This is a genomic window from Thalassotalea insulae, assembly GCF_030161395.1.
GTDB lineage: Bacteria > Pseudomonadota > Gammaproteobacteria > Enterobacterales > Alteromonadaceae > Thalassotalea_E > Thalassotalea_E insulae.
Genome location: NZ_BSST01000001.1, coordinates 2,247,753 through 2,305,423, shown reverse-complemented (window position 1 = coordinate 2,305,423; position 57,671 = coordinate 2,247,753). Strand labels below are relative to the sequence as shown.

49 protein-coding genes and 1 tRNA gene (2 of these 50 cut by a window edge) are annotated in these 57,671 nt (G+C 40.8%); 14 read left to right on the top strand and 36 right to left on the bottom strand.

The genetic code is table 11. The annotated features are described in order from the left end of the window. The 12 genes from QQK06_RS10500 to QQK06_RS10445 all read right to left on the bottom strand — a co-directional run. Positions 1–2,004 carry the 5' portion of a hypothetical protein gene (locus tag QQK06_RS10500; protein WP_284244613.1) on the bottom strand. Its footprint begins 18 nt before the window's first position, so the window shows 2,004 of its 2,022 coding nt (coding positions 1–2,004); the start codon lies at positions 2,002–2,004; its stop codon lies beyond the left edge, outside the window. Further along, entirely contained in the window at positions 2,004–3,053 is a 1,050-nt protein-coding gene (locus QQK06_RS10495) for an RHS repeat domain-containing protein (RefSeq protein WP_284244612.1), read from the bottom strand. Before QQK06_RS10495 ends, QQK06_RS10500 begins: the two co-directional genes overlap by 1 nt. A 208-nt stretch (positions 3,054–3,261) precedes the next feature. Continuing rightward, positions 3,262–5,691: a fibronectin type III domain-containing protein gene (locus QQK06_RS10490; RefSeq protein WP_284244611.1), complete on the bottom strand. Its 2,430-nt coding sequence runs from the start codon at positions 5,689–5,691 to the stop codon at positions 3,262–3,264. 140 nt (positions 5,692–5,831) lie between these two features. Further along, a complete protein-coding gene (locus QQK06_RS10485; RefSeq protein WP_284244610.1) occupies positions 5,832–8,837 on the bottom strand; it encodes a fibronectin type III domain-containing protein in 3,006 nt (1,001 codons plus the stop codon). A gap of 33 nt (positions 8,838–8,870) precedes the next feature. Then, positions 8,871–9,641, bottom strand: a complete 771-nt coding sequence (locus tag QQK06_RS10480) for a hypothetical protein (RefSeq protein ID WP_284244609.1) — start codon at positions 9,639–9,641, stop codon at positions 8,871–8,873. A gap of 4 nt (positions 9,642–9,645) precedes the next feature. Next, a complete protein-coding gene (locus tag QQK06_RS10475) occupies positions 9,646–10,413 on the bottom strand; it encodes a hypothetical protein (RefSeq protein ID WP_284244608.1) in 768 nt (255 codons plus the stop codon). Further along, positions 10,413–13,427, bottom strand: coding sequence for an Ig-like domain-containing protein (locus tag QQK06_RS10470; RefSeq protein ID WP_284244607.1), 3,015 nt, complete (start codon positions 13,425–13,427; stop codon positions 10,413–10,415). The genes QQK06_RS10475 and QQK06_RS10470 overlap by 1 nt, the downstream gene beginning before the upstream one ends. Positions 13,428–13,474: 47 nt before the next feature. After that, on the bottom strand, positions 13,475–13,804 hold the full coding sequence (locus QQK06_RS10465) for a hypothetical protein (protein ID WP_284244606.1): 330 nt from the start codon (positions 13,802–13,804) through the stop codon (positions 13,475–13,477). Positions 13,805–13,858: 54 nt separating this feature from the next. Beyond that, positions 13,859–14,185 carry a hypothetical protein gene (locus QQK06_RS10460; protein WP_284244605.1) on the bottom strand — a complete coding sequence of 109 codons (327 nt, stop codon included), beginning with the start codon at positions 14,183–14,185 and terminating at the stop codon, positions 13,859–13,861. Then, a complete protein-coding gene (locus tag QQK06_RS10455) occupies positions 14,185–16,926 on the bottom strand; it encodes a putative Ig domain-containing protein (RefSeq protein WP_284244604.1) in 2,742 nt (913 codons plus the stop codon). The genes QQK06_RS10460 and QQK06_RS10455 overlap by 1 nt, the downstream gene beginning before the upstream one ends. Before the next feature lie 12 nt (positions 16,927–16,938). Then, positions 16,939–17,268, bottom strand: coding sequence for a hypothetical protein (locus QQK06_RS10450; protein WP_284244603.1), 330 nt, complete (start codon positions 17,266–17,268; stop codon positions 16,939–16,941). Between the two features lie 35 nt (positions 17,269–17,303). Continuing rightward, complete coding sequence (locus QQK06_RS10445) at positions 17,304–18,074, bottom strand: hypothetical protein (RefSeq protein ID WP_284244602.1); 771 nt, start codon at positions 18,072–18,074, stop codon at positions 17,304–17,306. A gap of 209 nt (positions 18,075–18,283) precedes the next feature. Between QQK06_RS10445 and QQK06_RS10440 the strand changes: the two genes are divergently transcribed. Both QQK06_RS10440 and QQK06_RS10435 read left to right on the top strand, forming a co-directional pair. Next, a protein-coding gene (locus QQK06_RS10440) for an IS3 family transposase (protein WP_284244601.1) occupies positions 18,284–19,410 on the top strand; the annotation gives its coding sequence in 2 pieces (ribosomal slippage) (positions 18,284–18,509 and positions 18,509–19,410; 1,128 coding nt in all). A gap of 396 nt (positions 19,411–19,806) precedes the next feature. Continuing rightward, positions 19,807–21,132, top strand: a complete 1,326-nt coding sequence (locus tag QQK06_RS10435; RefSeq protein WP_284246608.1) for an ATP-binding protein — start codon at positions 19,807–19,809, stop codon at positions 21,130–21,132. Between the two features lie 350 nt (positions 21,133–21,482). Here QQK06_RS10435 and QQK06_RS10430 read toward each other — a convergent pair whose 3' ends face one another. The 6 genes from QQK06_RS10430 to QQK06_RS10405 form a co-directional block, all read right to left on the bottom strand. Continuing rightward, positions 21,483–21,779, bottom strand: a complete 297-nt coding sequence (locus QQK06_RS10430) for a hypothetical protein (RefSeq protein WP_284244600.1) — start codon at positions 21,777–21,779, stop codon at positions 21,483–21,485. 2 nt (positions 21,780–21,781) lie between these two features. Continuing rightward, positions 21,782–22,552 carry a hypothetical protein gene (locus tag QQK06_RS10425; RefSeq protein WP_284244599.1) on the bottom strand — a complete coding sequence of 257 codons (771 nt, stop codon included), beginning with the start codon at positions 22,550–22,552 and terminating at the stop codon, positions 21,782–21,784. A 227-nt stretch (positions 22,553–22,779) separates the two neighbouring features. Beyond that, positions 22,780–23,625 (bottom strand): putative Ig domain-containing protein, encoded by an 846-nt coding sequence (locus QQK06_RS10420; protein ID WP_284244598.1) that lies wholly within the window; start codon positions 23,623–23,625, stop codon positions 22,780–22,782. 144 nt (positions 23,626–23,769) lie between these two features. Further along, a complete protein-coding gene (locus QQK06_RS10415) occupies positions 23,770–25,491 on the bottom strand; it encodes a GMC family oxidoreductase (RefSeq protein WP_284244597.1) in 1,722 nt (573 codons plus the stop codon). Next, positions 25,488–26,189, bottom strand: coding sequence for a gluconate 2-dehydrogenase subunit 3 family protein (locus QQK06_RS10410; protein WP_284244596.1), 702 nt, complete (start codon positions 26,187–26,189; stop codon positions 25,488–25,490). Before QQK06_RS10410 ends, QQK06_RS10415 begins: the two co-directional genes overlap by 4 nt. Beyond that, positions 26,182–26,721, bottom strand: a complete 540-nt coding sequence (locus QQK06_RS10405; protein ID WP_284244595.1) for a thioredoxin family protein — start codon at positions 26,719–26,721, stop codon at positions 26,182–26,184. Before QQK06_RS10405 ends, QQK06_RS10410 begins: the two co-directional genes overlap by 8 nt. 142 nt (positions 26,722–26,863) lie before the next feature. Between QQK06_RS10405 and rph the strand changes: the two genes are divergently transcribed. Further along, positions 26,864–27,577, top strand: a complete 714-nt coding sequence (gene rph / locus QQK06_RS10400) for a ribonuclease PH (protein WP_284244594.1) — start codon at positions 26,864–26,866, stop codon at positions 27,575–27,577. Between the two features lie 10 nt (positions 27,578–27,587). Beyond that, a complete protein-coding gene (gene pyrE, locus QQK06_RS10395; RefSeq protein WP_284244592.1) occupies positions 27,588–28,229 on the top strand; it encodes an orotate phosphoribosyltransferase in 642 nt (213 codons plus the stop codon). Positions 28,230–28,286: 57 nt separating this feature from the next. On the opposite strand, the gene QQK06_RS10390 is transcribed toward pyrE, so the two are convergent. The 3 genes from QQK06_RS10390 to bioH form a co-directional block, all read right to left on the bottom strand. After that, the gene (locus QQK06_RS10390; protein WP_284244591.1) at positions 28,287–29,228 is read right to left on the bottom strand and encodes a putative metalloprotease CJM1_0395 family protein; all 942 of its coding nucleotides are present in this window, start codon (positions 29,226–29,228) and stop codon (positions 28,287–28,289) included. 3 nt (positions 29,229–29,231) lie between these two features. Beyond that, positions 29,232–29,525, bottom strand: a complete 294-nt coding sequence (locus QQK06_RS10385; RefSeq protein WP_284244590.1) for a hypothetical protein — start codon at positions 29,523–29,525, stop codon at positions 29,232–29,234. A 129-nt stretch (positions 29,526–29,654) separates the two neighbouring features. Continuing rightward, positions 29,655–30,434, bottom strand: a complete 780-nt coding sequence (gene bioH / locus QQK06_RS10380) for a pimeloyl-ACP methyl ester esterase BioH (RefSeq protein ID WP_284244589.1) — start codon at positions 30,432–30,434, stop codon at positions 29,655–29,657. 49 nt (positions 30,435–30,483) lie between these two features. Here bioH and QQK06_RS10375 point away from each other — a divergent pair, with 49 nt between their 5' ends. Further along, entirely contained in the window at positions 30,484–31,236 is a 753-nt protein-coding gene (locus tag QQK06_RS10375; protein ID WP_284244588.1) for a ComF family protein, read from the top strand. 9 nt (positions 31,237–31,245) lie between these two features. Here the strand turns inward: QQK06_RS10375 and QQK06_RS10370 are convergent, their stop codons facing one another. Beyond that, complete coding sequence (locus QQK06_RS10370) at positions 31,246–33,789, bottom strand: M14 family zinc carboxypeptidase (protein WP_284244587.1); 2,544 nt, start codon at positions 33,787–33,789, stop codon at positions 31,246–31,248. A gap of 282 nt (positions 33,790–34,071) precedes the next feature. Here QQK06_RS10370 and nfuA point away from each other — a divergent pair, with 282 nt between their 5' ends. Continuing rightward, positions 34,072–34,650 carry a Fe-S biogenesis protein NfuA gene (gene nfuA, locus QQK06_RS10365; RefSeq protein ID WP_284244586.1) on the top strand — a complete coding sequence of 193 codons (579 nt, stop codon included), beginning with the start codon at positions 34,072–34,074 and terminating at the stop codon, positions 34,648–34,650. Between the two features lie 55 nt (positions 34,651–34,705). Here the strand turns inward: nfuA and QQK06_RS10360 are convergent, their stop codons facing one another. Continuing rightward, positions 34,706–36,031, bottom strand: coding sequence for an MATE family efflux transporter (locus tag QQK06_RS10360; protein ID WP_284244585.1), 1,326 nt, complete (start codon positions 36,029–36,031; stop codon positions 34,706–34,708). A gap of 81 nt (positions 36,032–36,112) precedes the next feature. On the opposite strand from QQK06_RS10360, the gene QQK06_RS10355 reads away from it, so the two are divergent. Beyond that, complete coding sequence (locus QQK06_RS10355) at positions 36,113–37,165, top strand: polysaccharide deacetylase family protein (RefSeq protein ID WP_284244584.1); 1,053 nt, start codon at positions 36,113–36,115, stop codon at positions 37,163–37,165. 44 nt (positions 37,166–37,209) lie between these two features. Here the strand turns inward: QQK06_RS10355 and QQK06_RS10350 are convergent, their stop codons facing one another. The 5 genes from QQK06_RS10350 to QQK06_RS10330 are packed head-to-tail and all read right to left on the bottom strand — an operon-like array spanning position 37,210 to position 41,108. After that, entirely contained in the window at positions 37,210–37,842 is a 633-nt protein-coding gene (locus QQK06_RS10350; protein ID WP_284244583.1) for an SCO family protein, read from the bottom strand. A 17-nt stretch (positions 37,843–37,859) separates the two neighbouring features. Further along, positions 37,860–38,777, bottom strand: coding sequence for a heme o synthase (cyoE, locus tag QQK06_RS10345; protein WP_284244582.1), 918 nt, complete (start codon positions 38,775–38,777; stop codon positions 37,860–37,862). An 11-nt stretch (positions 38,778–38,788) separates the two neighbouring features. After that, a complete protein-coding gene (locus QQK06_RS10340) occupies positions 38,789–39,796 on the bottom strand; it encodes a COX15/CtaA family protein (RefSeq protein ID WP_284244581.1) in 1,008 nt (335 codons plus the stop codon). Between the two features lie 2 nt (positions 39,797–39,798). Next, entirely contained in the window at positions 39,799–40,356 is a 558-nt protein-coding gene (locus tag QQK06_RS10335; protein WP_284244580.1) for a hypothetical protein, read from the bottom strand. Next, positions 40,341–41,108, bottom strand: a complete 768-nt coding sequence (locus tag QQK06_RS10330) for an SURF1 family protein (protein ID WP_284244579.1) — start codon at positions 41,106–41,108, stop codon at positions 40,341–40,343. The genes QQK06_RS10335 and QQK06_RS10330 overlap by 16 nt, the downstream gene beginning before the upstream one ends. A gap of 42 nt (positions 41,109–41,150) precedes the next feature. Here QQK06_RS10330 and QQK06_RS10325 point away from each other — a divergent pair, with 42 nt between their 5' ends. Next, a complete protein-coding gene (locus QQK06_RS10325) occupies positions 41,151–41,360 on the top strand; it encodes a DUF2909 domain-containing protein (protein ID WP_284244578.1) in 210 nt (69 codons plus the stop codon). Positions 41,361–41,438: 78 nt separating this feature from the next. Here the strand turns inward: QQK06_RS10325 and QQK06_RS10320 are convergent, their stop codons facing one another. The 5 genes from QQK06_RS10320 to lexA all read right to left on the bottom strand — a co-directional run bounded on the left by QQK06_RS10320 (position 41,439) and on the right by lexA (position 47,233). Continuing rightward, the gene (locus QQK06_RS10320) at positions 41,439–42,323 is read right to left on the bottom strand and encodes a cytochrome c oxidase subunit 3 (RefSeq protein ID WP_284244577.1); all 885 of its coding nucleotides are present in this window, start codon (positions 42,321–42,323) and stop codon (positions 41,439–41,441) included. 30 nt (positions 42,324–42,353) lie between these two features. After that, positions 42,354–42,917 (bottom strand): cytochrome c oxidase assembly protein, encoded by a 564-nt coding sequence (locus QQK06_RS10315; protein WP_284244576.1) that lies wholly within the window; start codon positions 42,915–42,917, stop codon positions 42,354–42,356. A 13-nt stretch (positions 42,918–42,930) separates the two neighbouring features. Next, positions 42,931–44,523, bottom strand: coding sequence for a cytochrome c oxidase subunit I (ctaD, locus tag QQK06_RS10310; RefSeq protein ID WP_284244575.1), 1,593 nt, complete (start codon positions 44,521–44,523; stop codon positions 42,931–42,933). Between the two features lie 12 nt (positions 44,524–44,535). Next, positions 44,536–46,065, bottom strand: a complete 1,530-nt coding sequence (gene coxB, locus QQK06_RS10305; protein ID WP_284246607.1) for a cytochrome c oxidase subunit II — start codon at positions 46,063–46,065, stop codon at positions 44,536–44,538. A gap of 544 nt (positions 46,066–46,609) precedes the next feature. Then, positions 46,610–47,233 carry a transcriptional repressor LexA gene (gene lexA / locus QQK06_RS10300; protein ID WP_284244574.1) on the bottom strand — a complete coding sequence of 208 codons (624 nt, stop codon included), beginning with the start codon at positions 47,231–47,233 and terminating at the stop codon, positions 46,610–46,612. Between the two features lie 156 nt (positions 47,234–47,389). On the opposite strand from lexA, the gene QQK06_RS10295 reads away from it, so the two are divergent. Both QQK06_RS10295 and QQK06_RS10290 read left to right on the top strand, forming a co-directional pair. Beyond that, positions 47,390–47,465 (top strand) — tRNA-His (locus tag QQK06_RS10295). Positions 47,466–47,656: 191 nt separating this feature from the next. Further along, positions 47,657–47,968, top strand: a complete 312-nt coding sequence (locus QQK06_RS10290; protein WP_284244573.1) for a hypothetical protein — start codon at positions 47,657–47,659, stop codon at positions 47,966–47,968. Positions 47,969–48,034: 66 nt separating this feature from the next. On the opposite strand, the gene QQK06_RS10285 is transcribed toward QQK06_RS10290, so the two are convergent. Both QQK06_RS10285 and gtfA read right to left on the bottom strand, forming a co-directional pair. After that, positions 48,035–49,066 (bottom strand): LacI family DNA-binding transcriptional regulator, encoded by a 1,032-nt coding sequence (locus tag QQK06_RS10285; protein WP_284244572.1) that lies wholly within the window; start codon positions 49,064–49,066, stop codon positions 48,035–48,037. An 80-nt stretch (positions 49,067–49,146) separates the two neighbouring features. Then, complete coding sequence (gene gtfA / locus QQK06_RS10280; protein WP_284244571.1) at positions 49,147–50,616, bottom strand: sucrose phosphorylase; 1,470 nt, start codon at positions 50,614–50,616, stop codon at positions 49,147–49,149. A gap of 192 nt (positions 50,617–50,808) precedes the next feature. Here gtfA and QQK06_RS10275 point away from each other — a divergent pair, with 192 nt between their 5' ends. The 4 genes from QQK06_RS10275 to pgi all read left to right on the top strand — a co-directional run bounded on the left by QQK06_RS10275 (position 50,809) and on the right by pgi (position 57,354). Beyond that, positions 50,809–52,020 (top strand): MFS transporter, encoded by a 1,212-nt coding sequence (locus tag QQK06_RS10275; RefSeq protein WP_284246606.1) that lies wholly within the window; start codon positions 50,809–50,811, stop codon positions 52,018–52,020. A gap of 185 nt (positions 52,021–52,205) precedes the next feature. Then, positions 52,206–54,611, top strand: coding sequence for a TonB-dependent receptor domain-containing protein (locus QQK06_RS10270; protein ID WP_284244570.1), 2,406 nt, complete (start codon positions 52,206–52,208; stop codon positions 54,609–54,611). 112 nt (positions 54,612–54,723) lie between these two features. Next, positions 54,724–55,674, top strand: coding sequence for a carbohydrate kinase family protein (locus tag QQK06_RS10265; protein WP_284244569.1), 951 nt, complete (start codon positions 54,724–54,726; stop codon positions 55,672–55,674). A 30-nt stretch (positions 55,675–55,704) separates the two neighbouring features. Continuing rightward, positions 55,705–57,354 carry a glucose-6-phosphate isomerase gene (pgi, locus tag QQK06_RS10260; protein WP_284244568.1) on the top strand — a complete coding sequence of 550 codons (1,650 nt, stop codon included), beginning with the start codon at positions 55,705–55,707 and terminating at the stop codon, positions 57,352–57,354. 8 nt (positions 57,355–57,362) lie between these two features. Here pgi and amrA read toward each other — a convergent pair whose 3' ends face one another. Next, a protein-coding gene (gene amrA / locus QQK06_RS10255) for an AmmeMemoRadiSam system protein A (RefSeq protein ID WP_284244567.1) crosses the window boundary here: on the bottom strand, positions 57,363–57,671 show its 3' portion. 282 nt of this gene lie beyond the right edge of the window; 309 of the gene's 591 nt are visible here — the last part of the coding sequence; the start codon falls outside the window, past its right edge; its stop codon occupies positions 57,363–57,365.

Genomic DNA, 57,671 nt, shown 5'->3' with positions numbered 1-57,671 from the left:
ACCGGCTTTAGGCTTTGTTTCGCCAATGCGGTTACCGTAATTATCGTAGCTATAACAGGTACGCAATGTTTTACCATCAGCAGTAATCGTTTTGCCTTTTAGTAATAAGTTGCTTGTCGTATATTCGTAGCCAATAACAATTTCGTCATTGCCTGTACAAGCACTTCCTGTGTAGTTACTGTTTTGACAATATTTCTCAGCTGTTAATAGCCAAATTCCATCCGGTGATTGTTCAGATGCATCGCTATTTACTTTATACGTCGCAAACTTTTCAGTATAGGTATAGCGAGTTTGTGGCCTCACGCCTTGTTCATTGGCCGGTAAGGTAATTGACGCTATTTGTCCTGACTCTGGATGGTAAGTGTAATCAGTTTGGTTGCCATTGCCGTCTTTAATCCAATTAGCTTGATTACAGGTTTTACGATTGGAGCACTCAACATCAAAATCAGCTTCAGTGACTATTGCACTAAGTTCCGTTCCTGTCGGTGTTTTGGTTAGTTTGTTGATATTTCCCCGATCATCGTAGCCGTAGACAATAAGTTCACTACCATCTCTATTACTACTATTTATGAATTTATTTTCATAATTAGGTATTAAATTAATTTTGGACTGCCATGTTTCTATATAAACTGGCACATTGAACATCGTATTGAAGGCGACAACATGGATTGGCTGATGTCCGCCGCCCCTATTTGAGATCGCCATTCCTCCAGTCCCCCAGTTTTGCCCATGAGAGTAGTTTGCTACATCGTCACCTACCCAGGCCTTGGTTAGCTGAGCACTTTCTTTGCGCTCAAAATGTCCAATAGGATCTCCATTTACCCATCTAGCTACGTTTTTATAGTCGTAATTCATCGAAATGACATTACTAGTAGCATCTTTAACTCGAACAATACGAGGAACGTAAGACTCACCTGGAGTACCAACTATCACTTCTCCGCTAGAACTGTATATTACTTCATCTATAGCTTTGTGATGATATTCGGTAACTCTATTCATAGCATCTGTTACCGTGAAAACACTATCTCCTATATACATGGCTCTTGGCATCCCATCAGGCCAATCATAAGTAACTTTTGGCCAATTACTATTGAGCGCACAATCAACAGCGACAGGATCACAATATTCAACAGCATTATTAATCGCTTTAATATATTTAGGATGCATAAGAGACCAGTTAAGTGAATCGGCTGGAATTAGTGGGTTGTTAGTTGCACTTTGTTTGCTTGATTCTAAAGGCCTCTCATGCATCTCATACAAATATTTAAGCTGAAAGCCCGTATTGGTAGTAACACTTTCAATGCCAGCACTAATACTAGAGGAATTCTTATGGATCTTGATGGTAAACCCATTCGGTTTTACTATTTTGCTCATATAACCACGAGCGTTTTCATCACTTCCTCCATAAGGCGTATAAGTGATTACCGTTCCGTCAGCTTTGGTTAGGGTAAAAGTGTTATCCTCAGCTTGCTCTAACGTTGCTAATTCATTTTGTAGCCCGGTGTAGGTTCCATCACCATTAATAATAAAGTCTATTGAACTGCCGTCGCCAAAAGCCCTCATTACATAAAAATCTTCTTGAGCAGGAGGGTTATCGGTATGCTTAACCCTCATCACACCGCCACGAAAGTTATCATTATAGCCTTCAAACTCACCATCATAATTGACAAAATTACTGGTATAGCTGGAAATTGTATGAGAAAGACCTAAGTTTCCACCTATGGAAATATCATTTTGTGAAACTGAAACCTTACCATTCGACACGTTGACGCCATAACGGTCAATGGTTTCATATTTAGGTGGTGGTAATTCCTCTGAAGAGACAGCTCCTATAAACGGCAGAACACTTAAAGTGACCCCAAAAAAAGCTCTTCTCAAAATGCTGCTATTGGCTATATTCATTCGCACCCCATATTCCCAGCTAGTTAGCTCTTTACTATATAAACTTTTAAATTTTTTTTGATGGCCCAATAAGCCATGTAATAAAGGTAAAAATTTATCCATTACTGCGTACTCCCTGCTGTAATTCTATTACCCGCTTCGTCATACTGATAATTACGATTACCATTAGTTGCATCGATAACATCAGTTAATCGACCCAAGGCGTCGTAAACATATTGAATCGTGATAGGTTGTTCGGGCGCTACATATGCGTAGCCATCGCTGCCTTGTTCAAAGGTTAGTACCGTATTGCCATCAGCACTGGTTAATAAAAAGTCTTGACTGGTATCACCAGAAAAATTACCAAAATCGATTTGGTAGTTACTGACCACAAATTGACCGTAGAGGTTATTCCAGGTGGTGGCATCCAGCACATTAACGGTATAACTGCCATCTTGATTCGGCGTTAGCTCTAAATAAACACTGCCGTGGGTTTTAGGCAACTGCACATACAGTTTGCCGTTAAGCTGATAAACATCAACAATATTGATATGGCCAACTACAAATTCAGCTTGTTGCTCTACCGTTTCACTAGCATCACTAGAGGTTACTCGGGTAATTAAGGTATAACGACCTTCCGCTAGCTCGCCAAAATGAGCAAGATATAAACCAGCACTATCTGGAACAGTAATGGTTTTAAGTCCACTAACAGGACCACCAGTTAATTCAAACTGTACGGTAGGAGCAGCTTCTCCCTCAGCCATTGTCACTTGTGTACGGGCAACAAAGTTGACATTCGATGCCACTGTGGGCACTAAGACGTCTGAATACGGGTAATTGATGTTGACCTGACCCGTTGTTTCTATACCGTTAGTACAGCTACCGCTACTGATAATTTCAATCGGTTGTTGGCTACGTTTTGCAATTGCTAAAAAGTCATAACTGCTATTACTTTCATCTAATAGTGAGCCCCACACCTGCTCATTACCAATACTAATACAACTAAGACTACTGGTTTTAGTTTCCGTGGTTGAAAACACCGCCAGGTTATTATCAACATCTAAGGTCGCCACATTGTTCGAGGCTAAGGCAGGTAACATAGAAACACTTAACAGTGCCCCTCCCATACCGGACATCCATCGTTTAAGTTTGGGGTATGCTTTAGCGTTCATCCCTGTATCCTTTGTTTTTATTTGTGTATTAGCTTGTGTGTTAATGTGTGACGTTGTCCACGTGAAATTAGCGCGACGGCGTTTGCAATCCATGGCTAAATTTCTCCTAAAAATATAGTGACATTTGTCAGAGCAAAAAAACAGCCCCTGGCGGGGTAATATTCATTTATGCCTGCAATACGGCGCAGTGAGTTTATGGTCAAGTTCATCACTGCATTTCCCCATCAACATCGGTTTCCGCAACCGAGGTACCCAGTAAATCGGTGTGGATAAATAAGACTTTGCTTGATGACGTATTTGATACGATACGGGTAGCTGTAATAAATTCATTGTCATTAGATGGGTACCTGTTGCCACTAATATCAATACAATACCATTTGGTTTCATGAACTTCTGGTTCGGTATACACATAAGGCCCTACCGATCCAAATGCTTGCCTTTGTATATCGTTGTTGGCCCCTTCAGATACAGAATAACAACGATCTACATTACTAATATTCCACTTAAAAGTAGTACTGCCACCGGATTTGATTGGACTTGGGTCCCAGTCAAAAGTTGTTACGTCAACTTCAACTACTTGAATAACTGCTTTTTCAGTTACCTCACCACCCTTTCCTGTACAACGCCAGGTTGCTGTATAAGTTTGAGGTTCAGAAAATAAAACAGATGTAGTACCGCTAGTTGGCCTTTCATCACCATAGGTGTTATAGCATTTGTCCGCATTGCTAGACGACCACTCAAATATCACTGAATTACCGGAAATTATCTTATCCTTACGCCATTTGATATTTAATGTGGGAGGGGGAAGTACTGTCCGAGTCGCGGTAATATATTCATCGTTGTTAGCAGGGTATCTATTACCACTAATATCAATACAATACCATTTGGTTTCATGAACTTCGGCCTTGTCATAAACATATGGGCCTATAGAGCCCGATGCTTGCCTTTGTATGTCGTTGTTAGCTCCTTCTGATACTGAATAACAACGTTCTACATTACTGATGTTCCAGTTAAAAGTCGTTGCTTCACCTTCTTTAATGGTAGCAGGTGACCACTCAAACGTATTCACACTAACGTTGACAACTTGTATGGTTGCTTTTTTAGTTACCTCTCCGCCACTTCCAGTACAACGCCAAGTCGCGGTATAGGTTTGAGGATTAGCAAACAAAACCGATGATGTGCCGCTCGTCGCCTTTTCATCACCATAGGTGTTATAGCATTTATCAGCATTTGTGGATGACCATTCAAATACTCCTGAATTACCGGCAATAATCTTAGCTTTATTCCATTTTATAGTTAATGTAGGTGGCGCCGGTAAAACATTCACAGTTGCGGTTTTTTCAACCGAACCACCGCCTGGCCCATCACAACGCCAACTAGCTGTGTATGTTTGCTCAGAATTAAACTGCACAGTAGAAGAACCATTTATTGGTTGTTGCGTTCCGTTGTTACAGCTTGTAGCGCCTGTTGTTGACCAAGATAAGGTAGAACTTTCACCAGCAACAATAGTATTAGGTGACCAGTTTAATGATAAACTGGGCTTTGGATGTACCTCCAAGGTAGCAGAAGCTGATCCACTTCCTCCTGGCCCATCACACGTCCATGAGGCCACCTTGGTTTGGGCTGAGGTAAAGAGAATAGATGACGAGCCACTCGTTGCCCTTTCCTCGCCATAACTGTTATAGCATTTGGTTGCATTCGTCGCAGACCAGTAAAAAGTAGCTGAAGCCCCTTCACTTATTTCGTTTGGAGTCCAATACACAGATAATTCAGGTTTTGGAATATTGACCGTAATTCCTTTCTTTGCTGAATAAGCACTACAGCCGCTACTGTTACAGGCTCTTACCTTATAATAGTATGTACCGTTTGGCTTAGTACGCACCACCGTTCGACCTGAGCCTTTATAAAGCGTACCGCTTAACTCACCAACCAACTCATAGGAAGTGGCTCCAGATACAGCTCCCCATGATACCGAATAGGTACCGTCTGAATCTGAACTGGGAACATTTAAGCTGGGGACGCTTGGAATCGGAGGAATATTGACGGTAATCCCTTTCTTGGCTGAATAAGCACTACAACCGCTACTGTTACACGCCCTGATTCGATAGTAATAAATACCGTTAGGTTTAGTACGCACCACCGATCGACCTGAGCCTTTATAAAGCGTACCACTTAACTCACCAATCAACTCATAGGAGGTGGCTCCAGATACAGCTCCCCATGATACCGAATAGGTACCGTCTGAATCTGAACTGGGAACATTTAAGCTGGGGACGCTTGGAATCGGAGGAATATTGACGGTAATCCCTTTCTTGGCTGAATAAGCACTACAACCGCTACTGTTACACGCCCTGATTCGATAGTAATAAATACCGTTAGGTTTAGTACGCACCACCGATCGACCTGAGCCTTTATAAAGCGTACCACTTAACTCACCAATCAACTCATAGGAGGTGGCTCCAGATACAGCTCCCCATGATACCGAATAGGTACCGTCTGAATCTGAACTGGGAACATTTAAGCTGGGTATTGTAGGGGTAGCAGCATAGGCAACACTCACAAATGAAACCATCAATACCGGGAATAAATATTTTTTACAAATTAGTCGACTAAATAAACGTAATAAATCGCTAGGCATCGGTGCTACAACTCTTTCATTTCTATTAAAAATTCAATTACATACATAATAAAACTCATCTCGATTTTATTGTGAAAATATTCTCATGGCGACAATCTTAGTCCTAGCAACCACCGTCACCCTAAGTAACAAATATTTCATTAGTTTATATTTCCATTAATACCGGTTTCCGCAACCGGAGTGCCTAACAGGTCGGTGTGAATAAACAGCACCGTTCTGCCTAAGGACTGGCTATACCCTTCGGATTCATTATGTAAAAATATAATTTCCTCACTGCCATTAATAAGCTTGAAATCAGCTAAGCCATCAGCAGAATAATCACCGCTCTCAATACTGTAACCACTGACAGTGAAGTTAGTTGTTGGTGAAATGGCATCCCATTGTGCTTGTGACAATAAATTAACTGTCCAGCGATTGCTTTCATCACGTTCCAGCTCTATATACTGACCATCGGATAACTGCAGATACAACTTGCTGCCATCGGCGGTTTGATACACCTCAGCCAAGGTACTCATTAATTCGAAATTAACCCGTTGATAGTTACCACAGACATTTTCAGCATTACAGGCAGAAACCCGATAAAAAACCTGACCTAATTCTTGTAACAGGTCATCTGATGTTAGATTTAAATTACAGCCAACATAATCATTCGTGTTAATACTAATGTTACTGGCTTGGCAATTTACCGTTTGCCACAGCCCCACTTCACTTTGTCTCTCAAGTAAGTAATGATCGGCATTCGTGATTGGGCTCCATGCAATATCAAAATTATTAAACTGTGTAGTTGATGCGCGATATAACATTTCGGCAGGTGCATCAAACACAATACTGCCAACCGTAGTACATTGTTTTTCAGTATAATCACTGACACTACCGTCTGAATATTTTGCTCTGACTTTGTAACAATACTCTCGCCCTTCAGGTAATGAAGGGCGGTTAATGGTTAGCAATCCCTGTTTGTCTTTAGCGAAAAAACTTTGCTCTTCATCAACGATAATACTTTTAAGTTCACCAACAATATCATACGAATGTACGCCAGACTGCTGAGGAGGGCACCAACTAACAGGTATAGACTCTCCTGCTGCTACCACTTCAGGAACGCGAAGACATGCAGGTACTTTATGTTCTAGTGGCGGACTTGTTAAAAAAGCAGAACTACTAACCGGAGCAAGATATACCCGGGCAAATTTACCACAAACATTATCATCTCTACAGGCCGATACCCTATAACCCATATGACCCAGCACATTGTAAACAGCTTGTTGGGCACTACCATATTGCAACTGTTTACTTGTTGCTTCCGAGTATTGAATAGCCTGCCATTCTGACACACTAATTTGTTGCTCTAGCAAGTACTTAGTTGCACCAGCGACTGCATCCCATTTTATTTTAAATTCCTGACTTGCTACTTGATTTATCAAAAAATTATTTGGTTTTTCAAACGCCAGATCCCCTATAACGATACACTTGGTTTCCGTATAATCACCTTTCGAACCATCAGAATACCAGGCTCTCACCACATAGCAGTATTCACGCCCTTCAGTACCTGCAGCCCTTTTCAGATGATAATAACCGTCTGCATCTGCATTAAAAACCTGTTTAGCAATCACATTTTTAAGCTCTCCCATCACTTCATACTGTGAGACACCTGTTAATACAGGTGCTCTCCAAGCAACGTCAACCCAACCTTCGGGCGGGTTAACACAAGGAGAATCAGGATCAGTTTCATCTTCTAACTTACAAGAAAGCGCAAAAAATTGAGGTGTTTTATTCGGCACACTGTCAATAGTCGCTTCAAATTCGGCAACAGGGCTGTATTCACCGCAAAAACCAGTATTAATACAGGCATTCACCTTAAATTTGTATTCACCCGCTAGCGTTATCGTTCTGGTCATGGTCGGCGATAACAAGCCAGTAATTAATCTCACCCAGGTTGAGCCTTTTCTGCTCATCTCGACAACATATGAATTTGCACCTGGCACAGGATTCCAGTCAAGCTTTACTATATTATTGTTAACCCCTGATGGCTTAACATTTTTTGGCACACCGTCAACGATATGGGTGACTGGCACGGTATAACTCAATTCAGTTGCAGCGCCACACGAACCAATATTGTCGCAAGCCTTAATGCGATATTTTTGTAGGCCATCACGGTCAAAGGTATCAATGGTATGAATTTGTTCAAGCTCAGTTAAACTGCCACTTGCTACAGACTGCCATTTAAGTTCTGTGCTAGATTCTGAATTCGAAGCTTGCACCTTATAGCTAGTGTTTAATTTGGAGCTTTGTTGCACATTTTGAACATTTTCGGAAACTGTCAGTGTTTCCCGCTCCAGTTGATAGGTAGTCGCATAAGGAGTATGCTGCCAGGCCAAGTGATATTTGCCCGGTTCAGTTTCTGTCGCTTCAAATGAACTCACTGACGCTAAAGTCCGCTCCCCAACATATGTACAAACCGGCGTCGAATAATCACCGTAATCCGTAGCAACTTTCGCCCTTAATCGATAACAATAATCACCTTTTGTTAAAGGGGCCAACCTTACTTCGTGGCGATTATTAGTGAGTTCCGGCGTGCCGGTATATATCGTTGTAAATGTCTGGCCATTCGCTTGTTGCTGTAATTCATAGGCGGATGCATTACTCAGTTGGCTCCACTCAATAGCAAACGGCTCATTATATTTAACGTATTTAGGTACAAAAATGTAACTCGGTAAATTTCCTGGCTCGGCACTGATATAGGTATTAAGTTCATTTGAATAACTGCTACACAAGGTTTCACTTTGGCATCCGATAATACGAAATTCAACAGTGCCCGTTAGCGCCACATCAAGTTGTAAATTATTGGTAGTAGTAGTTTGTGTTATCCACTCTCCATCACCAATACGGTATTCAATCTGGTAATGATCGATATTCGTCTGCGCTTGCCAAACTAATTGATTAGCACCAGATTCAGTGATTAACTCTACAGAATAGGCGTCCCACTGTGAACGAGTGTCAGCAGGCATTACCGGTACTGTTGGTGAATCATCCAGAAAATCGTATACCACAACCGGTAACCAGGATAGATCGACTTCGTCTGCTATCGTCTGGCTATTAACACTCGTTGCTAACAGCAAACTTACAATACTATTTTTCAGTCCTTGCATAAGAATTTACATTCCATTTATTATCTATACGATTTAATTGCCAATTTTGATAATGCAGTCATAATCACCACAGAAAGGATTTTGGTAGGTGAAATCTAGTTTATAGCCGGTAAAACTGGAATTAACATAGGCTAAGCAATCCGCATTACCATTTCGCACGGACTTGGTATATATCGAATAATCCCAACTCTTAGAAATAAAGAATTGACCATTATTCACTGATGAATTTCGACCTACCGCGCCTTCATTTCTACTATATGGCGTGCCTGTACAGTCATTCGTCGTATAATACACTGCAGTATTCGTCCATTGCCTTTCCAGCTTTAACTGCTGCTCACCTAACGGAATATAAGCATACTTATAATCAAATATTCCCTTAAACTCACCAAGCAAGGTAGTGCCATCTGACTTATATAAGAATAACTTTGAACTGCTTTGCTGTTGCGGCGGACTAATTTCCACACTTTTCGCCCGCTCAAACCCTACAGCATCTGCACAGTCATTGGCACTGACTACGGTAATTTTTCGATTACCAGTACTGGCAGTGACCAGCAACGAATACATTGCCTTACCGGTAGCCGTATTTAACGACACAGCCCATTCCTGTTCACTAGCTGAAGCAACACAAGCAGGAATGCCATGCTGTTTAGCTTCATCGCTAGCAAAATACACCACATCAGAATCGACTTTTAGTTTAGTTAAGTTGCCGTCTGCAAAAGCATTGAAACACAGCGACAGCAAAAAACATGATAACGATAGCTTTCGATAATTTCGTAAATCACAAATTAAAAAATAAGAACACATCCCTTTATTCCTCTTTCAACACACACAGGTTTTCACCACATAATGGATCACCCAAAGTTAAATCTAAGGGATAAGTTATCATCGAGCTATTTGCACTATTGACACAACTTAAAACACCATTTCTATATTCATATTTAGATTGAAAGCCTTTTCCATCACTAGTCGGCATGGAAGTATAAAACTTACCTCCATAGCGGTACTTATTTCTTCCTACTTGCGAGGCTCTGTCGGCATAGCCATCCCCCCCGCAATTAAGCAGCTTAAAATATAAACTTGAGTTTCCACCATCAGGGGTATAGCGCTGTAAACTTGTTGACAAAACATCATTATTTATCGGTAAATACCAAAACTCATCAGCGTGGTCTTGATACAAAGATACAAAACGGCCTACTTTAGTAACACCATCAGCCTTGTATAAATACACCGACTTAGCATAATCATCAGAACTATTTACTTCCCCCAATTCAACACTATGGGCTCGTTCAAAGCCAACGGCATCTGCACAATCATTGGCTGAAGTTACGGTAATTTTTCGATTGCTGGCACTGGCAGTGACCAGCAGCGAATACATTGCCTTACCGGTAGCCGTATTTAACGACACAGCCCATTCCTGTTCACTAGCTGAAGCAACACAGGCAGGTAAGCCATGCTGTTTAACTTCATCCGTCGCAAAATACACAACATCCGCAGCTACTTTTAATTTTGTTAAATTACCCTCTGCTACAGTTGCCAAACTAACAACCGATAAGCCTAATATTACTAACTTTTTCACTAATTAATTGCTCCGTTAACGCCAGTTTCCGCAACCGGGGTCCCTAATATATCGGTATGAATAAAAATGACCTTGCGCCCTAGTGCCTGCTGATAGGCACCCGTTTCAGATTGCACCAACAGGATTTCTTCACTGCCGTTGATAAGTTTGAAATCTGCTAAACCATCTCCCGAGAAGTCACCATTTTCCAAGCTATAACCACTGATACTTAAATTAGTAGTTGGTGAGATTGCATCCCATTCAGCCTGAGTGAGCACTCGCCCTTGCCATGCGCCATGCTCATCGCGCTCCAATTCGATATATTGACCATCAGCTAACTGCAGATATAGCTTGCTGCCATCGGCGGTTTGATACACCTCTGCCAAAGCACTCATCAATTCAAAGTTAACACGCTGATAGTTACCGCAAACATTGCCCACGTTACAAGCTGATACCCGATAAACCATCTTACCGATTTCAGGCACAATATCTTCATCTGTGACTTCAACACCGCAGCGCTGATAACTTTGATTGTTATAGGTAAAACTATCTGGCGTGCAGCTCACCATTTGCCAGACACCGTAATAGGTTTCTTGCTCCAGCTGATAATGGTGGGCTCCCGTTAACGGTGTCCACAATAAGTCGAAATGGTTAAATCCGGTATTAGCCGCAATGGCAAGAAATTCTGTCGGTGCTTCAAAAACTAACTCACCAACTAGAGTACATAATTTATCGGTATAACCGCTTGTACTACCATCAGTTAGCTTGGCATCAAGTTTATAGCAATACTCTTTACCTTCCGGCAGCGCTGGACGCACAACCAAATTAAGCCCTTGTGATGTTTTCGCAAAATCAGAAGGTGCGTCTTCCACTACCACTCCTGCCAACTCACCATACAACTCATAACTTTGAACATTACTGACCTGACTTGGGCAAAAGCTAACTGGAATATTTTGCCCTGCGGCGACTTGTGCAGGTAAATCAATACAGGCAGGTACTTTATGCTCTGCTGGCACAGTGGCTAAGAATGAGTCGGTTGTTAAGGTTTTTAGCGGTTCCCGGGCATAATTACCACACACACCCAGTGCATTACAGCCAGAAACTCGATAAGTTAAACGCCCAAGTGCATCATGAATCTGTTTATGGAATGCACTAAAGCGCAGAAGCTGACTGCTTTGCCCACCATAATAAACAGCCTGCCATTGATTACCTTCATTACTGGTAGTAGACGCAGTAGTTTGCAGTTCCACCAGATATTTTTCTGCCCCCGGAATACTGCCCCAGCTCATCATCACTTCTTGTGCGGATTGATGCGTATAAGTAAGAAAGGCTGGCGCTTCAAGTACTGCTTCTCCTGTGCTACTTACCAAGGTACATAACGTTGGACTGTAACTACCATAGGTTCCATCACCAAACCAGGCGCGTACTTTATAACAATACTCTCGCCCTTCAGCCGGAGCAGCCCGTTCAAAATGAAAAATGCCATCAGTATCAGCAACAAACGCTTTTTTCGTTAACCTTCCCTTTAATTCTCCCTGCACTTCATATTCAACCACACCTGCTTTAATTGGTGCTTGCCAGCTAATATCAACAGTACCATTCGGTTGAGTCACTGGTGGTACATGAAACACCTGCGGCACACTTTCATCGATACATTCGACGTTAACAGTGCCAGTGTCAGACAAGGTTCCTTGCAAATCCTGAGAAACAACATACGTAAACGAATCAGTCTGACAGGCGCCATTATCAGGGATATATTTCACCGCACGATTACTGTGCATTGACACCGCGCCATGTTGTGCTGAGCCTACAGATAAAAGATAGATAAAATCATTCTCCGCATCCGTGTCATTCGCGATAACATCATACGTGGTACTCGCTGAACCTTGAACGACGCTCATCAAATCATCAACCGCCACTGGCGCTTGATTTTGACCAGTGACAGTGACAGTCACAGTCGCTGGGGCGCTGTTCACTTCATAAAAATCATCGTCCGCAACCTTATATGAAAAAGAATCTGTACCTGACAAACCTTCGTAAGGTGTATAACTGATGGTTCTATCACTATTGACCCTCACACTACCCTTTTTAGCATGAACATAAATCTTGGGTTCATAATACGTTTGAACTTGAGGGTCATTATTCAGTACAGGGATAATAACCATTTGCTCTTGCTCTGTAGTAGCGCTATCGTCCATTGGATAATAATTGTAATTTTGCTCAAAAGCCCCATCTAAGCTAATTCGTAACGTTGCCCAATCAGAAACATTGCCATCAGGATTCATTACTCTAAAATTAATTTCTTCGACTTTACCCGCTGGATTCGGTACATCAGAGGCTTTCCACTGATATAAAATCTTATTCTTAAACTGGAGCCAGCGACTATCAAGGGTGTTGTATGCCGATACTACAGAACCAAGCATTTCAGGGACATTAGTACGGTATACCGAGTCATAAAACCCTAGTTGCTCATAGGTTTTCTCTGCATTCAACTGAATACGCAACTCATTTAAGGAGTAATTATCATCTTGTATTACATCATTGGTAAGAATAAGGAACTCTTCTTGAATTGACGGCAATGTAGAATTGAACTCAAACGTTGTCTTTAAAAGTTTAGGTGTGCTTAATGGTGGGACATAGGAATTGTCACATGAAACGTTCACAGTAGCCTGAGCTTCGTTATTTGATTCATCTATTATGGTGTAGCTAAAACTGTCATCACCGCAATAATCGGTATTGGGTGTATATGCAACCACCGTTGTGTTATCAAACGTAACTGAACCATTCACTGGTTGAGTTATTGCCTTAATTGCTAAACTTTCATTGTCAGCATCGCTATCATTTGCTACTACGTCCAAATAATAAACTTTATTCTCCCCCGTAGTAACCAGACTATCATCCTGAGCAACCGGTGTCATTTCGACAGGAATAAAAAAAACGTTATTGCCTACCAATATTGGAACTAAATTACTCGCAATTGCATTACTTAAAAACAAGTACAAAAAGGCAACTACACCATTAATTATTTTTTGCATACTAACTTCCTTGAACTCCGTATAAGCCCATCAAAAACATTTTTTATCTATCTTTCATTAATATGAAACCGCTTAGCAAGCATCAGTACAGTTCCAGAGACACAAGAATTATCAACATATTCAATCCACAACTTTTTCTGGCTCACATGCGCAGCAAGCGCAGTAGAAAATAGTATTTTCCCGCTATCTTGAGTTATATCAAATAGCAAAGAAGTGTTATTCAACGCACAGTCAGCTTTGACAAATGGCGTATCCACCTTAATAAATGCATAATTAGGATATTGGCTCATTCCTACACGATAAATAGTAGTTTCAATAGAGCCGGCAACTGATGATGTACTTAGCAACAAACCTAAAATGGTACATAGCATTTTCATTCTATACCCCTTTATTTATTCTTATTAACCTTCAACCCAGAAGTTAGCGCCCACTTACAACAGTGCAACAGCTATTGCCTGTGGTCTCTCAACGCCAGCATGAGCACTACAATCACCTGTACCAGCAATCTCAACGATTTTTTGCGACGCATGAGCATGCAGCAATGCACGGTATAAATTTTTACCCTCAGCGGTTGCTAGAGAAAATGCCCACTTATCCTGATTATCTGTGCTAACACAGCTCGCCAAATTTTGGCTGCGCGCTTCAGACACTGTAAAAATGACGACATCAACGTTCACTTGCACATTGGTTATTACCGGCTCAAATGCCATCGCGCCAGTACATAGAAAAAAAGCCCCAAAAGTCATCCACTTTTTCATTAGTTTATCGTTCCATTTAAATTAGTTTCGGCAACGGGGGTGCCTAAGATATCGGTGTGAATATGCAAGATTTTTTTTACACTGACAGTGATATCAAAGGCAGGAAGCTTCACGGGTTCAGATAAATTATCTGTTACTGAAATAATAATATTCTCATTTACTTCGGCTATTGTCGGAGTACCCGAAAGTTCCCCCGTTACACTGTTAAACTGAGCCCAGCCAGGTTTATTCTCAATGGTGAAAGCTAACGTGTCATTGTTTACATCACTTGCGACAGGTACAAAGCGATATAACTTATTAATGCTTGCATAAAACGGCGGCTCCCCTGATATTACAGGTGCGCTATTGATGACGGGTTGATCATAGACATAACCATCACTAGTTTGTTCTATCACTATTTCTAAAGTCGAAGATGAATCGACTAGCTTTAAATCTTCTAGTGAATCACCGGAAAACTCACCATATGCTAAGCTAAATTGGCTAATAGACAAGGTAAATGCTAGCCATTCTTCCTCGCTTATCTCACTAACAATCCATAACTCATCAACAAGACTAATCTTAAGGCGTTTATTACCGTGTTCAGTGGATAATAAAACCAATAAATCTCCGGATGAATTTTCAAATACCGTCGCCTGATCATAAACATTGATTGTCACCGTTTCGTTTTCTGGCCCACAATATTTTACATTATCAATCAAATTACAACCGACTATTTTATATAGATAAGTGCCTGTATCAGTATGTGTAAACTCTATATGGTAAAAATTATCGGGGTATAATGTTTTGAGATAACCAGAAACACCATAAATAAACGCTTTATCACTGCCATTCTCTTTAATTGTATATGAACCTACAGGACTTGAACCAGCTGTATTAGGCGCTACCTCATCAGATGGCTCCCAATGTAATACAAATTCACTACCTTTTTCCACCAACAAATTTTGTTGATTGGTAACCACAGGTAGGCCATATAAAGAAGCCGACAGGTTTTGAATTGCTTTGGTAGGAGGCTCAGGAGGACTATAAACAGTCACTTTAACGCCAGAACTTTCAGGGCCACAATTTTTCATTGAATCACTAAAATTACAGCCTGCAACCGTAAAATAATAAACACCCGGAGCATCAAAAGAAAACTCGCGATGAAACAAGTCATCAGGATACATTGCTTTTAAATAACCAGAAACTCCCCAGATTGTCCCATAGGCTTCGCCATTTTTTGTAATAGCATAAGCGCCAGTAGGAGAAGGCATCACTTCTTCAGATGCCGCCCAATGCAATACAAACTTTTCATTCGGTTCTACAATAATCTCTTGTATATTTTCATCAACGGGTGAACCATATAACGATATAGACACATGTTCTATCGCTTGTTCTGGTGGTGGATTTTCAGGTATAGGAGTATCCACATAGACAATGACATCACTTTTAGGGCTGCAATCAACCAGCTCATCTGAGTTTGTACTCACTCGGTTACACGCCTGAACTGAATAAATATGCTTACCCGAACTGTTAAGAGCAAACTCCCGATGAAACAAGCCATCAGGATAAAGTGTTTTCATATACCCCGAAACGCCATACAAGGTTGCCAGCCATTGACCATCCAAGCTCACTCTGTAATAACCAATCGTTGAGGGTGCCAGTTCATCAGACGGCTGCCAATGCAGGACAAACTTTTCATTAGCGGTAACACTAATAATTTTTGTTTCATTATTTACCGGTGAACCGTATGTAGATATGGAAAATGATTGAGGCGCAATTTCAGGTTGTTGAAAAATTTGTACCTGCTTTTTAATGCTTGACTCACTGCATTGTTCCATAACATCACAAGCAGTAGCAAATAACCAAACATAGCCAACTTTACTAAAGCTCAAAACATTATCTGAATTTACTGCTATCGCAATATCGATAATTTCCTGTTCAGTCAAATTAGCTGAATCGGATTTCGCATAATAATAATGAAAAGTTAAGCCCGGCGATTCCTCCGGCCATTGCACATCTATTACTTGATTAATGGCATACGCTTTTTTGTTTGTCGTTGGTGTTGCAGGAATACTCGCAGGTATATAAACACTGGTATTAACTGGTGCTGATAACTCACTGCACCCAGCATTATTGCAGGCTTTAAGCTGATAAGCATATTCGCCAGCGATATCTTGTGCTTTATTGATATTAAAGGTTTCTGTGATTTCATCTGCAGCAACTGTGTCGATTAATACATTATTTTCAAACAGTTGATATTCTTTAGCTTGAAAAATGGAGGAGAACTCCAAAGTAAAAGTTGAGGCTACGGGAACTGATGCCGATGAAATTGTAAGTACCGGAATACTCGGGATAGCAATAACCGTAATCGTATCTTCAATATAGCCATTGATAGGGCAATCAACAGAGTCAGCGCAACTTAGACGAACAGTATAAGTACCGCCCTGCCAGGAAGCAGGTATCACAAATCGGTTTTCACTGCCTTGATATATTGTTACCCACTCATTTGTGCCTTCAAGTTGATATTCCAGTAAAAATTCATGCTCAGTATCATCATATGTTAACCAGTTTATAGTAACACTACCGCCGATAGAAACTTCAGGCAGCGACATGGCTGGTGCCCGTGACGTAAAATTTTTCGGATAAGTAACATAATGCACCACATTAGATAACCAACCGAGATCTGCAGCCAAGGAACTGCTTGGCACCACACTACAAAAACACCAAAAGACAATAATCAGCTGTTTAAAAACTAATTTCATGATTTATTATCCTTACCTGCTTATTAGCGCGACAGAATCAGGGCGCTCAATGCCAAACGCATCATTGCAATCTCCCGCCGCGATCACCTCAACCGCTAAATTATTAGCAACCGCAGTTAACAGGGAGGCATAGATCATTTGACCCGAATGAGTGTTAAGGGAAACCGCGTATTTATCTTGTAACGCCTGCTCAACACAAGCAGGTATTGAATGAGCCTTAAGTTCTGCTAACGAAAAAATAACCGTACTGTTTTCAACGTTAAGGTAATTAACCTGGCTGTCAGCCATACTAAAGGAACTAAACAGCAAGCCGAAAGATAGAAAAATTTTTTTATTCATCATAATCCTTTATCAGTAAAACAATCTTACTTTGCTATTTATTCTTCTTTAAAAATACAAGGACTATCACCACAAATATCCCCGCTAAATGGGCTCACTGAATAGTGATAAGTACCTCCGTAAGACTGATCGATGCATACACCATCTTTTCTAAGAACAGAGCGGGGAGCAACATATGTGTAAGCACCTTTTTTTAACAATCCGCCATTATTAAAGTATGCATTTTTAAGGTAGTAAGGTGTGTTAGCTCCAGCGCTTTGTATATAAGCGGTGCCAGTACAGCCACTACTATCGAAATATAAGGAATAACTCGGTTTAAAACTCAACCAATTTTTATTGTTATACGAAAGTATTTGAGTATTATCATCGACAGGAAAATATAAAAAATTATTAGTGTTACTCATTGTCGTTAATATTCGCCCTAACTTAGTCACGCCATCGCTCTTGTATAGGTACATGGCTTTGCCGCTGCCAGTAGTAATAACCTCGGGCACTATGCTCACTCCCATCGCCTGCTCAATACCGGAAACTACAGCACAATCATTGGCACTTTCTACCGCGATTCCCTGTTTGCTTGCCATCGCTGTAATTAGTAGCGAATACACTGCACGGCCAGTTTCAGACGTTAACGATACCGCATATTTCTGCTGATTTTCTGAAGAAACACAAGAAGGAATAGTGTGGGATTTCTCATCTGATAAGGAAAATACTACTGTATCGTTTTCAACATTGAGATAAGAAATGTGACTGGAGGCAAAAGATAAAGCGCTAAACGCACTTAACGTGAAAGCCAATAATGTATTTTTCATTATCATCCTTAATAAAAGTAAATAGAATCATTAACACCTTGATAAAGGTGCTATAAAAATAGCCATATATACTAACGACTAACACAATAAGTTACAATATTTTAACAACACTTATTAAAACTTGCCGAAATTAATACACTTTGGATTTGATCTTCCCCTAACACTGTAGACATCTTTTATTTAGAAAATGAAGTATGATGAGAGATGTTATGAGTAATAATAAATATCCCCAAGAATTTAAAGACGAAGCTGTTCGCCAAGTGGTTGATAAAGGCTATTCTGTGCCCGATGTTGCCAAGCGATTAGGCATTTCCGATAAGTCCCTGTATTACTGGGTCAAGAAAATTAAAGTACCAGCCAAGAAGTCAGCAGAGCAGGAAGAAATCCGCAAGCTAAAAGCTGAGTTAAAACGCGTGACTGAAGAGCGGAATATATTAAAGGAAGCCGCCGCGTTCTTTGCAAGCGAGTCAAGGAAAGATACGCGTTCATAAAATCACGACTCGAAGTCTACCGCGTCAAAGCAATGTGTCAGGCATTAAATGTTCACCGTAGTGGCTTCTATGCTTGGCTCAAACAACCACTATCTAAACGTGAGCAAGAGAACCAGAGGCTGCTTGAGCGCATCAAGGCAAGCTATGTTGAGAGTGGTGGTGTTTATGGCAGTCCACGTATTACGCATGAATTACGCCGTAAGGGAGAAACGTGCGGTGAAAACCGTGTAGCTCGTCTAATGAAGCAAGCCAAGCTAAAAGCTAATATTGGATATAAAAGGCGATACTTCAAGTCAACTGTGCCCGCATTAATAGCAGACAATCACCTTCAACAACAGTTTGTTGTTAGTGAGCCAGATACGGCTTGGGTAGCCGATATTACCTATATCAAAACCTATGAAGGCTGGCTGTACCTTGCTGTAGTACTTGATTTATTCTCGCGAAAAATCATTGGTTGGTCGATGCAACCGAACATGAGTAAAGATATAGTGATCAAAGCACTATTAATGGCTGTTTGGCGCAGGAACCCAAAACATGAAGTAATAGTTCACAGCGACCAAGGCAGCCAATACGCGAGCTGTGATTACCGTGAATTCTTAACGGCAAACAACCTAGTACCGAGTATGAGTCGCCGAGGACATTGCTTAGATAATGCGGTAGCAGAAAGCTTTTTTCACTCACTTAAAACTGAGCGTGTTAAACGAAAAGTGTACGAGACTCGTAATGATGCTAGAGCAGATTTGTTTGATTACATTGAAATGTTCTACAATCGTAAGCGATTGCATAGCCACCTTGGCCATGTGTCTCCCGAAGAGTATGAAAAACAGTATTTAACTGGAAGCTAGAAGTCTACAAAATTGGGGGAAGATCACCTGACTGGTATGAAGCTAATTATCTATGAGGTGATCATATCAGCCTCTAATTAGGTGGCCAAATTCGTTATACCACTACATAATTGTTCACATTGTGCTTTATAACAATCCTAAATATGCAGGGAAAAATAATTAGCATCTGAAAATTTCCAGCGCGGACGTCTGTAATCGCGAACTACATAGGTTGGCGGTTAACAGTTATGTAAGATTGGATTAGATAAATAGCCTTGTCACATTTTTATGCGGGTAATATGGTGTAAAAATAACATTTTTGTGCGCATAAAAGTGTTTTTATTCTTCATTTTGTTGCGCATGTAGGTGTGTTCACATATACTTTATAGCAAGTGAATCTTTAAAAGTGGGTATGTGGTGGAAAGGTTATTACTTCAAAAGCTTATTGCTTGGAAAGATAAAAAGACTCGTAAGCCGATTCTTCTTGATGGCGCGAGACAAACAGGGAAGTCATTCCTGCTTGAAAAATTATTTGGTGCTCAGTTTGAGCAAGTTATTCGTTTAGATTTTTTAGAGCAACCAGCGTTAGCGAATCTTTTCAACGACTCTTTGAAGCCGCAAGAAATTCTAGACAATATCGAGCTTGAACTTAACGTAAGCATTCAGCGCGATAAAGCTCTTATTATTTTTGATGAAATTGGTGAATGCCAAGCCGCAATCAACTCATTAAAGTTCTTTTCAGAACAATGCCCTGAAATGTATGTTTGCGCATCTGGTTCTAATATTGGATTGTTAGGTTCGTTTCCTGTCGGTAAGGTTGAGCTGTTAGAGCTCTATCCTCTTACTTTCGAAGAGTTTTTATTCGCTTCAAATAAAGCACCTCTGATCAAATCATTTCAGCAAAATAAAATGACAACGGTTGTTCATGATAAGTTATTTGGGGTATTACTTGATTATTATTATGTTGGAGGAATGCCGGAAGCTGTTAAAGCTTGGTTCGAAACCGAGGAATCAACCGGAATTTTAGAAAGAACACAAATTGTTAACCAAATTCACAAAGCTTTAATTGCTGGTTATGAACGTGACTTTGGTAAGTATTCAGACAAAGTGTCTGCGCAACATATCCAAGCAATATTTCATAACATTCCGATTCAGCTATCACAAAACATTGATGACTCAGTAAAGCGGTTTAAGTTTAAAGATGTCATTCAGAAGAAAACAAGATATCAAGAATTAGCAGGGCCGATTAATTGGCTAGATAAGTGTAAATTATTATCGAAATGCCAACCTATCGATACTCAGCCGAGTTCGCCATTACCTGCATTAGCAAAAGAAAATATCTTTAAACTTTTTCTTTTTGATATTGGATTGTTAGGCAATATGCTTGGTCTTTCATATAAAGAGCACAGAGATCAGGGCTTCAACTATAAAGGCTACATTGCCGAAAATTTTGTGCAAAACGAGCTAATAGCAAAATATGGTAGTCCAACCTATTCTTGGGAGTATGCTCGAAGTGAAATTGAATTCTTATTCAAGCACGAATCAGGGAGTATTTTTCCGATTGAAGTAAAAAGCGGTAAACGAACCAGAGCTAAATCACTTGACGTTTATGTTCAGCGTTATCAGCCCGAAAAAACAATTAAATTAATAGGTTCACAAGGCTCGGTTGATAACCCAGATGCTTTAGTATTACCACTATACTATGTAAGTAAAATTGAGCAGTTCATCAATGCTCATAACTAATATGTAAAAGTAGTTTATTGAATTACCGCGTATAGCTGTAATTTATTTGCTAAAATGTTAAATTAAAATACGCTTCCGGTTTCAAGTTATCTCAATCTTTTTAGTGGAGCGAAGTAACTTAAAACCAAATGGTGACATGATTGGTGACATAAAGCTAAATCACCTCGCCTAAATAAAGCTTAATAGGCTGAAAATAATGGTTTTTATTTTTTTACTACGTGAGCAGATCCAAAATATTGAATAGTTGTATTCTGGAAAAACTGACAAGCCTTATAGTGAAAATCTTTTCAGGTGTATTTCGGAACTCATTTATAGTAGTACTTAGTCATTCTGCGCTGGTCAATGAACCTTTAAATAAGCCGTTCAATTTCGTCTTTGAACGGCTTATATTGCTTGTCTAACATCAGGGAAATAATGTCTTTCTCGGTATTAATGGATTCAACAATTAACCATTGATCGTTTAATACACCTGTTACATCAAGTGAATTGTCATGAATATTAATCGTTTGCTCTAAAGATAATGTTTTGGGCTTTGCTAACGAAAAAATAACCGTACTGTTTTCAATGTTAAGGTAATTGACTAAGGCGTCAGCATTTACCTGTCCTCCCCATAATATACACATCACGAGTAATATTTTTCTAAACACAATTAATCTTCCTTGAATAGACAAGGACCATTACCGCACAATGGGTCCTCTTTCAATGTCATTAATCTGTATCTAATTTGACCTAAGGTATTTGTTTGACAACTTCCATCGGCATGCATTGACGATTTTAAAGTCTGATAGCTTGAACTGCTCCCAAACATCAGCCCCCCGTCATCAATATAACGATTCTTTACATAATTAGGAGTACTAGAGTTAACATATTGAATAAACATTGCACCCGTACAGTTTTCATTCATAAAGTGCACTGTATAATCAGTTGTTAATGTTAGTAGTGCTCGATTATTATATTTAAGAACTTGGGTTGGATCATCAATAGGAAAATACCAAAAACTATTAATATTATCAGTAGTATTTAAAATTCTACCGAGTTTAGTTACCCCATCATTTTTATACAAATATAATGCTTTACTATCACCTGTGGTTTTAACCTCAGGCACTATGCTAACTCCCATCGCCTGCTCAATACCGGAAACTACAGCACAATCATTGGCACTTTCTACCGCGATTCCCTGTTTGCTTGCCATCGCTGTAATTAGTAGCGAATACACTGCACGGCCAGTTTCAGACGTTAACGATACCGCATATTTCTGCTGATTTTCTGAAGAAACACAAGAAGGAATAGTGTGGGATTTCGCTTCTGATAAGGAAAATACTACTGTATCGTTTTCAACATTGAGATAAGAAATGTGACTGGAGGCAAAAGATAAAGCGCTAAACGCACTTAACGTGAAAGCCAATAATGTATTTTTCATTATCATCCTTAATAAAAGTAAATAGAATCATTAACACCTTGATAAAGGTGCTATAAAAATAGCCATATATACTAACGACTAACACTATAAGTTACAATATGTTAGCAACACTTATTAAAACTGCTTAAATAATAAAACGCCAATCTTGGCACTTTAAACAAATTATTAATCCAGACCTAAGGTTTTGGCATAAGACTCCACCCCGCCCTTCATGTTGCCTAGCTTCCTTAATCAATTTTTTTATTGGCTGTGCCCAATAAGCTGGTATTAATTGAAATGATTTTTTCAGACAGGCCATTTATCACGCTAATATTAAAGGGCTCCAGCGTATCAGTATCTTGCCCATCGCTAACCGTAATCACAATGTTTTCAATAATTCCAACATCCGCTAAAGCAGGAATACCCGATAATTCCCCTGTTGACGTATTAAACGCCAACCAGGCTGGTAACTGAATTGGTGACAATGAAAATTCAAGGTGGCTTAAATCTGACTCTAAAACATTTGGCGTAAAGGAATACGCTTTACCGACAAAAGCTTTTAGCTCTGGCTCACCACTTATGGTAAGAGGGGGAGCTTTAACTAATACTGACAGCGATTTTTTATTCACACACCCTTTTATTGCATTACAAGTTTGTAATTCAAATAAATGTGTACCTAGCATTAACACTTCTTGATATTCATAACTCTCAACACCTGTATTAGTTAACAATTGAACAGTGCTACCATCAGGTTTAATTTGCGTTAAGTTGTAGCTAACTTCCTTAGAATAACTTTCATGCATTCCCCAGTTAAATGTCAGCTTATCACCTGCAACTATCTCAAAATGATCAACGGTAAAAACCCAGGGAGCAGGTGCAGGGCTATCTGGCCAAGGTAATGGAGTGGTAATTCTTCCCTCACTATACGCTGAACATTCCCCTTCATTATTGCAGGCTCTAACCTGAAACATTAATGGATTTCCCATATCCAGAGTATCTTCAAATAGCATATTAGTACCTGAAGTAATCATAGGTTCAGGCGGATATGCTTTAGGGTTAGGGTATGTTGGCAAGCCATTATCAGTAATTAACACCTGATAGATTCGCTGAGTCTGCGCCCACTACATTCGGATGAAATTCATATAGTTCATTTGTTTTGATGGTGGTTACAGGCTCCCCCGAGATTGTTAAAGGTGTTTCAAAAACGGTCACAGTAATAACTGGTCAGGTTAATTTTGTCAAACTATAGTCTTAGCGACATGTTGCCAGCGTTGTTTGATATGTTCCGCAACGCGAAATGCATTGGCATAAATAGTAAAGGTATAAGGCACACTACCGCCGGTTGGCATAAAAGAGCCATCAGTGATGTAAAGATTATCTACTTCATGAGCCTGACAGTATTTGTTTAATACCGAGGTTTCGGGATCATCACCAAAGCGGCAACCACCTGCCATTAAATTAGTAGGCGGATAACTGCTAATTGAAGTGGAAATATTTTTTGCCCCGAGTTTTTCCAGTAACTGCGTGCCTTTTGCTGCCAAATACTCCCCCACTTTTAAGTCATGAGGATGAGCACCAATACGTACTTTTGCCACCGGGTCTCCCCATTTATCGGTAGTTTCTTCATCTAAGGTAACAAAGCAATCATCTGTCGGTAACCAATCATTAAATACTTCAAAACGCAGCGTTTTATAGCTGGTAAATTCTTGGAAAATTTTCTCTTTTAATTGTTCGCCCCATACCAGCTCGTTGTTATCGTCCCATTGCTGCCCCTGAACCCGGGCAATTGGATTTTGATGAAAGAGAAAATCAATGGTGCCACCTTTCGCCTTGCCCAGATTGTTAGCACCGTCAAACGCTTTATCATTAATTTGATACCAGTCCTGCAATGCGCGATTAATAAATGGGCCTACTTGTTTTAACTCGTTTTGTTGCTGCTTGGATAGCTCACTAAAGTAGAAATCTCCTTGACCAGTGCCGCCTGCGCTGAATACTAAATTTTTTCCAACCTGGCCATGATTATTCGCCAGGCCATCAGCAAAATAATCACTTTTTGAGGCAAGTAATAACCTAGCGGTTTCTACGGCCTGACAGGCAACTACATAAAGTGTTGCTTTAACACTTTGTTTTCTCCCCTGTTGATCATAATAATGAACAGCACTAACTTGATTTTTATTATTACTTTCAAGGTGATAAACCTTAGCATTCGCTATAATAGTCAAATTTCCTGTCGCAACGGCAGCATTTAATAAAGCTGCCCGACCACTGCCTTTTGCACCCGACGAACAGCCATAACTGCTGCAATAACCAGAATATTCACAGCTTTGTCGCCCCAATGCCGGTTGAGACAACACAGCGCGCGGTACCGGCATTGCGTGAAAGCCCAAAGATTGAGCGCCATTATCAATCCACTGAGACACAGGATGTTCGGCCAATGGTGGATAAGGAAAGTCTTGAGTAGAACGCGGTTCCTGATTTGGATGGTCTATCACTTTACCTGAAACTCCAACAACTTGTTCCACCATGGCATAATAAGGTTCAAGTTCCTGATAACTGATCGGCCAGTCGACAATATTCGCCCCATCAATATCACCAAATTCACTGCGTAGTCTAAAATCTACCGGTTTCATCCGATGAAAATAGCCACTCATAAAATTGGAAGAGCCCCCTACAACATTACCATTCCAAAAACTCCACCCCGACTCACTAGTTGCTTCTCCCTGCCAGTAAAGACTGCCATCATCATTCTGATATTCTTCTTCGATAACATGCTGCTCATCTGTTAATTCTGGGTTATATGCATCACGCAGACTAATCGCCAATTCATCTTTAAAAAATTCTTTTTCCGTCAACCAGGGACCTTTTTCCAAGACTAAGACTTTAGCGCCCGCTTTTGCCAGGGTATATGCAACTGGAGAAGCGCCAGCGCCACTACCGACGATACAAATATCATAATTCATGCTTTGGTTTTACCTATTAACGAAGACGATTGTGGATTGGTTAGTGAGACTTTGTGAATGACCTGATTTTGCGTTGTCGAGACTCGGCTGCGCGGTGGTAATTCATAATAGCGTTGGCCTGCTTTAGGTAATGGAAAACCAGCTTGATGTTCAAGCCATTGCCAGCCTATCCCTTGAGGATTACCACCATAAGCAGGTGGTGACAACATGGCTTCATAAATATTCAAAATTAACATATTGAGCCAGTTACTACCCGCTTGTGAACGACTGATGCCCTTAAGTACTTGCTCTTTTTCTACTGATGTTAACTCGGTAAAAATTTTTGTTAATTGACTTTGGCTGTAGTCATTTAGCCATTTTACCCCCTGAAAGATAAACTCTATTTCATCTTGTGCAGTTGGCTGTTGATGGACTAACTGATAAAGATAAAATGTCGCGTGAATTTCTTTCGCACCTGGGCCGGATGCTGATCTGGGTAGTAAGTGATTTAATACCGCATCTAGTGTTTGCCACTGTGGTTGTTGCAATGCCTGTTGATATTGAGCTTTAGTCTCCGTTGGCATTGCCACTGCGAAGCGACTAGCTCCTGCGATTGCGGTTGCACCAGCTGCCGATTTTAACATTTGTCGACGAGAAATTTTTTGCGCTAACCAGTTTGGTGTTTTAAACGCTTTATCAGGGTCAAAAAAATTATCCATTCACTTTTACCTTATCAGCTAACTTAGCGATATTTTCGCTATTATTTTTGACCGACCAGCGATTGAGAAATTCCAGCCACGCCTGACGTGAGTAATCTTCTGTCGCTAATAATTCCGCAGTATCTTTTGATAAAATCATTTTGCCGCTCGCCGTTGAAACATACATATGTGGATAGCCTAATACCGGGGGTAACGAATTCATAAACGCTTCATTGTTATTGCTGTCACTGACATTGATTTTTAGCAAGACAAAATTTTGATGCAAAGTTTGATAAACATCCGGATTTTCAGCAAGAAATGCATCCATTTTGTGACACCAGGTACACCAGTTGCCGCCGATTTCGATCAAGACATTACGATTAGTTGCTTTGGCCAGTTTTATTGCAGCAACGGCGTCTTTAAACGGATCTGCCTGATCATTATAAATCTTGCTATATTGGGGTAATTGTTCAACAAAAGAGGCTTGCTTTGCTTCTAGCGTCGCCAGCCAAACAAATGAAAAAACAGTCATTACATATCCGATTAATTTCATACTAAAAACCTATTATCAACAGCTTGTTAGAGATGACCCTATCATCACAAACTATATTTCAAAATTCTTCAATGCCATTATGTCAATATTGCTCTTATCCGACTATAATGCGCACAATTATTTTACTGATAAGGATTAAACCATGCGTCCAAGTGGCAGAACATTAGGTCAAATTCGTCCTGTAACTATCACCCGCCAATTTACTTCTCATGCTGAAGGCTCGGTTTTAATTGAGTTTGGAGAAACTAAAGTCATCTGTACCGCTTCCGTTGAAGAAGGTGTACCACGCTTTTTAAAAGGTCAGGGAAAAGGTTGGGTTACAGCAGAATATGGTATGTTGCCACGTTCCACCCATACACGCATGAGGCGAGAAGCCGCTAGCGGTAAACAAAGTGGGCGTACTTTAGAAATTTCGCGCTTAATTGCTCGCTCATTACGCGCAGCCGTTGACTTAACTGCTCTAGGTGAAAACACTATCAGTATTGATTGCGATGTTATACAGGCCGACGGTGGTACTCGTACAGCTTCAATTACCGGTGCCTGTGTCGCTTTGGTTGATGCATTAAACTATATGCGCGCAAAAGAAATCATTAAAACTAACCCGTTAAAGCATATGATTGCTGCAATTTCTGTTGGTATTTATCAAGGTGAAGCCGTTGCTGATTTAGATTACCCAGAAGATTCTGCCGCTGAAACCGATATGAATGTAGTGATGACAGACACAGGTAAACTTATTGAAGTACAGGGCACTGCTGAAGAAGAACCGTTTAGCTTTGACGAAATGCAAGAAATGCTGACACTAGCCAAGCATGCGATCAATGAATTATTCGACATCCAGCAGTCAGCATTAAATTAAGGAGCGAACGATGAAAGATTATCAACGCGAATTTATTGAATTTGCTCTGGAGAAGCAAGTATTACGTTTTGGCGAGTTTACCTTAAAATCAGGTCGCACTAGTCCTTATTTTTTTAATGCCGGCTTATTTAATACTGGTCGTGATTTAGCTCGTTTAGGGCGTTTCTACGCCGCTGCACTTGTTGATGCCAAGATCAATTTTGATCTGCTATTTGGCCCGGCGTACAAAGGTATTCCTATTGCCACTACCACAGCCGTTGCGTTATCTGATCATCATAACCTCGATATTCCTTATTGCTTTAACCGTAAAGAAGCTAAAACTCACGGCGAAGGGGGGAGTTTAGTCGGCTCTGCGCTGGAAGGTAAGGTTATGTTGGTAGATGATGTTATCACTGCTGGTACAGCAATTCGCGAATCAATGGAAATCATTAAAGCCAATGGCGCGGAGTTATCTGGAGTATTAATTGCCCTTGATCGCCAGGAAAAAGGGAAAGGTGAATTATCTGCAATTCAGGAAGTGGAACGAGATTTTGGTACAACAGTGATCTCTATTGTTACGCTAGCTGACTTAATTAGCTATCTGGAAGAGCAGCCGAATATGGCAGATAGCCTCGCCAGCATTAAACAATACCGTCAGGATTACGGTATTTAATCAAAATAAAAGCCCGCTAAATTTAGCGGGCTTTTATTTGCCAATAATAACTGATAGCTAAGCGGTTAACTCGAACTGATAATTAGCTGGACGTTCATACGCCTGATTAATATTGCTATAAAAACTCTCGATTCGCTGTGCCCGCGCATCTATTTCAAGTGCTCTGGTGGGTGCGATTGCTTCTTGTGACTCAAGAGTTTGATTAATAAATTGATCAAAGCCATTATCATCTGTAGATACAGTTTCGTTATTAAAGCGATCTCGGTTAGGGGTATTGGTAGAGGGTTCAAAGTTCGACGATTTAGTCTCTTCATCACCTTGCTGTTGTGCTTGATCTAATAGCTGTGATTGCGCCTGAGTAATGATACGAGCAGCTGAACTGGCAACACGCATATCTTGTATCGAGGGGTTCGCTGGCGCTAGTGCAGCATTATAAACTTTCTGCATTTTAGTGATAGTTGCCCTAGGATCGCCACTCACTGGGGTTAAATCTACCGAAACCTCACCTTCAACTGCATATTTTTTACCATCCGGGCCAACTTCAAAACTATAAGACGGAGCTCCTGTTGCCACACCACCAGTTGCCGCATGCGCCTGCTCATGCGCTCTAACTTCTTGATCTCTTAATTTAAGCTCTTTGATTTCTCGTTGAATTTCAGGATCAGAAATTTGCTCACTTTTATCAGTCGCTTGCGCTTGCTGCTTAGTATCTGTTTCTTGTTCCTGAGCTTGGTCCTCTGCACCTTGCTCATCACTAATAGTGCGGTTTTGCTGTGAAAGTTTCTTTTGAATTTCTGCAAAATCAACTTGTTCATTCTGCTGGGCTGGTGATTTTGCTCGTTCACGTTCTGAGGCGACACCTTTTTCCGATGCAGATTGCTGAGCTGCGGCAGGTTGAGTGATCACTTCTCGTTGATGATTTTCACGACGCAAGGCCTCAGTAGCTGGGTTCGCTACTGTAGGGATAGGAATGGTTGGCGCTTGCGGCGTAATATTCATAATTTAAACACTAACATCCAATAAAGTACCAAGGTTTTCATCTGCAGATTTTATCACTTTCGCCGATGCTTTCGCCTGATGTTCAGCCACTTTTAACTCAACAATAGACTGATTTAGGTTTGGCCGTTGCTCTGCTGATGCAGTTTGAGTTTCACTACCACCGGTTTCCGTATCCGTAGAAAAGTCTTGCTCATCAAAAGTAGTAGATGCCACTATATCCGCAGCTGCCTGATTAGCAGTTTCAGTAGCTTTATTAAAGCCTTGAATGCCTGAATTAAAGGCGGATTGAATTTCCACGTTATCACCCCTCAATATCTCAACAATGCGCTAGCAAGCATTGTAATTACTACCGATATCTATCAAAGTTATCTGATTAATTATTAACCAAAAGTGTAGAAATGTAAAGCTTTAAGCTCTTTCTATACCCTAGCAGCACTCGTTTATCCACTGAGTGATTGACTCAGTGAACACTTTTAATTCACTAATAAAAGGCGCGTGTGATGCTCGCTCAATAATGACTTTTTCACTGTTGGGCACTAATTTATCAACGAGTGGGATCACCGCTTTAGGTACCAGGCCATCTAACTTACCGTAAATGCGCAATAAAGGTACTGATATCTCGGCTAATATTTGACGTTGATCGACTTGTTCTAAAAAGCTTAATGATAAATCTAGGGTATATGCTGACGGCATCGGGTATTGCATTACCAGATCACGGATAAGCTTAATATCTTGACGAACATGGGGACTTCCCATTGCCTGAATTTTTAAAAAGTTATCGATAGTTTTCTTAATATCTTGATTAAGCTGGCGATGAAATAACTGTAGAACATTAGCTTCAATACCTGGCCAATTTTGCTGTTTAACAAAATAAGGCGTACTGGCAACCGTCACTAAACCTTTCACCATTTCAGGAAATTGAAACGCTATCTGGCTTGCAACTAAGCCACCTAATGACCAGCCAAGGTAGATTGCCGGTTCAGCTACTGTTTCGACCATGTGTTGCGCAATATGTTCTATGGTATAGGGCGACAGTTCAATATCAAGATTTTCACCATAACCTGGGATATCTATAGTGATCATCTTAAATTGATGTTGTAACTGTTCAACCATAGGTTGCCAGACACCGGAGTTTAATCCCCAACCATGGATTAAAACAATCGGCGTGCCAGCCCCGATACTCGCTATTTTTAACATTTCTGCCATGCTTTGCTTAAAGATAAAAAAGCGTCAGTTTATAGAAAGGTCTTGGCAAATGGAATTGCTCTATCGACAAAAATTATTGGGCTTAGCAAGCAGATGCATTAAATTAGAGCCGTTTTATCAGCAATTAAAGCTGACCACTAGTTGCTGCGAATTATGTCAGGGTACAGAGTTAATACATCCGTTATTGTGCCTATATTGCAATGAAGATTTACCGCGTTTTCAGCTATCACAGTGCCACTATGATCTGCTTAATTGGCCTGCCGTTGATAAATTATTTCCTAAACGAAATTTTGATCGCTTACTGGCATTAACCCCTTACCTTTGGCCAATAGATTCATTATTAAAACAACTGAAATATCACAACCGCTTTGAGTTAGCCGACTTACTCGGTTTTCTGTTAAGCCAATTATGGAAAAAATTACCCGATAATAACCTAAAGATCCCGATATTATCTGTACCTGTTCATCTCACGAAATGGCAAAACCGGGGTTATAATCAGGCGCACTTGATCGCAAAATCATTCGCTCAATATACCGAATTAAACTATCTGCCCGATGCCCTTATCCGAGATAAATCTTTGCCAAGCCAGGTTGGACAAAGTGGCATGCAACGACGAAAAAATATCAATCAAGCGTTTAGCCTTACCGATAACAAACAAAAATTTCCACCACAACTGATATTGCTCGATGACGTTATCACCACAGGCACGACAGTAAATGCAATTTGTAAACTGTTAAAAAACAGAGGAGTAGAGAAAGTGACGGTACTGACTGTCGCATTCACTCTCCCCAGCAAAAAGTAAGAGAATTGATTATAGTGCGGAAGCGCTAAACGCTTTAGCAAAAAATAAGCTATTCGCCAGTATTTTTGCGCTGCCGAGCCAGTAACCTCGAAATGCTAGATTATCAACACTAACAATTACCCGTCCTTTGCCATAATCATGGGCAATAATTGCAGGATTATTCGCAATACGATTAACTAAGGTCCTGTCGGTATAACCACTCATTAACGGTTTAGCACTATAGTTAGCAACAGTCATAAATGGCTGCGCATAGCTGTCAATAATTAAGGTACTATTTCGAAACAATGGCAATTGCTGATCAGTATAACCATAGGCTAACGGGTGACTTAGATCTAACTGGCTTTCAAAAATTGCACCAGCAATACGTTTACGTGCCGCTAAGCGTTCTTTATCCTGATAATTCAAGCCATCGGTATCAAATAGTTCATCGATATGTTCTTTGCTGACAAATTTCGCTTTAACTATTTCCTTTTCTGCTAACCAGGAAGCCGCACGCTTTTGTCCGAACAACACACCGCCGCTTTCTAACCACAGCTTAATGTTTTCAACCGTCACTTTACTTAAATTTTTATAGCTTCCGTCCACCATTAACAGATGGCTGTATTGGGCTAAGTCAATTGTTGATAGCCGGCTCTGTTCAACTACAGTCACAGGTATACTCAGCATTTCGTCCAGATAGTATAAAACTTCAGCCGCTTCATATTGCGAACTACCTTTACCACCAACAAGCAACACTTTAACAGGATCGATTTTACGCATTGACCCAGAACCCAGATCGATCCCTTGCGGAGTCAATCCTGTAGTTAAACTAAAAACCTGAATTTGATTTTCTTGTGCATATTGAGCCACTAGCTCACGCCATTGTGGCTGCTGCTGAATCGCCGCTGGAATAATGATAGCACCTGCCGCAAAACTTTTATTGCCGCTTTGGGTCTGCGCGCTAAAGATACGATTTGCAACTTTAGCCTGTACGCCATGCGCTAGTAACTGATTAAGTAATTTGGGCGCTAAAAAGTCATGCCATTCAAACGCATAGGCATAAGCTTGCCGATCTATGCTAATCGTCTTATCAGCCGACAATTGCCACGGCGTTTTAGCGATATCTAGGCCCCAAGTACGCTTAACAGTTTGAAAATCAATATCCATCGCCAGTGGTAAAGTCCAGCCAGAAACATCATAAAAGGTATTATCCTGAAATTCTTGTTGCTGATTAAACAAGGCTTGAATCACCCGATACTGCTTTTGTGCCAGTGGCAAATAATAACTACTCTCCTTCTGGTACAATTTACCATCTAAGCGGAAATCTTCAGTTAACGGATAAACATTGATTTGATGCTGCTTTAACTTAGTAAGAAAAGTATTTAATCGGTACTTATCCTGCTTTTCCGTCAGCAAATAACCAGTAAACTTTTCATCATCGGCAAGTTTCAATGCTTCCTGATAAAACTTTTTACGATACTGTTTAAACTGGGTACGGTTTTGCCAAGCACCATTAATCGTAGACAGTGATGTGTAAACATGATTTTGAATGCCATATTCAAACGTTAATAAACCATTCACCGTATCTTGCTGAACACCCCGGCTGCTGGCCTGCTCAAACAATATACCTACACCGCCGTTAATATCCGGATATGTCGAGCCTTTACCATAGTAAAAGTCATCAAATTTTTCCTGACTATAATACAAACGATTATCCCGATCTAACGCCTTAGCATGAAAAGTCGCCAGTAACTGGGTTAATTCAGTGTTAGTTTTTGGGGTTAAAGGATGGGTTCGACTCAAAATTCCCGGCTGAAAAAAATAACTGCCGTTCGCCCCCATTTCGTGGTAATCCCCCAGCACATGAGGCTGATATTGATGATAATAGCGCATACGGTTTTGTGTTTCCTGCTGAGTCAACAATAACCAATCGCGATTGAGATCAAAACCAAAATGATTGGTTCTTCCGGTACGCCAGCCCTGATGATGTTCGATGTGGTTAGGATCAGCATTTTCGGTACTTCCGCGATGGGTGTTAACCCAGTTAACAAAACGATCCATACCATCCGGGTTAATACTTGGTTCGATAACAATAATCGTATCCTTCAGTATTTGCTGCACCGATTCGTCGTTACTGGCTGCCAAATAATAAGCAACCGCCAATGCGGCATTACTACCACTGATTTCATCGCCATGCACTGAATAGCCAAGCCAGATAACCAATGGTGCCTCTGCACTTTGTTGCTCAGCTTGTTGTAATAAGTGCGGTAACTGAGCCAGGTTTTCCGGCGTTGAAACAGTTAACAACAATTGCTTACGCATTTCCTTGGTATAACCAATGTTGGTTAATTTTATCCGCTTTGACTCTTTCGCTAACTGTTCTAGGTAATGCACCAACTGATCATGGCGAATATGACGCTCACCAAGCCCAAACCCTAACATAGCTTCTGGTTTAGTGATCTCTTGCTTATATTGCTGCATCTTTGGTAGATACTTTTCAACATTGGCCGCAACAGCCACTAGCGATTGCAGATAAAAAGTAACGAGTAAACTTATCGTTAAGCGATAACCCATAATAATTCCTGGCTAAAATTAACTTCTGTATTAGTGCCGTCAAAATAGCAAACTCTGCCCATATCAGCCAGCACTTAACCCTGACAACCTTAGCTATTTTGGCTATTTTTTCATTATTCGTAGTCTAAGTCGGTAAATTTATTAGCCGATCACTAGCACATAACTTTGAAGCAGAGTAAAATAAAGATACCTGACTAATTTAGTCAGGTATCTAAACAATGAAATTATTAGCTAATACCCTTGTTTAGCAATTTTAAATGCAGTTAAGAGTGAATTTTCATCATGATCACAATTTCAGAATCAGCACAGGCCCACTTTGTAAAGCTATTAGCTCAGCAAGCCGAAGGAACACACATCCGCGTATTTGTTGTCAACCCTGGAACCGCAAGCGCTGAATGTGGGGTGTCTTATTGTCCACCTGATGCGGTTGAACCAGAAGATCTGGAAGTTCCATTTGAGCATTTTTCTGCTTATATCGACGCTGACAGTAAACCATTTCTTGAAGATGCTGAAATCGACTTCACTACTGACCAAATGGGTTCACAGTTAACCCTAAAAGCTCCTAACGCTAAATTACGTAAAGTTGCAGATGATGCGCCATTATTTGAGCGTGTTGATTATTTCTTAAAGGCAGAGGTAAATCCACAACTTGCTGGCCACGGTGGTGAATGTACGCTGATGGAAATCACTGATGATGGTTATGCAGTTTTACAATTTGGGGGCGGCTGTAACGGCTGTAGTCAAATCGACGTCACGGTAAAAGATGGCATTGAAAAACAGTTGTTGGAAATTATGGGTGGGGAAATTAAAGGTGTTCGCGATATGACCGAACATCAACGTGGTGAGCATTCCTACTACTAAATCCAAGTAATAATTTAAAGCCAGGCGTCGTTAATAACAACGCCTGGCTTTTTTATTAATGCAATACTGCACTATGCCAAAGTTTAACCCGTAAATGCCAAGCAAGAGTTACCCCTCGCGCAAGCATAAAACCTGAAAACGCCAGCCATAAACCGTGATTTCCCAAGTCTTGCAACAACCACCAAAGCGGAAAGAAACAACCGAATGTTGCTACCATCATACTGTTACGCATCGCCTTAGCTTGCGTTAATCCAATATAAATACCATCAAATAAATAACTCCAGCAAGCAACTAACGGCAGGATAATAATCCAGATTAAATATTGTTCAGCAAAGTTAACAACCGCTTCAATCGACGAAATCAGCCGAATCAAATAATGGCCACCAAAGAAAAACAACAAACAATAAAGCAAGGCAAAGATCGACGTCCACAATAAGCTAATGCCAAATATCTGCTTAAACGCTAAAGCATCTTTCGCCCCTTTTGCTTTACCTACCATCACTTCTACGGCATTGGCAATACCATCAAGACCAAAGGAAATAAACAATAAAAAATTCATTAAGATTGCATTCGCTGCCACCACGGTATCGCCTAATCTCGCGCCTTGAAAAGTAATAAAAATAAAGCACAACTGCAGTGACAAAGTTCTTAAAACGATATCACGATTTAATTTGAAATAACGAATTAAGGCCTGTTGCTCCAATAACTGTATTTTCAACTGCTGATATAACTGATTAGTTAATGGCTTGACTTTACCGGCAATGACCCACAGTCCTGCAATTAGGCTTGAGTATTCTGCAATTAAGGTTGCATAAGCGACACCGGCAACCTGATAGTGAAAACAAACAACAAATAACAAATCTAATACTAGGTTAACCAAGTTAGTAAAGATCAGTAACCACATCACAGACTTGGCATAATGATTCCCCAGCAGCCAGCCAAGCACCACTAAATTTGCCAATGAAGCCGGTAGTCCCCAGATGCGGATATGCGCATATTGACTGGCATAATGTTGTACTTGTGTTGACCCCCCCGAAAGCTCTAGCGCAAAATCGATAAAAGGGACTTGTAACAATACTGCCAATAAACCAATCACTATGGCGACAACTAACCCTCGCCCTAAGACTAGCATATTCAGTGCTGAATCTTGCTTGCCATAAGCTTGAGCAGCTAGGCCGGTGGTACTCATGCGTAAAAAGCCACAGAGCCAGGTAATAGAAGAGATGATGGTCGCTCCTACTGTACTGGCACCTAAATAGTAAGCATGCTCAAGATGACCAATGACCGCAGTATCAACTAATCCCAACAGCGGCACCGTTATATTCGATAAAATCATCGGCAATGCAATAACGAATAACTGGAAATGGAGATTATTTTTCAAAAAGATTCATACCTATTTGCGCTAAACTTATATAATAACATGACTAGCATTCACTCAAGACGCGATACATTGCAATCTGATATGAAAAAATATTTATTAATTATCATTTATTTATTACTGACCAACATCCATTTAAACAGCGAAGCTGCGGTAATTTTGCAGTATCACCATGTCAGCACTGAGACACCCGTTAGCACCAGTATTGCACCGCTGCAATTTGAAGCTCACATGCAATTTCTGGCAGATAACGGTTATCGAGTTGTCGCTTTGTCTGAAATCATGAATAGCATCACCAAACAACAACCGATACCAGATAAAACCGTAGCGATAACCTTTGATGATGCCTATTTGGATATTCTACAGCAAGCAAAGCCGATTCTTGACCGCTTTGATTATCCGTTCACGATATTTGTTAACCCCGGCATAGTCGAGAAAAAAAGGGCAAATTATCTTTCATGGCAACAGTTAAAAATGATGGCGGACAGCGGTGTTATTATCGCCAACCATGGCTTTTATCATGATTCACTCGCCAGAATACCCGATGATATGACAGAGTCACAATGGTTAATTAAACAAGGTGAATTACTGCTAAAAGCAGAAACAATGATTGAAGAAAAAACCGGACAAAGCTGGCGATACCTTGCTTATCCTTATGGTGAATACACCCCGGCAATTGAACAATTAGTGGCTGAGCATGACTTTATTGCGTTTTCACAGCAAAGTGGAGCCGTTGGATTAGCGACCACACTAACCCGGGTGCCACGCTTTCCAGTCTCTCAGCCCTACGATAAAATCACCAGCTTAAAAGACAAATTTGCTTCTCTACCTGTTGTTATAGAGGCATCAAATAACAGCACCATATATGAGTTTGGCGCACTAGCATTCGCAAACTTTAATGTGATTATCGATGATTTTAGAAAATCACAGCTTAACTGCTACGTCACAGGTATTGGTAAACAGCAAGTAGAATGGTTGAGTGATAAAGAGTTTCGTTTAACCTTTAATGCTCCATTACCTGTTGGTCGCGTACGCAGCAACTGTACTGCTCCTAGTATCAGCCAACCTGGGCGTTACTACTGGTATTCCAAACCCTGGTTTATCTTAAATTCAGGTAAAAAATGGTATCCACTCTAATTCACTGAGTATTAATTGCGCATTGCAGTTGCTGTGCGCGTTATTTACTCACTTGCCAAATTAACTATTTTGTCAAAATCACTGACTAAATGTTCACCCGAGACCGTCGGCAACTGGCCTAATTCATGCTGTGGTTTAAATATCGCAGCAATTTTCCCTTGAGGGTTGATCAAAACGATTGAAGCACTGTGATCCACTAAATAACTATCATGACGATCGTCATCGCTAATGGCATACATTAGTCCTAAATTGCGGGCGAATGGAAACAATACCGAATGGTCAGCGGTCAATGCAGTAAATTCCGGATTAAAATAAGCAACATATTGCGCCAGCTTATCAAGCGAATCTCGATTAGGATCAACCGACACCAGCAATATCTGGACATTATCTGCAATCGCCTTTAAATCATCATAATAAAAATTAAGTTCTTGCATTGTCGTTGGGCAAACATCAGGGCAAGAGGTATAACCAAAAAATACCCAGGACCACTTCCCTGTTAATTGCTGATTAGTAAATGCCTGATGTTGATGATCTGTCATCGCAAACGGTTTAATTTCGCGTGGGGTTTGGTAATACAAAGCATGCTCAGGTTGAGCAAGATTAAAAGACTTTTGATAGACCAAGACACCAATAGCAATAGCTACCACAGCAATGATCATGGCTAAAATGTTATTCACGCGTAATAAATTCCGTATTAGTTCAGTGGTAATAAGTAGTGATCGAGTAGCAATACGATAAACAATACCATCAAGTGCACAATAGAAAATTTAAAAGTATCCATTGCGGTCTTTTCAGTGGCATTAAATTTTAGCTTCCAGGCATAGACAAAGAACATAATATTGAGTGCGCTCGCACCAACCAAGTAAAGCCAGTTACTCATGCCCACTAAGTAAGGCAATAGGCCGACAACAAACAATAATACTGTGTATAACAAGATCTGAGTTTTAGTAAAATTAACACCATGAGTTACTGGCAACATCGGGATATTCACTTTGGCATAATCATCTTTACGATGGATAGCCAGCGCCCAAAAATGAGGTGGCGTCCAGGTAAAAATCAGTAACACTAACAACAATGCATTAGCATGGATTTCATTGGTCACTGCCGTCCAGCCCAGTAGTGGAGGAATCGCGCCCGCTAAACCACCAATAGTAATATTTTGAGGCGTCGCTCGCTTTAAATACATAGTATAAACAAAACTATAACCAACCAACCCGGAAAAAGTTAACCAGGCTGTTAATGGATTAACCAGGCTATATAACAAAGCAAAACCACTAACCGCTAATAACATAGCGAATAATGCTGCATTTCTCGGGTCTAAGCGCCCAGTAGCAACCGGACGATTATGAGTGCGCCCCATGACACTATCGATACGCTCATCTACTATGTGATTGATCGCCGCAGCTGCTGAAGACAAAAAACCGATGCCAAGTATTGACGGTACCAATATTTGCCAAGCAATCACTCCAGGCGTTGACAAACACATTCCTACCAGTGCAGTCAGTACTAATAAGGCGACCACTCTAGGTTTAGTAATTTCATAATAATCACGCCAGCTGGTAGACTTGATCGCGCCAGTATTTGCTTGAGCGGTGGAAATATTGCTACTCATATTGCTCACTCCTAAGCCTTTCTTCGTAAACTGTAAGTCAATGCGATTAACATTAACATTAAGCATGCAGCACCGATATTATGGGCAACAGCCACTGCAAGCGGTAAGGAAAACCAGATATTACTCACACCAAGCGCAACCTGCCCGCTTAGCACTATAATAAGCCCAAGCGCTGCGCTTTTAAAAAATTGGCTGTGGGCACGGCTAAATACCATGAGCGCTAACCATAATAAATACAAGGTGGTGATAATAGCGCCGATGCGATGCATCACATGCACCGTCACCCGTTCATCGTGATCAAGGTGACCAAATTCATAACTGTCTCTGTGCGGAGGGATCGGATCAAACGAATCCTCAAATGTTAATTGCTCAACCCAACCAGCCTGACATATAGGTAATTCAACACAGACTAACGCGGCATAATTTGATGAAGTCCAGCCGCCAAGCGCTATTTGAGCGGCTAAAATTACCACACCGATTAAGCCAAATTTACCATACTTTCTTACCGAGACATCGCCGCCGGGCACCCGGTATGGAGTCAAACGTAAATACAGTAAAAACAATAAACATAAGGTGGTGAAGCCACCGAGTAAATGCCCCAACACCACAATTGGCATTAACATTTTAGTCACTGTCCACATCCCCAATAACGCTTGAAATATCACCACAGATAAAATCAATAACGGAAGGAAAAACGGCGTTCCCTGATGGCGATTACCAACAGAAATAAACGCAATAGCTAAAATAAATAAACCTAGTGTGCCGGCAAAATAGCGGTGGATCATTTCATTCCACGCCTTTTCGGGTTCAACCGGGCGCTCTGGAAAAGCCTGTTCAGCTTTAGTAATTTGCTCATGGGATTCTGGCACATCAAGTAAACCATAACAGCCTGGCCAGTCCGGACAACCAAGCCCGGCGTGAGTTAACCGGGTATAAGCCCCTAAGCTCACCACTACCAACGCAAGCAAAATGCTAACCAGCACTAATTTTCTTAGATTTTGTATCTTTTTATCCTGCATAATTAGCCAATCCTCGAATATTTCAGCAACTTCTTCATATCTGCCAAAATCGCTTTGCTATATTGATTTAGCTGTTGTTCAGATTCAGGCACATCATATGACATCACTAAGTTCCCCATAGGATCAACAATAACTAACTGGCCACTGGCAAGGTGCGGCTTAGCTAAGTCTGTTAATGCCAGAGTTAACCATTTATGATGACGCAAGCTTTCGCTAGGTAAATGACTAGGCGCGACTTGATGCAGTGCAACCGGTGTAACACGAGGTAGTTCTTTGCCTAACAAGGTATAGGTGTTATTGATGGCTAATGAGAGTTGTTGACAAAATTGCTGACAGTTATCGGGTATACGATAGAGCAGCAACCATTGTTGATTAAATTTTTCATGCGCTAATCCCATCTCTTTCAAGGTGATTTGCTGTTCAGCTAAATGCCCTTGATTAGTGACACCATAATTGAACCAGTGCTGATCAAGTGCCAGCTTTGCCAGAATAACAGGAATAATAAATACCCCTAGCACTAGCAACAAATTTCTCCGAGATTTAGCTAACTGCGACGACATATACTTCCTTCATTTTTATTATTGTTATAGAACCACACACTGGCACTCAAAATTAAAACTAACCAGGCAGTTGCCAGTGAAAACCACTGAAAGGCATAAGCGCGATGCTTTTCAGGCGGCATCACTATCGGACGCCAATTTTTTTCATATCCGATAGTCTCATTTGTATCTAAGTAAATAACAAAGGGCAATAGTTTTTCAGCAATTAGTTGCGAAATTTTCACCAATTCAATTTGCTGTATTCTAAACGGCCAACGTACCGAAGAATAATCCTGTTCAGCCAAGATAACCCCTTGTTCAGGTATGCGAATATTCCCCCGAACCTGATGCAAACCAACTAACGGAGTAACCGAAGGCAATTGATTTCGATCAATAAAACCTTCAACCCAGCCTAAGTTCACTAATACAGCGCCCTGATCGGTATGCAATATTTGCAATACTCGGTAACCTAACCGTCCCTGATTAGTTTGATTATCAAGTAAGAAAACCTTGTCTGGTTCAAAATTCCCCGTTAGTCGTACCGGTAAGTCATTTAGCTGTTTTTCAGATTTACTCAACGCCAGTAACTGTTGTAGTTCAATCGCCTGTTGGGTTTGATATTGTGCGATACGCGCTAGTCGTTGTTCTTTTTCCAGCGCTCGGGAAGATTGCCATAAGCCAAGCTTGATTAATCCACAAAAGACGAGCAAAGTAATGGCAACAACAAACCAATTTAGTTGACGAAAGTAATCTTTAACATTAATGAACTGCATACTTTTCCGTAAATACTAATTAGTTTAACAAGAGAGGGTTTTGTGCTTATCAAGATAATTATCGTTGGCTTACTAATATTCATGATCTTTAACTTATTTAAAGCGCTGATATCAATGAATAGAAATGACTCCAATAAACCAAGCATGTCAAAATTTATTGGCCGCCGAGTGATGACTTCTGTCATCATAGTTATCTTATTGCTGCTCGGTATATTAACCGGCGTGATCACCCCTAATCCACGCCCATATTAAGCTTTTTTATAATAAAAAGTGCATATTAACTGACGTTATATGCACTTAATTATGAATATTATTGTGAGTTATTTACCGTTAAAGAATATAAACAAAGACAAATAGCATCACCCAAACCACATCAACAAAGTGCCAATACCAACTCGCGGCTTGAAAGGCAAAATGATTATCGGGGGTAAAATGTCCCTTAAAGACCCGGATCAACATCACAATTAGCATAATGGTACCTAAAGTAACATGCATGCCGTGAAAGCCGGTCAACATATAAAAGGTATTACCATAGATGCCACTGGTTAAGAACAACTTCATTTCTTCTGAATAACCGTGAGCATATTCCAGACCTTGGCAATATAAGAACACTATACCTAGCGCCACGGTTAAGCCAAGCCAGAATTTCAGCATGCCTCTTTTTTCCTGCTCTAACGAGACATGAGCAAAGTGAGCCGTAACTGACGAGGTTAATAATAAAATAGTATTGATTAACGGTAAGCCATACCACCCCATACCGGTTGTTTCACTGCCATCTGGGGTTTTAATTAATGGCCATTGCGCAGTAAATTCTGGCCACAAAACCTGATTGGTCATGGCATTATTACCATCACCGCCTAACCAAGGCACCGCAAAAGTTCTGGCATATAACAAAGCACCAAAAAAGGCAGCAAAAAACATCACTTCAGAAAAAATAAACCAACTCATTCCCTGACGAAACGAGTTATCCATCTGATGACTGTATTTGCCAGACATTGACTCGTTGATAACATTGTTAAACCAGCCAAACAGCATATAAATTACTAAGGCAATACCGGCAAGCAATACATAGCCGCCAAGCCCGGACTCCGCATTTTTCAGATCCGTGACATAGTTTGCCGCCCCTGTTGCTATTAAGAACAAGGCAACCGCCCCAACAATAGGCCAATGGCTTTGTGCGGGTACGTAATATGTTTCATATTTTTTTGTTGTCATAACTTTTCCCCTGTGTTTTAAGCACTACGCCTATGATTCAACCGAACCTGTGATGTCATACAAAGTATAAGACAAGGTGATAGTTGATACCTCTTGTGGCAGTTCAGTATCGACATAAAACTGTAACGCCATTTCAACATCTTCTTGTGATTTCAAAGGTTGGGAATTGAAACAAAAACACTCTATTTTTTGAAAATAAATCGCCGCCTGCCCTGGTGAAACTGACGGAACCGCCTGACCCACTATGTCATTAAGCGATTCATTCTTCGCATAAAACTTAACTAATTTCATTTCACCGGGATGCACTTTTACTTCGTTTACCATCGGCTCGAACTGCCAAGGAATGCCCTTAGCGGTTCGGCTGATAAATTGCACAGTAATGGTTCGGCTTTCGTCTATGCCATCAGCATTGACATTAGCTGCCGAATTCGATGTTTTACCGTTTAACCCGGTGATATCACAAAACACGTCATACAATGGTACTAAAGCAAAACCAAAGCCAAACATAGCAAACACCACTAACATCAGTTTTTTCACTGTTTTAGCGACTTTTTTGTTATTTTCAGGCTGCATTGGTTGTTGCTCAGTGCTCATTAGTAACGACCTATTAATCAATCTTAGGTGGTGTTTCAAAAGTGTGATACGGCGCAGGACTTGGTACTGTCCATTCTAACCCTTCAGCACCATCCCAAGGCTTAGCTTCCGCTTTTTCTCCGCCTTTAATACACTTAATAATTACAGCTAAGAAAATTAGCTGAGATAAGCCAAAGGCAAAGCCACCAATACTGACCCACTTATTAAAATCAGCAAACTGCAGTGCATAATCAGGAATACGACGTGGCATACCTGCTAAGCCTAAAAAGTGCATTGGGAAAAACAGCACATTCACTGAGATTAATGAACACCAAAAATGTGTTTTAGCTAACCCTGAGTGATACATATTGCCAGTCCACTTTGGTAACCAGTAGTAAGTACCGGCGAAGATAGAAAACAATGACCCGGTAACTAGTACATAATGGAAATGTGCAACGACAAAGTAGGTATCATGATACTGAAAATCAATCGGTGTCATTGCCAGCATCAAACCAGAAAAGCCACCGATGGTAAACAAAATCACAAAAGCGATGGAAAACAACATAGGCACTTCAAAAGTCAATGCACCACGCCACATGGTTGCCACCCAGTTAAACACTTTCACGCCAGTAGGTACTGCAATCAACATGGTACAATACATAAAGAACAGCTCACCAAATAACGGCATACCGGTTGTGAACATATGATGTGCCCAAACGATAAATGATAAAAACGCTATTGATGCGGTTGCATACACCATAGAGCTGTAACCAAATAGTTTCTTACGAGCGAAGGCTGGAATGATAGTCGATACGATACCGAATGCCGGCAAAATCATAATATAGACTTCAGGATGGCCGAAGAACCAGAATATATGCTGGAACAATACCGGATCACCACCACCTGCGGCATCAAAAAAGCTGGTGCCGAAATAGGTATCCGTTAATAGCATAGTCACTGCACCTGCCAGTACCGGCATAACGGCAATTAACAGATAAGCAGTAATAAAAAATGTCCAGACAAATAACGGCATTTTCATATAAGTCATGCCTGGCGCCCGCATATTCATTATAGTAACGATAACGTTGATCGCCCCCATAATGGAAGAAATACCCATAATATGCACGGCAAAGACGAAGAATGCGGTACTACCATTTGAATAAGTGGTCGATAGTGGTGCGTAGAAGGTCCAGCCAAAGTTAGGTGCCCCAGATTCCATAAAAAAAGATGCAATCAATATTGAAAAAGCAAATGGCAAGATCCAAAAGCTCCAGTTATTCATCCTTGGCAATGCCATATCGGGCGCCCCTATCATCATAGGGATCATCCAGTTAGCAAAGCCGGTAAACGCTGGCATAATGGCACCAAACACCATAATCAAGCCATGCGTTGTCGTTAACTGATTAAAAAAGTCTGGTTCCATTAACTGCAATCCAGGCTGAAATAGCTCGGCGCGAATGAGCATCGCTAACGCACCGCCAGTCAACAACATGATAAACGCAAACCATAAATACAAAGTACCTATGTCTTTATGATTAGTGGTATATAACCAACGTTTGATACCCGTCATTTTATGGTCATGATGTTCGTCGTGCCCATGCGAGTCGTGAATAGCTTCTGTAGTCATTATTCTGCCTCCCTACTTAGCACTTGCAGCATCAACGTCTGCGGGTTGTACAACATCACCAGTATTATTACCCCAAGCATTTCGCTCATAGGTAATTACCGCAGCAATGTCAGTTTTAGATAATTGAGCACCAAACGCAGCCATCGCTGGATTCTTCTTACTGCCGTTGACGACCATATCAATATGGACATTTATATCACCGGCCGCAATTGGGCTGCCTTTCAATGGTGGGAACGCTGGTGGTAAGCCTGCACCTGTCGGTTGATGACAAGCAACACACATAGTGTTATAAACTTTTTCACCTTTTGTCATCATTTCATCAAGCGTATATTGCTTAGATAAATCTTCGCTGACCGCAGTTGCCGCTTCAGATACAGCTTCAGTAACTTGTTCAACCACTTTCTCAACTGCCTCTTTAACTGGTGCTGCTGTCGGGCTACCACCGGCTACAGCCTGAACATCTGCTGCTTGTACTGCATCTCCAGTATTGTTACCCCAAGCATTACGCTCATAAGTAACGACTGCTGCAATTTCTTTTAAGCTTAATTGTTTACCATAAGCCTGCATACCGGTACCGGCACGGCCATTAAAGACAACGTTAATGTGATCTGCGACACTGCCCGATGTAGCCAAAGGACTGCCTTTAAGTGCAGGGAAAGCTGGTGGTAAACCTAATCCAGTTGGTTGGTGACATGCCGCGCAATAGGCATTATAAGTAGTTTCACCTAATTGCATTAACTCATCCATTGACATTGACGCATTCAGTGATGCCGCCTCAGCTGCTTTCGCATCAGCGATTAATTGTTTTTGCTCATTGAGCCAGTTATCAAAATCAGCTTCTGATTTGACTTCTACCACAATAGGCATAAAACCATGATCTTTACCGCAAAGCTCCGCACACTGGCCGCGATAAATACCCGGTTTATCCACTTTGGTCCAAGCTTCATTAATAAAGCCCGGGTTCGCATCTTGTTTAACCGCAAACGCTGGCACCCACCAAGAGTGGATAACATCATCTGAGGTCATTAAGAAACGTACTTTTTTATTCGCCGGGATCACTAAGTGCTTATCCACTTCTAATAAATAGTGTTCGCCTTTATCTTGCCCAGTTCCCTGCTGGTTTTGAAATTGTTCTCGAGGGGTAGATAAAACTGAGTAGAATTCTATGCCTTGATCAAAATACTTATAATGCCATTTCCATTGAGAGCCTGTGATCTGAATAGTCAGGTCAGAATCATCATTATTTTCCATCGCAATCAGTGTTTTAGTGGCAGGAGCTGCCATCGCGATTAAAATAAGAATGGGCACAACCGTCCAGATTATCTCGACTTTTGTACTTTCATGAAAAGACGCCGCTTTTGCTCCTTTAGATTTGCGATGAAAAATCATCGACCAAATCATAGCGCCAAATACTACAACACCAATGGCGGTACATATATACAGCACGAACATGTGTAATCCATACACTTCGTTACTGATTTCCGTGACACCTTTGGTAAGATTCAACTGCGTTTCCGCCCAAGCTATATTAGGAAGAATCATCCCTAACAGTAGCCAACCTAGGTTACGTCTACTCACTCGACATCTCCTCTACCCTTCTAAGTTCCAAAACTGAAGTTACATAGTAATGCTTAGCTCTTATGTCTTAGTTTTTGGTGTATGTTTTATTGTTATTTTCCTGACGAATTTTTGTACAGTGAAAAGTTCGCCTTATTATTATATTTGTTCATTTTCTATCCTAGAATTACCTAATTCTTGATCTAGGTCAATTTATAATTTTTTACAATTTTAAGAAAAAAGCTAACAATAACAATAGAGTTACAACTCTAAACAATTAGATCGCACGTCTGATAGGGGATAGAGAGAATGTTTACTTTTTGTGCAATTACTCTAAAAAATCTTAGATATTAAGAAACCGCAAGGATATTTTTTGAACAAAAAACAATCTAATAGCAATAATATTACGAGGAAATGATAATTATTCTTAGAAATATATCGTTAATAGCTTAATTTTTAAACAGAAGTGTGATTTGTAGACTTTCTCTCATGGAGAAAGAAAGTCTGCTGGGATAATTATGAAATCATATTACATCCAGTCGGCATTACGAATAACGCCTACGGCGAGGCCTTCAACATTAAAGTGCTGAGTAGTGAGATCAACTTTAATCGGAGCAAAGGCTTCATTTTCAGCATGTAGATAAACAACATTGCCTTCGCGTTTAAAACGTTTAACAGTGACATCATCTTCAACCCGGGCAACAATGACCTGACCATTTTGGACATCGGTAGTTTGATGCACTGCCAAGAGATCACCGTCCAAAATACCGATATCCTTCATACTTTCACCATTAACGCGCAATAAATAATCCGCCGAAGGATGAAATAAATTGCCGTCTAACTGATACCTGTCTTCAACATGTTCCTGTGCCAAAATAGGTTCACCTGCTGCAACCCGGCCAATTAACGGCAAACCGGCTTCTTCAATCAATTCTTCGGCCAGACGGATACCTCGCGACGTACCAGGTAACATTTCAATATAACCTTTTTTCGCCAGCGCTTTTAAATGCTCTTCCGCCGCATTGGCCGATTTAAAGCCAAAAAAATCAGCAATTTCAGCACGCGTTGGCGGCATCCCAGTAGCGGAAATTTTTTCTTTTATTAATTCAAAAATTTGCTCTTGGCGAGGAGTGAGAGGACGTAATTCAGACATTTGGCACTTCCTGTAAGTTTGCACAGTATCACTGTTATTGTATACAGGCTGTAAATAATCGCAAGTCCTAAAATTTTATAAAACTTTTCCTTGTCAACTAACTGCGAAATACAATACAATCCTCGCGCCTTAGAAAGGCACCATATTTCTTCTGTGGTGGCTATAGCTCAGTTGGTAGAGCCCCGGATTGTGATTCCGGTTGTCGTGGGTTCAAGTCCCATTAGCCACCCCATTCTTTTACTCTCTCAAATTTTTCTTACATGTGCTTGCAGATCAAAAATTATGCATTTTTGATCTTTAAACCTTTCATTTAAAATTACTTTTGGCATGCTTTGCCATTGCACCATTACGTTTATATCTGAAACTAATCTTTAAGTTATACGGTCTTAGTTAATGTAAGTTGGTAACTATATGGGCTTTATCATGAGCATGTTGCATTCACATGAAATAGTGAAAGGAAAAGTGGTCAAAGGAACGGGCAGTATTTTGGCAAATCTTGATGCTAAAGCAAGGAAGGCTTATGCCAAATGCGCTAATAAGGCGATGAACAAAAAACTAGCGCAAGAAAAAGACTTAGCTTCCAAAGAGCAGTTAAAAGAAATTCATCAACAGCAAGATCATAAAAAGCGCGAAATTTGCGCAAAGCATCGCCACCATTCACTTACTTATTGGCTAATAAAAGCAAGCTTTGCCGAGATATGGCACTATCTATTCTCACATGATGATAAACGGTAAACAGACACTAACTGTTGTGTTCATCCAGAAGCCACGATAAAAATTTTCCAGTTATTACTCTGCTAATTAACAGCTTTTTCCACTCTCAATATAATAGGGAATGGTAATAGTGTCAGTGGCTCGGCTAATAAAAAGCTCTGCGGCTTTATTGCCTTTGACTTCACTGTGTTGGTGTATAGTAGTTAACGGTGGGGTTGAGCGAGTTGCTTCTTCAATGCCATCGAAACCAACCACTCTAATATCTTGAGGTATTTTCAGCCCCATAGCATTAATTTCTTTTAACGCCGCTAATGCAATTGTATCACTCATACACAAGAGCACGTTTGGTCTAGGGCTGGAAGATAATGCTTCTTTTGCCGCAATTAACGCGTAATGATGATTACTTTCTGGAATATTCCATAGCCTGTCTTCCCTAAAATTAACCCCTAACTCCGCTATCGCCCGCCGATAGCCTTGTAGACGTTGATGAGAAATAGAGGCGTGTAAATCCAGCTCAGGTAAATCATATACTCTGCTGGTAAGCTGAGAATCAATGATCCTAAGCCCTAATATCGCTACATCGTCATCTTTAGTTTTTATTGCAAGTTTTGCTATTTCATAAGCCGCTTGTTGATTGTCAATACCAACCGAGGCTTTACGGTCAATATCAAAATCTGCGGTCACTACTTTTTTATCAGTAAGTTTAAGCTGTTCAATTAAAGCAGAGTTACGTGGGCTACCATAACAAATAAAGCCATCAACAAAATCAGCAACACTGTCGATACTGTCCGAAACACCAGAAAATAACAGTAAGTTGACCTTATTTTTTTCTAGTACTGAAGAAACCCCTTTAACAAAACTACTAGCGACCGGGTCTGTGATCATATATTCAACGCTATCAGGCAATACTAGGGCAGCAATATTAAATTGCCCTTTTCTCAATGATTGTGCTGCCTTATTTGGCCCTGAATAACCAAGTTTTCGGCATGATGCAAGAATTTCTTCTCTGCGCTTTTTAGAAAGCTGATCCGGACGATTAAATGCATTAGATACAGTGGCGTTTGATACCCCTAATTCTTTAGCAATACTTTTAAGCGTCCATATTTTCTTAGCTGTCATGGTTACCTTGGGTTAATAGTAGCGTTAATTTTGTTGGCATTATTTCATAAAAAGTGCAAAACGTCCCTACTATCAAAACGCTAGGCTAACAGCTCTTGCAGATCAATAAGGGTAGATTCACCACGTTCGGTTAATTCAATAACACTGTACTTGTCTAGTAAGTTAATCGTTAACCTTGCCTGGCTCTCTTCATTCTCCCACGCCAACGTGATTTCTGCACCTTGCCCTAAGACACTAAAGACACCATCAAAAGCACTGCAGCTATTTCTAAGTTTGATTAACGCCATCATGGCTTTTACAAATGGCTTCTCAATTGCCTGCGCTAACTGCGCGTCATTTAAATAAGGACGATTGATGTCTCTACCAATATTGGTTTGCTCTAGCAAGGTCATGTCATTAGTTTCAGCGAGCAGACCACCATAGTAAACCTGTGGAATGCCTGGCGAGAAAAACTGAATCGCACGGGCTAGTAAATAACCATAATCGCTTTGACCAAGCGCATCATAATAGGTGCAGTTCACTTGGTATAAATCGACATTGCTTGCCGCCGTGCCAGTGGCCATTTTACTCTCTCCACCACTATTAATGTGAATCGTCTCCACCAACTGATCTATTTGCTGCTCAGTCAATAATCCTGGCTTACCGTCCATTGGACCAATATCAATGATACCTATGCCATCATGAGTATCTAATACAGTAATACAATTTTTCGGTGAAATAGTTAACCATTGAATCAGTGCATTAAAGTTGCTACTAAAAATACTGTGTAGAATTAACGGCGGCAGCGCAAAATCATAAACCTGATCAACCCGTTTAGCGATCTCAATTTGAGTTTGATAATACGAATGGATTTCGACTAAAGTTTCCATGCCTAATTTATTCGCAGATTTGGTTAGCTCATCAATAAAGTCAAAGGTTTCATCGATCATAAAACAACTGGTTCCAGCCTTCTTAATAGCATAACCAGCCGCATCTAAACGGATCATCTTGATATTGTTTTGAGCAAAGATGGTTAAGATGCGAGACAAATACTCACGCCCGACGATAGAGTTAACATCTATATCTATCTGATTACTGGTAAACGTCGTCCAGAACTCCGCACTTTCATTATCAGGTAGGTCAAAAGCGGTAAAACAACTACCAGGTCGAGGACGATAAATTTGTTGCTGTTGCTGCTCAGTTAAACCACTAGGAAAAACTTTACCTTTTGTTAAGAAAAGCTCCCAAAACGGTGACTTTTTGCCATTTTTTAGTACGTCTTTAAACTCAAGTGACTGCGCCGACATATGATTAACGATAAGATCAGCCATTAACTCATGCGCTTCTCCCAATAGCTTAACATCTTGCCACTGCCCTAAACGGCTATCGACTTGTGTATGATCTATCGGGTCAAAACCAGCATCGCTGCCATCAATAGGAAAATAAAATGGCAACAAGTGCACGCCAGAAAATAAATCTGAAAACTGATTATGCAATAGTGTATTCAGCGCCGAAATATCTGAACCTGTTAACCTATCAACATAAGTAATGAGCTGAACATTGTTTTTCATAAAACTACCATAAATTTTAAATTGCATCTTAATCGATTAAGATATATCTTTATATACAAGACAAATTTAATCAAGCAATAATTTTGTTTTCTTTAGTAAGGGTCAGTACGAACAAACAAGCTAAAGTTAAATAAGTGAGCAACCCTCATCGCATGAACAGCGATGACAATATTTGCGACAAGGGGAAATATGATGAATCAGACGAGTCACTTAACATTAACTCAATCGCCCATCGAAGACGCAGCGGTGGCTCGAATCAAGCTATTAACCTATATGATGTTTTTTGTTTTTGCCATGACATCAGATTCAGTAGGTGTGATCATTCCACAACTTATCGAAACCTATCAGTTAAATTTAACGCAAGTGAGTGCTTTTCATTATGTTCCGATGATTTTTATCGCACTTAGTGGATTATTTCTCGGTTACTTAGCTGATAAATGGGGCCGCAAGCTCACTATCATCATTGGTTTGATGGTATTTTCCATTGCCTGCTTTTTGTTTGCTGCAGGGAGCTCATTTCTATACTTTCTGGTACTACTGGCATTAATAGGTTTAGCTGTCGGCTTGTTTAAAACCGGCGCGTTAGCACTCATTGGCGACATTTCAGCTAACACTAAAGACCATACGGCAACCATGAATAAAGTTGAGGGGTTTTTTGGTGTCGGTGCCATCGTCGGCCCTGCCGTGGTCAGTTACTTATTAACTTCCGGCGTATCGTGGAAATATTTATATATTAGCGCCGGCGTGTTATGTGTAGTGCTTTGTGTAATTGCCAGCAAAACTCACTACCCATCAACAAAACATAAACTGACAGAACAGATAAGTTTACGTAACTCGCTAAAAATGATGAAAGACCCCTATGCCATTGGCTTTTCATTAGCCGTTGCGCTCTATGTTGCCACAGAAGTTGCCATTTATGTCTGGATGCCTACGTTACTGGCAGATTACCAAGGCTCAATGGTATGGCTAGCAACTTATGCGCTAACTATTTTCTTTGTGCTTCGAGCAGGCGGACGCTTTCTTGGCGTTTGGCTGTTAAAACATATTAGCTGGCAAAAAGTGCTATTTTGGTTTTCATCCGCTGTTTTTCTATGTTATCTGGGAACAGCAATTATCGGTGTCAATGCCGCCGTAGTGTTATTACCACTTTCCGGGCTGTTTATGTCAATGATCTACCCAACATTAAATTCTAAAGGGATCAGTCATTTTGATAAGTCAAAGCATGGCGCGGTCGCAGGGATCATTCTATTCTTTACTGCGGCCTCGGCTGCCATTTCCCCTTTGCTAATGGGGATGATAAGTGATTTTTTTGGTCACGTTGCTTATGGGTTTTATCTGGCTACCTTTTTTGCTGCACTACTCAGCCTAGGGGCGATTTACAATCTAATAGCAGATCCAACCTAAGATAAATTATATTATTTATCAAAAACTTAAAACAATTATCCTGATGATATAAAAAAAACACTTGCAAAAAGTAGAAAATTCATCAAATAATTATCTTAATCGATTAAGATAATTATAAAGATAACCATAGCGATTACGATTTATTTAACAAAACAACATACAATAGAACAAACTGGGGGAAGAAAATGAAACAGGTCTCTACTTATAAAAAATTTATCTTGAGTACGTTAGCTATCGCTATCAGTGCCAATTTAAATGCAGCGGAAGCTGATGCCACTGAAAGTAAAGAAAAAAACCAAGGCATAGATTTTGAGCGTATTGTGGTAACGGGTGTAGTTAAAGGTGCCACAGTGATGGCATCCAGTGTATCAGTTAGCAGCTTTACCGCTGAACAATTAGAAACCACCACCCCAAGAACAACAGCCGAGGCGTTCCGTGCCATTCCTGGGGTACGTTCTGAATCTTCCGGTGGTGAAGGTAATGCTAATATTGCGGTACGTGGTTTACCGGTTGCTGCTGGTGGCGCTAAGTTTTTACAATTGCAGGAAGATGGTCTTCCTATTATGCAATTTGGCGATATTGCCTTTGGTAACGCCGATATTTTCCTTCGTCTAGATAACACCATGCAAAGCGTTGAATCTATTCGCGGTGGTTCAGCGTCAACTCTTGCCAGTAATGCACCTGGCGGTATTATCAATATCATTAGTAAAACCGGCATGGAAGAATCTGGCAGCATAGCCACCACCTTTGGTCTGGATTATGATAGCTTACGCACCGATTTTGAATACGGTGGTGAACTGAATGACTCTATGTATTTCCATGTTGGTGGTTTTGTTCGTCAAGGTGATGGCGCAAGAGATGCCGGTTATACCGCCAACGAGGGTGGTCAGCTTAAAGCGAACCTGACTAAAGAATTTAATAACGGCTATTTACGTTTTTACTTCAAACATTTAGATGACAAAAGCATCGGTTATTTACCTATGCCAATGAAATCAGACGGTAGTTCATTACCCGGATTTGACTCAAATTCTGATACTCCCCATTCAGCTTACTTCTTATCAACGATATCCTTAGGTGCCGACGGCCAATTACGCCGTGGCGATATGCGAGATGGCATGAACCCGCAAGTTGATGCGTTTGGTGTTGAAGCATCATTTGATTTAGCTAATGACTGGACCATTGAAAACCGATTCAGAAAATCTTCAGTGAAAGGCAGTTTTCTCTCTCCTTTTCCCGCTGAAGTCGGCAATGCTGCAACCATTGCCAATAGTATAGCAGGCGATAATGCCACCCTAACCTATGCCAATGGCCCTGCTGCTGGTGAGAGTTTTTCCGGTGACACCATCATGCGTATTCATACCTTTGATGTTGAAATGAATGATTTTGGCTCCATCGTTAATGACCTAAAATTGACTAAAACCATAGAAGATACCAGCATCACCTTTGGTTATTACAAAGCACTACAAAACGTCAGTATGTCATGGCTATGGAATTCCTACTTAATGGAAATGAAAGGTGATAATGCAGCGCTACTTAATGTCAACTCAGCTGACGGCACCAGTTACTCAGATAACGGCTTATATGCTTATGGAGTACCAGCCTGGGGTAACTGTTGTCAGCGTAATTATGACATCGAATATGATATTGAAGCGCCATATATCGCTATTTCTTCTCAGCTTGATGATCTACTGTTAGATTTCAGTGTCCGCCATGATAGCGGCACGGCAACCGGTTACTATGCGGGTGCCGTTCAATCTGAAGTAGATATCAATCGCGATGGCGTCATTTCACAACCAGAAAAAAGCGTCTCTTCAATCGACAATGCCAATGCCTCACCAGTGAACTATGACTGGAGTTACAACTCATACTCATTTGGCGCTAACTATATGCTGCAAGACAATCTGGCGCTATTTGCCAGAGTCAGCCATGGTGGCCGAGCAAACGCTGATCGCCTCGCATTTGGCAAGATTAACGCTGACGGCTCAGTTGCCGCACAAGATGCTATTGATGAAGTCGACCAATATGAATTAGGTGTTAAATATCGCCAGCAGAACCTGTCACTATTTGCTACGGCCTTTAGCGCTGAAACAGAAGAGCAAAACTTTGAAGCGACCAGCCAAAAGTTTTTCGACCGCGTTTATCAAGCAGATGGTATTGAGTTAGAAGCTAGCTACTATCTTGGCAACTTTGATATTCGAGGTAACTTAACTTGGACTGACGCAGAAATAACAAAAGATGCGATTAATCCAGATGTCGTAGGCAACACACCACGCCGACAAGCAGATTTTGTTTACTCATTAATGACGCGCTACAACTTTGAACAAGGGTCAGTGGGTTTAAGCTTAATCGGTACCACAGACGCTTATGCACAAGACAATAATGATCTGGAATTCGATGGTTACACTCAAGTGAACGCCTTTGCTTCCTATATGTTGTCAGATAATTTAAGCCTTGCTGTTAATATCAATAACTTGTTCGACACTACCGGTATTACTGAAGCGGAAGAAGGTTCGATTCCGGACAACAACATTATTCGCGCCAGAACCATTAATGGCAGAACCAGTAGCTTAACCCTTAGGTATGATTTCTAAGCTCTAGGCGATTACTACGTAAAAGCCCATTAACGTGGGCTTTTTTTATGTTCAGGATAAGCAGTATGCTGCGGTGCTAGGGACGGCAAGACGCGGCAACGGAGAAAGATTTATGTTTTCATTACTCAGTTTTGGTGAAGCCTTAGTAGATTTTCTGCCAGACAACATTGAAGCAACAAGCTATACCCCTTTAGCAGGAGGCGCGCCAGCCAATGTGGCTGTAGCCTTTGCTAAACTCGGCGGTAATAGCTACTTTGCGGGCGGTATTAGCACCGATAATTTTGGCACTATGCTGATGCAGCAGCTGACTGAATATGGCGTCAACACTTCGTTTGTGAGTCAGATTAGTGATGCCATTAGCGCTATTGTGTTGGTCGGTTTAGATCAAACAGGCGAGCGTTCATTTAACTTTTATCGCCACCACACTGCAGACACTCAATATACATCAGCAGATATTGCTAACATCAACTGGCGCGATATTGGCGTATTTCATTTTTGCTCAAATACGCTGACCGATGAAACTATGTATCAAAATACCCTTTGCGCAATAAAAGCCGCTAAGAGCCAAAATGCCTTAATCAGTTTTGATGTTAATTTACGCCAGCAACTATGGGACGATCTGACCCTGCTACCAGCCAGAGTCAGCGCCTGTATCGAAAAAAGTGACATCATCAAATTAAGCAAGGACGAAGCGCAATATTTAGCACAATTGCAACAACTAAATATTGAGCAATACACCAGTCAGTTGCTTGCTCAAGGCGTAAAGCTGGTTGTTATTACTGATGGCGCTAATGCCGTTCAGTTCATTAGCCCGAGTTTTGCCGGCCAGCAAAAGGTTCCTGAAATTAAGGCGCTAGATACCACCGCCGCAGGTGACAGCTTTATTGCCAGCTTACTCTTTTATCTCACCCAATATGCCGGCAGTAACGCCATTCGTGTGATCCAGACAATTGAAAAGCAAGCACTGGTCACTGCAGCAGTAAAATTTGCCAGCCAATGTGGCGCGCTGACTTGTCAGCGAAAAGGAGCGTTTACCGCCCTTCCCTTGATCACTGAATTATAAATAACACGCACTCCCTAACTAAGGTTTGATATGCAACCGAGAGAAACATTAGCCAGCTGGCAACAACTGCTCACTCACGCACAGCAAATGAAACACCAGCATATGAACGCGCTATTTGCTAAAGACAGTGAACGCTTTGACAAATTTTCCATAAAGTTACCCTCTATACTGTTGGACTATTCCAAAAACCTGATCACAGAAAAAAGCATTTCGCTGCTGATACAATTGGCGCAAGAATGTCAGGTCGAACAATGGCGAGAACGAATGTTCAAAGGTGAGCGTATCAATAGCACGGAGAATCGCGCGGTATTACATACAGCACTTAGAGACAAAACTCAGTCTGCCATTTTTGTTAATGGTAAAAATATTTCACAAGATATAAAACAGACACTAGATAGAATAAAAAGTATCAGTGAAGATATTCGTCGAGGTTTATGGCTAGGTTTTTCTGGCAAACGTATTACAGACGTCGTTAATATTGGTGTCGGAGGCTCAAATCTTGGCCCGCAAATGGTCACCGAAGCATTGAAGCGATTTAGTGATGATAGCGTAAATCTGCACTATGTTTCTAATGTCGATGGCACGCAAATCGCTGAAGTATTACGCCCGTTAAACCCGGAAAATGTGCTGTTTATAATCTCCAGTAAAACATTCACCACCACGGAAACCATACTCAATGCGAAAACTGCGATGAAGTGGTTAACCGCAGCATCATTCGATCAAACTGCCATTGCCAAACATTTTATCGCCGTTTCAGCCAATAAAGAAAATGCCCTCAAATTTGGCATTGCAGCAGAGAATATTTTCGAAATCTGGGACTGGGTCGGCGGTCGATTTTCCCTTTGGTCTGCCATCGGCTTACCAATTGCAATTCAGTTAGGTTTTGAGCACTTTGAAGAACTACTTGCAGGGGCTTATGAAATCGACTGTCATTTTCGCCAAACACCATTAACTCAAAATGTCCCGGTTATTTTAGCCCTGCTAAGCATTTGGAATTGCACTTTTCTAGAAGCTCAGTCGCAAGCCATTTTACCTTATGATCAGTCGTTACATATGCTATCGGCATACCTACAGCAAGCAGAAATGGAAAGTAACGGAAAATCTGTCAACTGGTCTGGTGAAACCATTAACTATCCAACCGTGCCCTCCATTTGGGGAGCGTTAGGGATCAACGGGCAACATGCGTTTTATCAATACTTGCATCAAAGTAATAATATCGTTCCGGCAGATTTTATTGGCTCGGTAGCCAGTGTGACACCCGTGCAAGGGCATCATGAAACCTTAATGGCCAACTTTTTCGCCCAAACCCAAGCACTAATGCAAGGAGTTGATGAACAGCAAGTGCGGGCAGATTTGAAAGCGAAAGGACGCTGTTCAAAATACATAGATAAAGTCGCCCCCCATAAAGTGCATCAAGGTAATCGCCCAACCAACACCTTGCTTATGAATCAAATTAGCCCTTATTCCTTAGGCAGTTTAATTGCAATTTACGAACACAAAATATTTGTCCAAGGGATCATTTTGCAAATTTGTTCGTTTGATCAATGGGGAGTAGAACTTGGTAAAGGGCTGGCAAATAAAATCGAACATCAATTACGTAATCAGCAAGTGGATGAAAATAATGATAGTTCGACTTATCAATTAATTAAGCATTATCACCAAGTAAAATCAAAAACTTAAATGATTTCTTATTGGCAATGCACTTCACCATGAATCACCTTAGTGGTGAACCGAGAGATTTCAATATTTGGCTGCCAGTAATCTATACTCCAGCCAGCCTTTTGTTTCAGAGCATTAATGAAATCTCTTGGATTTGATAATTTCTGCCACACAGAAGGCAAAAATACAGCTTTATGCTCACCTTGTTCGAGGATCAAACCATCACGCTGTGGCACTAACTCGTTGCTCAGCTGTTGTTCCCCCTGATTTGCCATGTTTTCTGGAGCAGATAACACAGCAATATCAAAGCTTAGTTGATTGACTTCTTCAGCGCGTAG

Excerpts from the sequence above, each read along its gene's own strand:
- QQK06_RS10315 (WP_284244576.1), bottom strand. The coding sequence starts at position 42,917 with ATGAGCACTGAGCAACAACCAATGCAGCCTGAAAATAACAAAAAAGTC.
- QQK06_RS10470 (WP_284244607.1), bottom strand. The coding sequence starts at position 13,427 with ATGCAAAAAATAATTAATGGTGTAGTTGCCTTTTTGTACTTGTTTTTA.
- QQK06_RS10320 (WP_284244577.1), bottom strand. The coding sequence starts at position 42,323 with ATGACAACAAAAAAATATGAAACATATTACGTACCCGCACAAAGCCAT.
- QQK06_RS10390 (WP_284244591.1), bottom strand. The coding sequence starts at position 29,228 with ATGAATATTACGCCGCAAGCGCCAACCATTCCTATCCCTACAGTAGCG.
- QQK06_RS10340 (WP_284244581.1), bottom strand. The coding sequence starts at position 39,796 with ATGCAGGATAAAAAGATACAAAATCTAAGAAAATTAGTGCTGGTTAGC.
- pgi (WP_284244568.1), top strand. The coding sequence starts at position 55,705 with ATGCAACCGAGAGAAACATTAGCCAGCTGGCAACAACTGCTCACTCAC.
- QQK06_RS10415 (WP_284244597.1), bottom strand. The coding sequence starts at position 25,491 with ATGAATTATGATATTTGTATCGTCGGTAGTGGCGCTGGCGCTTCTCCA.
- ctaD (WP_284244575.1), bottom strand. The coding sequence starts at position 44,523 with ATGACTACAGAAGCTATTCACGACTCGCATGGGCACGACGAACATCAT.
- rph (WP_284244594.1), top strand. The coding sequence starts at position 26,864 with ATGCGTCCAAGTGGCAGAACATTAGGTCAAATTCGTCCTGTAACTATC.
- QQK06_RS10410 (WP_284244596.1), bottom strand. The coding sequence starts at position 26,189 with ATGGATAATTTTTTTGACCCTGATAAAGCGTTTAAAACACCAAACTGG.
- QQK06_RS10425 (WP_284244599.1), bottom strand. The coding sequence starts at position 22,552 with ATGAAAAATACATTATTGGCTTTCACGTTAAGTGCGTTTAGCGCTTTA.
- QQK06_RS10485 (WP_284244610.1), bottom strand. The coding sequence starts at position 8,837 with ATGCAAGGACTGAAAAATAGTATTGTAAGTTTGCTGTTAGCAACGAGT.
- gtfA (WP_284244571.1), bottom strand. The coding sequence starts at position 50,616 with ATGAAAAACAATGTTCAGCTCATTACTTATGTTGATAGGTTAACAGGT.
- pyrE (WP_284244592.1), top strand. The coding sequence starts at position 27,588 with ATGAAAGATTATCAACGCGAATTTATTGAATTTGCTCTGGAGAAGCAA.
- QQK06_RS10445 (WP_284244602.1), bottom strand. The coding sequence starts at position 18,074 with ATGAAAAATACATTATTGGCTTTCACGTTAAGTGCGTTTAGCGCTTTA.
- QQK06_RS10285 (WP_284244572.1), bottom strand. The coding sequence starts at position 49,066 with ATGACAGCTAAGAAAATATGGACGCTTAAAAGTATTGCTAAAGAATTA.
- QQK06_RS10330 (WP_284244579.1), bottom strand. The coding sequence starts at position 41,108 with ATGCAGTTCATTAATGTTAAAGATTACTTTCGTCAACTAAATTGGTTT.
- QQK06_RS10370 (WP_284244587.1), bottom strand. The coding sequence starts at position 33,789 with ATGGGTTATCGCTTAACGATAAGTTTACTCGTTACTTTTTATCTGCAA.
- bioH (WP_284244589.1), bottom strand. The coding sequence starts at position 30,434 with ATGGCAGAAATGTTAAAAATAGCGAGTATCGGGGCTGGCACGCCGATT.
- QQK06_RS10270 (WP_284244570.1), top strand. The coding sequence starts at position 52,206 with ATGAAACAGGTCTCTACTTATAAAAAATTTATCTTGAGTACGTTAGCT.
- QQK06_RS10465 (WP_284244606.1), bottom strand. The coding sequence starts at position 13,804 with ATGAAAATGCTATGTACCATTTTAGGTTTGTTGCTAAGTACATCATCA.
- QQK06_RS10480 (WP_284244609.1), bottom strand. The coding sequence starts at position 9,641 with ATGTGTTCTTATTTTTTAATTTGTGATTTACGAAATTATCGAAAGCTA.
- QQK06_RS10275 (WP_284246606.1), top strand. The coding sequence starts at position 50,809 with ATGAATCAGACGAGTCACTTAACATTAACTCAATCGCCCATCGAAGAC.
- QQK06_RS10265 (WP_284244569.1), top strand. The coding sequence starts at position 54,724 with ATGTTTTCATTACTCAGTTTTGGTGAAGCCTTAGTAGATTTTCTGCCA.
- QQK06_RS10290 (WP_284244573.1), top strand. The coding sequence starts at position 47,657 with ATGAGCATGTTGCATTCACATGAAATAGTGAAAGGAAAAGTGGTCAAA.
- QQK06_RS10460 (WP_284244605.1), bottom strand. The coding sequence starts at position 14,185 with ATGAAAAAGTGGATGACTTTTGGGGCTTTTTTTCTATGTACTGGCGCG.
- QQK06_RS10495 (WP_284244612.1), bottom strand. The coding sequence starts at position 3,053 with ATGAACGCTAAAGCATACCCCAAACTTAAACGATGGATGTCCGGTATG.
- QQK06_RS10490 (WP_284244611.1), bottom strand. The coding sequence starts at position 5,691 with ATGCCTAGCGATTTATTACGTTTATTTAGTCGACTAATTTGTAAAAAA.
- QQK06_RS10405 (WP_284244595.1), bottom strand. The coding sequence starts at position 26,721 with ATGAAATTAATCGGATATGTAATGACTGTTTTTTCATTTGTTTGGCTG.
- QQK06_RS10335 (WP_284244580.1), bottom strand. The coding sequence starts at position 40,356 with ATGTCGTCGCAGTTAGCTAAATCTCGGAGAAATTTGTTGCTAGTGCTA.
- QQK06_RS10450 (WP_284244603.1), bottom strand. The coding sequence starts at position 17,268 with ATGATGAATAAAAAAATTTTTCTATCTTTCGGCTTGCTGTTTAGTTCC.
- coxB (WP_284246607.1), bottom strand. The coding sequence starts at position 46,065 with ATGATTCTTCCTAATATAGCTTGGGCGGAAACGCAGTTGAATCTTACC.
- QQK06_RS10355 (WP_284244584.1), top strand. The coding sequence starts at position 36,113 with ATGAAAAAATATTTATTAATTATCATTTATTTATTACTGACCAACATC.
- lexA (WP_284244574.1), bottom strand. The coding sequence starts at position 47,233 with ATGTCTGAATTACGTCCTCTCACTCCTCGCCAAGAGCAAATTTTTGAA.
- QQK06_RS10375 (WP_284244588.1), top strand. The coding sequence starts at position 30,484 with ATGGAATTGCTCTATCGACAAAAATTATTGGGCTTAGCAAGCAGATGC.
- cyoE (WP_284244582.1), bottom strand. The coding sequence starts at position 38,777 with ATGAGTAGCAATATTTCCACCGCTCAAGCAAATACTGGCGCGATCAAG.
- QQK06_RS10455 (WP_284244604.1), bottom strand. The coding sequence starts at position 16,926 with ATGAAATTAGTTTTTAAACAGCTGATTATTGTCTTTTGGTGTTTTTGT.
- nfuA (WP_284244586.1), top strand. The coding sequence starts at position 34,072 with ATGATCACAATTTCAGAATCAGCACAGGCCCACTTTGTAAAGCTATTA.